Raw genomic sequence first — 57,671 nt, forward strand, 5'->3', positions numbered from 1 at the left:
CAAGTGGATCTTCGGCTCGCGCTGTTCCCGCAGGCGTCACCACCGACCGCTCATCGTGGAATCAACAGTGGCCCATCTGAAAAGAGTGATTTTCTTTAATTTATAAAAGAAAATCGCTATCATCCGTTTTTTCCAGAAGGAGTGCTGCGCAAGCATTCCCCGCACCCCTTGCTTATATGTTTTTCTCGAAATTCGTTCAGAAAAATGCTGGCATAGTTGAGTGAGACTCAAACATCTTAAGTTAATTACAGGGTTTCCTCCATGAATGCTCCCCTTGAGATGTAGTTTCGAGAGTCTTCCGAAACATATGGCAGGAAAGCGAGCCGTTTCCCAGCCAACCATAACCTCATACAAAGCCTCGAAATTGAGTCTTACCCAATCGGGAGCTTATATCAAAAAATCAACATCGAATTTTAACAGTGGCAGGGTAGAAAGAGTGATCACTTTGGTGGAGGGGAATGCTCTTCCTATCTCAATGAACATTCTGCCCGGTAAATACAGCATCGAATCCACACGAATTTCTTGAAATATATGGCTTTTGCAGATAGGATAATAACATTGGACGAACACCAATAGAAATAGACGGACTTATCTATCTGGCAAAAGATTCGATATCTTCCGTTCACCTATGGAATAGGAGGATGCCCATGCGAAACTTTCGATTTGCTGAGCACTTATACATATTTTACACGTTTGTCTTCATATTGAACGTCATTCATGTTTTCTGGACGAATGCTATTCTTTATTCGGTCATCGGTTATCTTGGAATTGTCATGATTGTCATGAACTTTCCCAGAGCTGATCGTGTTTTTAAAATTCTTGGAATCGTTCTCTTAACAGCAGGATTATTTTTCTTTTTCTCAAGCGATGTAACGATTGGAGAGGTCCCGACTTTCTTTGCTGGTAATATTGGAATGCTGTTTCTTTTGTCGATGCTTCCCTGGATGAATAGCGTTGTGAAAGCAGGGCGGTATAACAAGCTCCTCCATTCTCTGCTTGGAGGCAATAACAAAGGGATGAATGGCCTTTACGTTCGTAGTGAAGCAACCATGATTTCACTGGCAGCGTTCCTTAATCTTTCCTCTGCAACGATATCTCAAGACTTATTGAAAGATCAATTGAAAAATGTGAAAACGAAGGTGAGGAACAGCTTCATTACAATGGCGACACTGCGAGGCTATTCACTTGCTTTACTTTGGAGTCCTTTGGAAATCCTCCTTGCGACTTCGATCTTCATTACTGGGGCCAATTATTTAGAGGTGCTGCCATGGATGTTTTTAGTTGCCATCCTCGGGTTCGTAATGGACGCAAGTATCGGGAAAATGCTTTACCGTAAATATAATATGGAAGAAAAAACTACAGAAGGAACGAAACCAGTGCAAGGTAAAAAGAAACTGGTTTCATTCATCACAGCCCTTGTCCTATTTTTATTAGTCGTTGTATTTTTAGGGAATGTCATGAATTTCAATTTCCTTTTTTCCGTGACTATTGCCATTTTCCCTTTTGCTTTTACTTGGTCAATCCTTATGAAACGGCGAAGAAGCTTTCTGAAAATCGGTTGGCCGACTTGGAAAAAGCAGACCAACCATTTAAGTAACTTCATCGTTTTATTGCTGGCATTATCGTTTCTGACGGAAACGCTGAATGCATCGCCCTATTTGAAATTTCTGCAAGAACCTCTAGTTGCATTGGAAGGGGACCCTATCCTGATCATGCTCTTCATACAAGCGGCATTTTTGGTGATGACCCTGATAGGTGTGCACCCATTGGCGACTATGGGAATTTTCGGAGGGGTCAGCGAACTACTGATGGGGGCTCTGCCTTCAGTAACATTGACGATTCTTTTGGCAAGTTGCGCAATTGCCACAATTCCATCAGCTCCATATGGTTTGGTTGTGACCCTGACATCCGTTTCCTTGAGGATGAACCCTTATCAAATCGTTATGAAAAACCTGCCTCACAGTATCTTGCTGGGTTTTCTGGGAGTGCTTGTGTCGTTGCTGACTTTACTCGTTTATTAATCTGCTGTCCATCAAAGCTCAGAGTGTAAAAACTCTGAGCTTTTTTAATGTGAAAATTTCGTCAGGGGGAAATTGAATTTATTGTTCTTGTTTTCATAGTGTGGAGAGAATGAACGAGTACCTTGGCATGAGTATTTGTTAAATTATTTTTTGATTGTAAATTTTGTTCATTTTAGGAGGGAACTATGAAAATTCATCGAAAGTCTAAAGTGAAGGTGTGCATGCTGTATTCATAAAAGGGGGCATTTATTAATGAAGAAAATGATAATATTGATGGTTAGCTTCATTTTCATCGTAACCATCCCTGTCCAGGGAGCTACCGGGCTTTCTGTCCAAGAAGCGATGAACGAGCCGAACGGTACTGATGTCACGCTCGAAGGTTACATTGTCGGTGTTCCAACAGCCGTCGATCATGTGCAGCAAAGTGATTTTACGAGTAACTATGCTCTGGCTCTGGCAGATGATCAAGAGGAAACACAGGTCGATGATATGATTTTCGTGAAGCTGGATTCTGAGTATAGAAGTGAATATGGACTTGCGGACAACCCGGACAATAAGGGGGAGCTCGTTCAAGTTGATGGGACAAGAGATCCGTATTTCAGTCATGAGGGAGTCGAGAATGTTAGCTCGATGACATGGGAGGATGATGGTGACAGTGATTGTGGAGACGGAGATGCATCGACTGACGGTTACTATGATAGTGCTGACGGACTTTCTGGGAGTGAACTAAAACAAACCCTGCATAACCTGATTGACGACCATACGGAATTATCTTACAGCCAGGTGTGGGACGCCTTAAGGAATACCGATGAAGATCCCGGCAACTCCAACAATGTCATTCTCCTGTATTCCGGGAACTCTCTTTCGAAATATGAAAACGGCGGGTATGTAGATGAATGGAACAGGGAACATGTCTGGGCGAAATCGCACGGAGATTTCGGGACTTCGCGTGGGCCGGGGACCGATATACATCATCTTCGACCAACAGATGTTTCGGTAAACTCAGCACGCGGGAACTTGGATTTTGATGATGGAGGAGCTCCTTTTTCTGAAGCACCAGGGACGTATTATGACTCAGATTCCTGGGAACCACGCGACGATGTTAAAGGGGACGTTGCACGCATGGTGTTTTACATGGCGGTTCGCTATGAAGGAGATTCCGGTGAACTTGATTTGGAAGTGGCTGATTACGCAGGAACAAACGGACCGAACTTAGGGAAGTTAGACACATTAAAAGAATGGCACGAAAACGACCCTGTGGATGCTTTTGAACGGAACCGTAATGACATTATATTCAACGATTATCAAGGCAACCGTAACCCGTTCATAGATCATCCAGAATATGTGGAACAAATTTGGTGACAAAATGTGCGTAGGAAAATAAGGAAAGAGGATGGGATAAAAGAATTTTTCCACTAGAAAACCCGAACAAAAAAATCGTTCGGGTTTTCTTAATGAAGCAAAAAATATATACACCGCTCTGGTAACATTTGATCCATTCTACTCTATTGTTCTACTTTTCCTGTGGCAGTTATCTTTTTGTCCCATAATGCCTTTTAAATACCTATGTCTTTTCCCCTTAAGCGTGAACAGAGGGGAGGTGACTAGTATATGAAATTAGCGATCAACGTGTTCCCTTTCACCTAAATCTATTAAAACATCCTCCAAGAAAGGAAGTCCTTCATTATCACCTTGCACACCTACTACTTTGGACCCGATAATGTTCGCGAAACCCAGGGTTCTCTCGAGCGTCCACCCATTGATAATTCCATAAAGAATGCCAGCATTAAAGCCGTCGCCTGCTCCAATGGTATCTACGACCTCTCGAGGCGGGATCGGGGGAGATACGACAGTTCTTCCGTTATGGTATCCAATAGAACCTTCTGCGCCTTTTTTGATCGCAACATAGGAAATCCCAAACTCGACGGATTTGGCCACGATTTCCTTTGTATCCTTGGTCCCCAGAATGATCTCCAGCTCCTCGTCACCGGCAAGTAATAGATCTACATCTGGTAACAGCTCGGACAAGTACTTACGGGCATCTTCTTTCGACCATAATTTCAATCGGATATTCGGGTCGAAAGAGATTTGAACATCATGCTTCTTAGCTAAAGCTATGGCCTTTTTAATGATGGGTAAATTATGGTTCACATCGACACCAGGCAGTAAGCCGGTGATATGCAATATTTTGGTGTTTTTGAAATAAGATTCATTTAAATCATCTGGAGTCATAGACAGGAAAGGGGAAGGTGTCCGGTAATAAGTGGTATTGATTCGATCCCCCCGGAATTCTTTGAAGTTCAGCGAAGTAGGGTAATTCTCTGTAAATGTAACTTCTGATACATCAACGCCTTCGCCTCGAGCGAAATTGTGGATGAAATGGCCGAATTCATCTTTACCCAATGAACTGATCCATCCTGATTTAAGGCCTAACCGTGCGCAGCCAATAGCTGTATTAAGTTCAGCACCACCGACTTTTTTTACAAAGGATTGGACAAATCTCATCGGTCCTTGGGTGGTGGGATTGAAGGAAACCATAGCGTCTCCAATGGTAATCACGTCCCGCATTTATAGACCTCCTATATTTTAAGGTTTCTCTAAGTATTGAACCTGGTTGTCCATTCCCAGAATCACTCGATCAGTTAAATCTATAAACAAACCGGTTTCCACGACACCCACCAATTGAATCAGTTTCTCGTGAAGGACAGCTGGTTCAGGGATTCCTTCGAATTGACAGTCCAATATATAATTTCCATTATCGGAGATGAAAGGCTGGCTATTTTTCTTTCTCAATCGAATTTTCCCGCCCAGATTGGAAATTCTCTTTGCGGTCACTTCCCAGCCAAAGGGAAGGACTTCGATAGGGAGGGGAGTTTTACCCAACTGGGTTACACGCTTTGTGGAATCAGCGATGATGATCACCTGTCTTGCGGAGGCGTTGACGATTTTTTCCCGGACAAGAGAGCCGCCTCCACCTTTTATCAGGTGGAGGTTGGCATCTATTTCATCTGCCCCATCAATCGCGAGATCCAGTTCTTGTACGTCATGATAGTGAGTCAAAGGGATGCCGAGTTCTTCAGCCCATTGTTCAGTCCGTTTCGAGGACGGGATCCCTCTTATGTTTAACCCCTGCTTCACTTTTTCACTAAGCTTCTTCAGGGCCCAGTAAACGGTTGATCCAGAACCCAAGCCAAGAGTCATTCCATCCTCGATATATTCGACAACTTTTTCCCCGGCAGCTTTTTTACCCCGATCACTAGCTGTAGTCAACTGTTCATAATCATTCTGTTCAGACATTAAACTCACCTAACTTTCAATAGATACAAGTGGATCATGCACGGATGGCGTCTTTATTGACGAGATACGGAGGAACCTTCCCTGATAATACATCAGCAACATTTTGAGCCGTTTTCTGCTTTAGTTCCAACTCGGATTCTTCTGAATAGTAAGCGGAATGTGGGTTGAGGATCACATTTGGCATCTCCAATAAAGGATTGTCTTCGGAAATCGGTTCCGTTTCTAGAACATCAAGGCCGGCACCAGCGATTTCATTCGCTTGAAGAGCACGGATTAATGCGGATTCGTCGATGACACCGCCGCGGGAAGTGTTAATGATATAGGCGCTCTTCTTCATCCATTTAAATTGATCGTCACTGATCATACCCTGTGTGTGCTTATTAAGAGGAGGGTGGACGGACAGGTAATCGGCTTCCTTGCACAATGTTTCAAGGTCTACTAGTTTCACCCCTGTATTTTCAGCAGTTTCTGTTGAAACAAAAGGATCATAGGCAAGGACTTCTAAACCAAAAGCTTTAGCTTTCATCGCAAGTGTCTGTGGAATGTTTCCTAATCCGACTAACCCAAGTTTCTGGCCGTTTAAACGATAGATCGGTTTGGCTATTTTGGAGTCCCATGTTCCATTTTTGACGGATTCATTCAACTGGACGATTTTCCTTGCGCAGGCCATGAGTAGGGCAAAGGCATGGTTGGAAACTTCGTCAAGGCAATAATCGGTAACATTACTGACCATAATTCCTTTTTCGGTAGCTGCTTGTACATCAATGGTGTCGAATCCGACGCCGTATCTAGCGATAACTTTACATTTGTCTAAACGCTCAATTACATTTTTTGTTATTGGAGCATATTGACAAATGATACCGTCTACTCCTTGAGCCGCTTCTATGACATCTTCCTCCGTACGACACTGGGCGGAAATCATTTCGGCATCAGCCGTTTCCAGAACCTTTTTTTCAGGCTCTAAAGTGCTGTATGTATAATCAGCGACCAATACTTTGAATTTACTCATTGTCATCTCTCCTTATTAAGTGGGAACTTTTAAGTATACATAGCTTTGGGAAAAATCGTCGTTATTAGAAAAGAGGTCATCGAGTCTCTCTTCTACGTAGATTGGCTAAGCCTCTTTTCATGATCTCAATGCGAGTTCACAGAAAAGGGACTTAGCCTTTATTCTACAGCAGCCATCAGTTGAAACGACTTCATATTAACTATATTAACATTTTTACCAACAAGCACATAAGGATGGCAATTTACCTTATTGCTGCCATTCGGTGTGGAAGCTGCCTTCTTTGTCCAAACGCTGGTACGTGTGTGCACCAAAATAATCACGTTGGGCTTGTAATAGGTTGGCAGGAAGTTTCTCGCTCCTGTAACTGTCATAATAAGCTAAAGCACTGGAAAGAGCAGGAACAGGTATGCCGTTAGAGATTGCAAGAGATACTACTTTGCGAAGAGAAGCATGATAGTTATTTGCAATGTCCTTAAAGTATGGGTCTAACAATAGATTGTTAAGGTCTTTCTTTTGATCGTAGGCTTCTTTGATTTTTTGTAAAAATTGAGCACGGATGATACAGCCACCACGGAAAATCATTGCAATATTTCCACGGTTCAGATTCCATTCATATTCATTTGAAGCGATTCCCATCTGGGCGAACCCTTGCGCATATGAACAAATCTTACTGAAGTATAAAGCCTTGCGCAGCTCCTCGACAATTTCTTCTTTTGGTAATTCATCGGAAGATTGTTGTGGCCCAGAGAGGGACTTGCTTGCTTCAACACGCTCTTCCTTCAATGCAGAAATGAATCGCGCATAAACGGATTCTGTGATGATGGATTGAGGTACACCCAATTCAAGTGCGCTTTGGCTCACCCATTTTCCAGTCCCTTTTTGACCAGCAGTGTCCAGGATGTTGTCTAATAGAAGAGTTCCTTTATTGACATCGTCTTCCTTTTTGAAAATATCAGCAGTAATTTCAATCAGATAACTATCCAATTCCCCTTGGTTCCACTTAGAAAATACATCATGAAGTTCTTCGCCGTTCATCTTCAACACATTTTTCATGATGAAATAAATTTCCGAAATCAGCTGCATATCTCCATATTCAATACCATTATGCACCATCTTGACATAATGCCCGGAACCGTCTGGACCCGTATAAGTGGCACAAGGCTTATCATCCACCTTGGCAGATATCGCGTTTAATAGAGGTTCGACATGCTCATAAGCTTGTTTGGAACCTCCGGCCATAATGGAAGGACCATTCAATGCGCCTTCCTCACCACCAGAAATACCTGATCCGATGAATTCGATACCAGCTTCTTTCATTCTTTCATAGCGCGCAATGGACTCTTTGTAGAATGTATTACCCCCATCAATTACAATATCCCCTTTATCTAAATGGGGAAGGAGGGAATCGATGGTAGCGTCGGTTGGTTTACCCGCTTTAACCATAAGCAGGATCGTTCTAGGCTTCTCCAAGGAAGCTACAAAGTCACCAATGTCCTTATGGCCAAGAAAGTTTTTCCCTTTCGCTTCGTTTTCCAAAAATGTTTGTGTTTTTTCATAAGTACGATTGAAAACGGATACAAAATACCCATTATTCTCAATGTTTCGGGCCAGGTTTTTTCCCATTACGGTCAAACCTACAACGCCCACATTTGCTGTGGATGGCATATGCATAAACTCCTTTATAAATGAAAGATTTTTATATTTCTTCTTATAGGCAAGTATACATGAAAAAAATTTCTTGTAAATATACTGGAAGAGAAAAATATTTTCATGAGATGGTTGGAAGTCTGCTCTCTTGCACATATAATTCTTGTGAAAACACAGGGTAAATTGAAACTTTCAGCATCTTGGAATCAAGTTTCAGTCGTTCAATATCGACAATCGTTTTATAACCGAAAAAATGTTTTGCATTGACAAAAGATACTATTATGTAATACTATATAGTAGTAGTAAGTAATACTTAATATCGGTAACACAGAATACCTGTCATACACGGATTGGAATAATACAGCAAAATACTAGGGAGGTAAACATGGGAAACTTCAGAGAAATGATGAAAGGGGTGCTTGAGGGATGTGTGCTTGAGATCATCAACCGGGGTGAAACTTACGGCTATGAAATCACCCAACAGCTGCGAGAACTTGGCTTCACTGATGTCGTCGAAGGAACAGTTTATACTATTACCTTGCGGCTTGAGAAGAACAATCTGGTTGATATTGAGAAAAAGCCATCCAATATGGGGCCTCCGAGGAAATTTTATACCCTCAATGCAGCAGGTAAAGAGCATCTGCAAATATTTTGGCAAAAATGGGATTTTGTCTCGAGTAAAATTAATGAACTGAAAAACTAATAGGCAAAGGAGAAATGTTATGAGTATTTTTGAAAAAATTATCGGAAGTCTTGATGACAAGCGGGAATGGAAGGCAATGGAGGCACGCGCGAAAAAACTTCCAAGTGAGTATTATAATGCTTATAAAGCTATTCAAAAGTATATGTGGACCACTGGCGGCTCCTCTGACTGGAAGGGCATGAGCCGTATCTTCAACGGAATTCTCGACCTTTTCGAGGAAGGCGCAGCGGAGAATAGGAAAGTGACTGAGCTTACGGGGGAGGATGTGGCAGCTTTCTGTGATGAGCTATTGAAGGACGAGGAAACTTGGAGAGATAAGTATCGCACGAAGTTGAACGATTCGATCGGTCGTGAGTAACTCCCGAATTCCAAGGGATTTGACTGGTATCCTCACTAAGTTAATATTGTTCCAGTTTCGCACTAATAAATTGTCAATTCCACAAAGTAGTGGGAAGAATTGAAAGGTAATATGACAAAACAATGAAATAAATATTTAAAAATAACACCGACTGAATAGCTGGTTATGAATGATCATGGCGACCTTCACTATTCAGTTCTATTTTTGCTCTAGTAGTAAGTTATACAGAATACAAGTATTACTTATTAGTGGAGCGTTGGCAAGTTAACTCTGTAAGCCGCTCGACCGGAAAATTACACTGTTTTGTGTCTGAAGGGGAGCTATATGTCAGCTTATCTGACAAAAACAAAGTTCCCTGTTTTCCGGATACGGGGGGCTTGCTGCACATTTTAAAAGGAGGAAAAATTATGAGCAATGCAGCGATTTCTGTGGAAGGATTGACCAAATCCTTTCAAGATCAGGAAGTGTTAAAAGGGGTTGACTTTAAGGTGCAGGGTGGTGAAATTTTTGCACTGCTGGGCTCAAATGGTTCGGGCAAGACGACGATCGTCAACATCCTTTCGACACTAATGAAGCAAGATGGCGGTGTAGTGGGAATTTGCGGTTTTGATCTCCAGAATCAACCGGATCATGTTCGCCAAAGTATCAGCTTGACAGGGCAGTTCGCAGCTTTAGACGGCATTCTCACAGGACGTGAAAATTTAATGTTGATCGCCAAGTTGCGGGGAGTTTCTAATCCAGCTCAAGTAACCGAAAATCTGCTAGCAAGATTCAGTTTGTGCGATGCAGCCAACCGTCGCGCTGACAAGTACTCAGGAGGGATGAAGCGGCGACTGGACATCGCTATGAGTCTGGTCGGGTCGCCAGCAGTCATTTTTCTCGATGAACCGACCACAGGGCTTGATCCTGAAGCGCGAATGGAAGTCTGGGATACTATAAAGGAGCTTTCTGATGGGGGAACGACTATTTTGCTGACGACCCAGTACCTGGAAGAAGCCGAACAACTTGCGGACCGCATCGGTATCCTGCATGGTGGAAAAATCATTAAAACAGGCACCCTTACCGAACTCAGAGAGATGTTCCCGCCAGCTAAAGCAGAGTACATCGAGAAGCAGCCGACACTGGAAGAAATCTTCCTGGCGATTGTCGGGAAAAAGGAGGAAATGTAAATGGAAAGTAAAACTGGGGTATTACTGGGACGTTTGATGCGGACCATCATGCGCAGCCCGGATACGATCATCACGGTGGCGATTACGCCGATTATGATGCTCCTCCTTTTTGTCTACGTATTTGGTGGTGCCATAGAATCAGGATCGGACAACTACGTCAATTACTTATTGCCGGGAATCTTACTGATGGCTATCGCATCCGGCGTCGCTTACACTTCCCTGCGGCTGTTTACGGATATAAAGAGCGGGCTTATGGCACGTTTTATCACAATGCCAAGCGTTCGTCTGTATTATGGGCACATGTTTTGACCTCACTTGTTTCCAATGCGCTTACTGTCACTGTAGTTATCCTTGTCGCACTCTTAATGGGATTCAGATCCAGCGCTGAGATCCTGGATTGGCTTATGGTAGCCGGTATACTGGGACTGTTTACGCTGGCATTGACTTGGCTGGCGGTCATCCCCGGGTTAACAGCGAGGTCTATGGAAGGGGCGACAGCCTACTCGTACCCGCTGATATTCCTGCCTTTTATCAGTTCGGCTTTTGTCCCCACCGAAACGATGCCTGAGATTGTCCGTGCGTTCGCTGAGAACCAGCCTGTGACGTCAATCGTAAATACGATTCGAGCCCTCTTGTATGAAGGGTCTGTTGGCGATGGTATCTGGACAGCGCTTGCGTGGTGCTTCGGCATCATGGTCATCGCTTACTTCTTCGCCAGTAAAGAATTTAAACGCCAGTCTGGGTGAGTCCAGGGACGAACTATGGATTACATTTCAATTGGAATGTAATCCATAGTATTTGGATGGAAGAAATTTCAAATCAGCAAGGGCAGTGACTTTTGTTTATTGAACTAAGAGGAAGATTAGTTAATAAGCAATATAAAAAGAAATAGTACCATATAATTAAGCACTATCCCTTCCAGTTTATCTTTTTAATCCTGCCGCAAAGAAAGGACCATTTATACTCATTGTGATAATGATTTCAGCTATCTCTTGGGGAGACTCCTCTCTATTATTATTCAACCATTGCTGGATAACACCTAGATGAGCTGAACCAATATAAGAAACTAAATATTCAGGCGGAACTAAAAGGTTTTTCTCAATCAAAGGTGGGGTTTTATTACTTTCGAATAGGGTTTTTAACATGAATTCTTTCAGTTTAGTTTGAAATGATAAATCACTTATTGGATCCAATAGAGCTTTCATAAGCCCTTTATTTTGATTTATATATTCCAAAAATGGGACGAGAATGGAAAGGGGAGTTGTGTTCGAGTCATTCGTTTCTAGGTCATCGATCAGACTCGGAACGTTTTTTACTATCTTATCAGACATTTCATCCATCACTTCTTCTTCACATTTGGCCACTAAATCATACTTATCCTGATAATGGCTATAAAAAGTTCCGCGATTGATTTTTGCCCTTGTTGTAATGTCTTTAACGGTAACGGCATCAAAACCTTTTTCTTCTATTAGTTCTACCAATGCATTCTTGATCGCTTCTACTGTACGAATAACTCGTAAATCAGAACTTTTATCACCCATTCAATTTCCTCCTCCAACTTTCTTCAACACAATCAAATAAGGTGTTGGATAACCAACAGATCCTTTGTTTCTGATTATTGTTTAGTATGTAATCCAATATTATAATATGAAGTGAAATAAACAACAAGTTGTTGATTATTTTCATCGAATTATGAAGGAATTTAAATGACTGTTTTAATGATTATGGTTACGGAGGAGGAGCAATATGGGGGTGCAAGTCTCTAACGTCAGTAAAAGTTTCAATCAGAAAGAAATCATAAAAGATATCTCGTTTACGATTCCTACCGGAGAAATATGTGGTTTGCTTGGTCCATCCGGGTCGGGAAAAACAACTATGATCCGCCTTATGATCGGCGCAATTGCAGCGGACCAAGGAACCATTCAAATTGCGGATGTTGAAATGCCGAATATGGACATGCTGAAAAAAGTCGGATTTATGCCACAGAATGACGCATTGTATGAGGATTTATCTGCAGAAGCTAATTTGCGCTTTTTCGGAGGGCTCTATCATTTTGATAGACATCAATTGGAAAAGCGTATTGATGAAGTGCTTTCATTAGTTGATTTAAGCGAGCATCGAAAGAAATTGGTCAAGAATTTCTCTGGTGGGATGAAAAAGCGGCTTTCGCTTGCAGCTGCCATTTTCCATCATCCTGAAGTATTATTCTTAGATGAACCCACAGTAGGAATCGACCCCGTATTACGTCGTACGGTTTGGGACCAGTTTCAAGCAATAAAGGAAACAGGCACAACAATCATTGTTTCCACACATGTGATGGATGAAGTGACAGAGTGCGATAAAGCGGCCCTCATATATGAAGGGTCCTTGATTCAATACGACTCCGTGAATAAGCTGCTTGAAAAAACAGATAACGGACGTGTAGAAGAACTGTTTTTCATTGCTTCAAGAGAAAGGGAAGGCGGTGCTGGTCAATGATAAATTTAGCAAAACGTGTGATCCGCCAAACGCTCAATGACAAACGAAGTGTAATGATGATTTTAGTTGCGCCGCTATTGATTTTGACATTGGTTTATTTATTGTTGGGTGATTCAAGTTATGTGCCGACTATAGGAATGGATAAGAATACAATGCCAGCACCCGCTGTAACAGCTCTAGAAGAACAGGAATTAAAAGTGGTAGAAATCTCAAACGAAGATACCGATGATGCAAAAAGCTATTTGAAAGATCATCAAGATGTCGACGCTGTTATCAACTTATCAAAAAGTTCGGGGATGGATATTACATTGTATGAGCCCTCAAAAAAAGGCACGATAGCAGTTTCTGAAATCCAAAAAGCGATGTCTACTTTAAACCCTTCAGCAAAAGTAACTATGAACTATGTTTATGGAAAACAAGATGAGTCAACATTCGACTCCCTTGGATATGTGTTTCTTGCCTTGTTCTCATTTTTCTTAGTATTCATTATTTCAGGAATGGCCCTTGTGAGAGAGCGAAGTGGCGGGACATTGGAAAGATTGTTGATGACGCCGATTAAACGCGGTGAAGTCATTCTGGGCTACACCCTAGGGTACAGTGTGTTTGCTGTCATCCAAGCTATCCTCATTGTCTTTTATTCCATTTATATCCTGGGACTGAATTCTGTAGGAAATATCGGCTGGGTATTACTCATTATGGTTTTATTAGCTGTGACAGCCGTTTCATTTGGTGCCATGATTTCTATCTTTGCTAGTTCGGAACTGCAAGTGGTACAAATGATCCCCTTTACCATCATTCCACAGGTGTTTTTTTCCGGGTTGATTCCATTGGACTTGATTCCATATCATCTTGGGAACCTTTGTTACATTATGCCGATTTATTATGGAGCAGCAGCGATCAAAGGTGTCATGGTTTATGGAGATGGTTTTCTTCAGATTTGGGGTTACCTTCTCGGATTAATTACTTATGCTCTCTTATTGTACTTACTGAACACTCTAGCATTGAAAAAGTTCAGAAAGCTTTGATTGTTATGTGCCTGCCCTCAAAGATAAAAGCTGATCTGACAAATGTCTTTATCATCAGTGAAAATATTGAAACGTTTCATAAGTCTGTTCGTAAATATGAATAGACACAATAATCAGGAGGTCATTTCCATATTAAAAATAGTATTGAAAGCGTCCTTATTAGCGTTTGCTTTATTATTAGCTGCAGGCTGTTCGGATTTGGAGTCTTCATCTACTGGATCCGGGGAAAAGGAAACACCGCCGGATGCCTCTCAAGAGAGTGAAGACAGCCTCAATGTTTCCGAGGAAAAGAAGAGCAGCGATAGTTCCAGTCCTAAAGAGAGCATGGAAGGGGAGGAAACCGTCCGCACCTATCTGGAGTATGAATTTACAGGACCAGGGAAAGCACTTAGACAAGCTCTGGATGAATCCCACACTGAACTTTTCACATATGTGGAGAGGCAGTATAAGCCTCTTTTTCCGGAGGACAACTATGAAAAATTTGTTAATGAAAACTATGTGATGAACTGGATGCCCTTTGCCTACGAAGCCGGTTACGAATTAGAACCAGTCGATATTCAAATAGATAAAGTCGAGGATATCGAAAATGATGCGTACCAATTCGAAATTGAAGTAGAGTACAGCAAAGATGAGGAAATCGAGACAGCAAACGTCTCAGGGCGGATCAATACGAACGATCAAGGCAAGATTTCTGTGATACGTATCCAGGATGATGGGTTAAATGAAAAACTCAGGAATCACTGATGTCCTTTTAAAACCCCATTCTCTATGAAAAGGAGGGTTTCAACAACTTTTGATTTTACTCCAAAGAAGGGAGGTCTATATGCAATTAAGGTCTATGCTATTAGGTAAAGTTTTAATGAAGTTTCTTTGGGTAGATATCGGATTAACTGCACTTCTTATGATAAATATAATCTTTGCAAGGTTTGGGGAATCTGGAGAAACTTTTTTAACATATGATCTAACTGTTTCTATTTTAATAAATTTAAATGTAGTTATCTATCACGTAATCTATCTCTTTTGGTTATTTAAAATACATATTGATTTACAAGAATTGGATGATACATATCCCATTACACCTGGTGGCGCTTTAGCCCGTGTATTAATTCCACTTTACAATTTATATGGGTTATGGAATATATATTCCACGATGGCGAACCACTTTAAAAAGATATCTTATTTAAATGAACTTGGTATGAAGCTCGCTATTTATATTCCATTTTATTACACTCTTCATTTGGTGATGAGAGGTGTGAATTCTTTCATTTTGAGAAAATCTGCAGAAGAGTCTTTCAGCAATTTGTGGTTTATATCATACATAGGAGACGTTGCGTTAGTCGTTATGTATATCCTGATTATTAAAGCAGTATCAACTGGTTTATTCGGTTTGTCAGAGCATCTTGATTCAAATTATGATGACGAGACTTGACCGTACTACGCTAATGAATGAGTTCAGCGGAGGCAAGCCCTGATATTAACCAATTTTCAATCTTGAATCTACTTAAATGATAGAAAGAGTTACCTATTGGGAGAGAAATTATCTCGAATTTCAATCAAAAAAGGGTATAGGTTAAGATGATTTCCATTTATATACGTTTGCGAAGGGAGTAGATAACATGTGGAGTCATAGTCGATTACTTGAGCTGTTGAATATCGAGCATCCAATTATACAAGCTGGAATGGCAGGAGGAGTAACCACTCCAGAACTCGTTACTGCTGTTTCTAATGCAGGGGGTCTCGGCACTTTAGGTGCAGGGTATATGGCACCGGGGGCTATAAGAGAGAGCATTCAAAAGATCAAGCGCTTAACCCCGAGTCCTTTTGGTGTTAATGTGTTCGTTCCTGAATTTCCTCAAGCTACAGAGAATGAAATAAGAAGAGTGAACGAGTTACTGGAACCTTTTCGAAATGAACTCGGAATAAAGGATGAATCAAAACCGCAAGTCGACGAATCCCTTTTCGAAAATCAGATCATGGTAATTAAAGAACAAAAGGTCCCTGTATGCAGTTTCACCTTTGGGATACCGGACCAGAATATCATCCAGGACCTTAAAAATGAAGGAATCGTTCTGATAGGAACTGCCACCACTGTAGAGGAAGCGGTTCTCAATGAACAATCCGGAATGGATGTAGTTGTCGCGCAGGGAAGTGAAGCCGGCGGTCATCGCGGAACATTTTCCGGCACTTACAGTAAGTCCATGATAGGCACGATGTCACTTATTCCTCAAGTAGCAGATCAAGTAAGTATCCCCGTGATCGCTGCAGGTGGAATTATGGACGGAAGAGGGGTGCGGGCTTCCATGATACTTGGTGCTGAAGGTGCTCAATTAGGTACAGCATTTGTCACTTGTAAAGAAAGCGGAGCCAAACAACAGCATAAAGAAGCCATTTTACATACGAAAGAGACAGAAACGGTTATGACTACTTCCTTTAGTGGTAAACCAGCCAGAGGAATTCGGAACGACTTCATAGAAAAAATGAAAGGCCATGGACACGAAATTTTACAATATCCATTGCAAAACTCTATGACTAAGGGGATTCGAAAGGAAGCTGCCATACAGGATCGACCTGAATTCATGTCACTATGGTCCGGACAGAGCCCAAGGTTGAGTCAAAATAAACCTGCAGCTGAAATCATCCAATCAATCATTTTACAATCCGAAAGGAGAAATGGGAAGGTGATCAACAGAAAAAAACCCTGATACAAGATTTCAAGATAATCTATTGTTAAAGTAGCATCAAGCTTATATAAGCAAGAGAAAGAAGAAAGAAGAAAAAAGCGTACAGGGTCGCTTTTGGATTTTATTAGGATAAATAGGCAGTCTTTTCCCACTATTTGAATGGGAGGAGGCTGTTTACTTTTGTAAAAAGGCGTAATCCGAAAGTTCAGGATTACGACTAATCATGGTCATTATTATGGACGCTCCTCCTGAACAGGCAAGTCATCCCAAAAAGAAACCTCTTTCCCATTAATCGTTCCGTCTGCAATTGCTCTTGCTGTCGCATCCATGGCGATAACTGCCTGCTTCGTCAGGTAACCATTACTTTTTTGGCTCAATACTTCGGAGGCGTTGGCGTTATCGGCAGTGCCTCACATTTCAAGTAACAGGGTAGAAATATCGTAATCATGGGCTAGCCCGTAAACACTGAGACCGTTTTCGTAAACGGAGCCTTTTCCTGCATAGTTAGCCAGGTGCCCCCAGCCTTTCGGTTCGATGGCATCATAGACAACAACACCTAACTGTTTTGAACCTTGCAATACCTCGGGGGCTGTATGGTCAGGGTGTGATGGGAAAATATCGCCAGAAACATATTTTCCGTCTTTTACCCATTGGGCTCCTTGATGGTGGAGGTCGATCATGTAATCTATATCATATTTTTCTAATACATTGTTATAAAGTGCCTGTGTTTCTGGCTGTGTTTTCGCATCATGGTCACGATTTATCCCCCCGCCGTCAGGCGTGTCAGAGGTCGATCCCCACTTGCTGAGTAATCTTCTAACTCGTAATTTACATCTCCCATGGCCCCGTCAGCATTATACATCGGGATGATCAGGATATTCACATCATCTAAGAGACCTTTTGTCTTCCCCGTGCCAAGTTGTTTAATGAAATCCAAAGAACCTTCCGTTGTCAATGCTTCATCACCATGCTGCTGAGTGAGATATAGGATAGTCGGGTTGTCTGGGTTTTGCATATATTTCGCCAGACGCATATCCCGTCCTTTGCCGGTTTCGCCAATGACCTCCGATTTCATATTAGTCTGCTTTTTTTCTTGTGTCTCAAGGAAATCAATCATCTCGCTGTATGTATGGAGGATGGAGGTGTTGATCGTCTCATGTCCTTGATAGACCGGGCCGTACCTGCTGCTTGCACGAAAGAAATGTCAGTAAAAACTAGCTTATAGCCAAGTCAGTTCAAGGATAAAGATGTACATATAGAGTCTGATGCTGTTTTTTAATATAGTAAGTAGAATTACCTCACTAGCCTAATCTGGTCGAAGTATATCATCCTGGAAATATATTGGAAAGGAACATGGTATTATTCTCGACTCGCTTTTAACTTTGAGCCGATTACCATTTAGAAATCTATTATAAATAAATGGGGCGATGAAACATCATTAGTTACAAGCAGTATTAGAGGGTGGTTCATTAATTAACGAACCTTTAGTTCAAAAAGAAAAAATGGCGTATCGAAAACGCCATTTTTTCTTATGGATTCACTCTATTCCGTTGTCCATTATCAATAATACGATTGGCTGAAACAGAAGGAATATTGAGGGTAGTATCCATACTGTCAGAGGTTAGTTCGACTATAGGGTTATTGTGCGGAATTGAAGGTACATCCCAAACCATTCCATCAATATAGTTGAATTGTCCACTAACCTTGAGAATTCTTGTGGTAAGAGAGGTAGGCTGAATTTGGAGGTTTTTGAATTGATTCCCACTGATTTCATTGGGGATTGTAGAGCTGCTAGTCATAATTACCATTTCAATACAATCATCCAGTGACAAGTCGATAAAACGGTTTGCATTGATCCAAGCATACCCAGTAGAAGGGCGATTGGCAACCAATTTCAAGCCTATTTTCAACCCGGCAATTTTTATATTATCAAAATGGACGAATGAAATTTCATGGCCCGAACCGCCTGAATATAATGATAAGCCGGTACCCTTGTGACTACTATGCCAGTTGACAATGTTGATATCTTTTATTTGTGTTCGATGCCACGTATTGTAATATTTGTACTTCCCATTTAAGTAGATGACCTCTGAATCAAATGCTGGATCATTGATGGCAATATAGGCCCCTTCCAGAGAGGCATTTTTTTGCACTTCCAATACTCTGAAGTTACCCTCGATAATAAACTGAGTTCCATAATTGAACAGTAATTTGACGCCTTGCTTAATAACAATTGGAGATGTAATTATATAATTTTTATTTCCCAAAATAACGGTCTTCCCTTTATTATTTCCAGCAAAGTCTATAGCGGCCTGAATTTTAAGAGAGTCATTCGCACCGCTGTAGTCTTCTACATATATGTCTTCTTTCATCATTTGTGCCTACTTTCCTATTTTTAGCATAACTCTTTTATAAATAAACCGAAAGAGATGGGAAATTTAGGACATAACCCCACTGTATTTCAAGTTTAAATTGTAAAGGAAATGTTATGTACTATCTTATTCTAGTAAAATAATATGGTGCCGAAAATGGACTGATATAAAGTTGAAACATGAATTTTTTCAAAAGAAATCGTTCCATTCACTACTTCCAATATATTTACACTCGTTAATTGTCACGCTTCTTGACAGGGGGGAAGATAATCCTATTCTCCAAAATTACCTTTCTAATGAACTGAAAATCTGGTAAGATAATTTAAAGCGATTGTTCATTATTAAGAACGAGAAAGTGATTAATTTCGATAAATTAATTTTGGGAGGTGTGGGTTTTGTCGCTGAAAGTCGAGAAAAGAAGGGAAAAAAGGAAAGAAGCTATTGATTTCGGATTGTTCTTTATAGAAAATACCTCTCTATCATCTGCTTCATATCTTTTTATACGAAGGTTATTTGACATTGTTCTGGCTATAGCTGGTTTAGCAGCTGCTTTGCCACTCCTTATTATTTTTTCCGTCGCAATTAAATTGGATACAAGAGGTACAGTGTTTTACTGCCAAGAGAGGGTTGGTGTGAAGGGGGAATACTTTCAGTTGCTTAAACTTCGGACAATGAAAATGGATGCTGAGAGAGATGGCCCAAGATGGGCATGCCTCAACGATCCACGTGTGACCGGGGTTGGGAAATTTCTCCGAAAGACAAGGATCGATGAACTGCCACAGCTTATTAACGTGTTGAAAGGAGAAATGAGCATTATCGGCCCAAGACCTGAACGCCCTGTTTTTACTGAGATTTTCAATCAGGAAACCCCTGGATTTATCAACCGCCTAATCGTCAAACCGGGATTAACAGGATGGGCCCAGGTAAATGGCGGATACGATATTTCCCCTGAGGAAAAGCTCGCTTACGATTTGGAGTATATTCATAAAAGGAGTTTCCTCCTGGATATAAAAATACTTCTTCTGACTTTCAAAGTCATGATAACTGGTGAAGGTGCAAGGTAAGAGGAGGAATATTAATGGAAGTATTATATATGTCTCCAAGGCCACCGTATCCGCCCCATAAAGGAGATCAGCTGATTGCTTGGGAACAGATTAAACAATTGAAAGTAAATGGGTACCAAGTTCATCTGATTACTTTTGTTAAATCGAAGCAAGAAGGGGAGTTTATTAAAAAAAAGCTTTCCCCTTACTGTAAAGAGGTCACTGTCTTTCCTATACATCCATTGCAAAATCTGCTTCGTTCGCTTAAGACGATTTATAACTTTAAACCAATTCAGGTTAATCTATTTTTTCACCCTCAAGTAAAGGAATACGTGATGGATATCTATAGAAGTCGTAAGCCGGATATTATACATGTTCAGACTGCCAGAGTTGCTGAATATTTCATAGATACCAAGAGCCCAAAGTGTATCGATATGATTGATGCTTTGTCACTGAATATGGAGCGGCGTGCCCAAACGGAGAAAAAGTGGCTAAAGCCGATATTCCTGCTTGAGTCTCAATTGATGAGACGATATGAAAGAGTCATTTTTAAGAAATTTGATCGGGCGATGATCGTTTCTGAAATCGATAAAAAATATCTAGGTAAACAACAAATCGTTGTTAATCCAAATGGAACATCAATCACTAAAAATCGTATTGCCGCCTATCCACCCACCACAAAGAAAAAGATCATCATTTTTCACGGAAACATGCAATATTATCCGAATGTCGAAGCTGTTCTTTATTTTGTGAAAGAGGTTTGGCCGTACATTCATCAAACCTATCCGGACTATGGATTTTATGTTGTAGGAAAGGATCCTGTAAAGAAAATTACTGCCCTGCATGGCAAAGATAATGTGGTTGTTACCGGATTTGTTGAAGATATATGCTTAAGTTTGATGCAGGCACAAATCGGTATTTATCCAATGAAGTCAGGAACAGGTATGCAGAACAAAATTGTGGAGTCGATGGCCTGTGGACTTCCGACAATTGCTTCTCCTCTAGCTTTGCAGGGAGTTACAGGAATGCGCGGGGATGAGCTGATATGTACAGAAGGTAGAGAGGGAATAATTACAGCTGTTAAAAGTTTGATTGAAAATCCCGAATTACAAAAGCGATATGGCAGTAAAGGTCAAGCGTATGTCCAAAGCAATTATTCCTGGGATCTTAACTGCAAAAGGTTAATCCATACATGGCAGGATGCTGTAATGGATAGAAGTGCTGAAAAACCAGAAAAAATGGATCCAATTCTTGTTCATCAGTGAAAGGCGGCGGGTTATATGCGGGTTGTCCTGTTATCTGGAGGCTCAGGAAAGCGGCTTTGGCCGCTTTCGAATGATGCTAGATCCAAGCAGTTCTTGAAAGTTCTGAAAAAGAAGGATGGAAAGATGGAGTCAATGGTTCAACGGGTCTGGCAACAACTTGGGAAAGCTGACCTGGCTGATATGGCGATTGTTGCAACAAGCAATTCTCAGGTAGAAATGCTCCAAAACCAGCTCGGCCAGCATGTTCCTGTAGTGGTGGAACCAGAGCGCAAGGATACGTTTCCTGCCATTGCATTAGCAGCCGTATATCTCTACTCCGTTGAGGGGTGTAGCTTAGATGAGGTTATAGGAGTTCTACCTGTCGATCCATTTGTAGAGGATCACTTTTTTGAAACTATAAAAAAGCTCGAATGGGGATTGAACGGGAGTGGGGCCGATTTAGCTCTTCTGGGTGTAAAACCGACCTATCCTTCGGAAAAGTACGGGTATATCGTTCCGAGTAGTGAAACAGCCGACGGCTTTATAAAAGTAAGCAAGTTTTGTGAAAAACCAAATGAGGCATCAGCAAAGAGGCTGATTCATCAACAGGCTCTTTGGAATTGTGGTGTATTTGGGTTTCGGCTTGGATATATCATCCAACTACTAAAAAGTAAAAATATCCCAGTACAGTATGATGCTTTACTGAAGTATTATGGAAAGCTCCAATCTACCAGCTTTGATTATGAAGTTGTCGAAAAGGCAAGTAATATCATTACCCTACCCTATTCGGGTTATTGGAAAGATCTTGGAACGTGGAACACCTTGACTGATGAAATGGAAACCCAAGTCATTGGCAATGGGGTCATTAGTAATGATGTAATGAGTTCTTGTATCGTGAATGAATTGGATATCCCGATTATTCTGCTAGGAATAGATAATATCGTGGTAGCCGCAAGCCCAGACGGACTGTTGGTAACAGATAAAAAGAGCAGCCACAAAATAAAGCAGTACGTTTCATATTTCCAGGATGGTCCGATGTATAAAGAATACGGTTGGGGGTGGAGCAGAGTACTGGAGTATAGCAAAAAAGATAACAGTACAGAAACACTTACGGAAAAAGTCCACTTGAGTGCTGGAAGAAACTTATATGATCAGGGCAATAGAAATCAGGAAGTATGGACTGTAACGGAAGGTGAAGGTGTCTTGGTCATGAATGATGAATTTTCATTCATCAGTACTGGAACCACCCTTATGATTCCAGCTGAGAAAAACTATACCTGGAAGGCCGGCAGCGATATGGAATTTATTGTATTCCAGAGCGGGGAACAATTAATGGATCATCGAAGGAACAACGACAGGATAGCCCGGGATCCGAAGAAGCCTGCTTATACGACGAACTCAAAGGCGTGAATAAGGATGAAGGTGCAGGGGGTATATATTGGAATCATTGTTTTACTTATAGCAGTGGTGGTATTGCTGGTAGGCTTTTTCATAAGTGAACCTATGAAAAAGCTTAGCGGTATCAGGGTTGAAGCTTATGGGGCTGATGGGAATGATGGTCAGGATGATTCTTCAGCTATACAAGCAGCCATTAATTACAGTCATGGAAACAACAAGCTGCCTGTCCAGTTACTGGGGGAGACTTACATTTTGAAGCAAGGATTGCGATTGAAAGAAGGAGTCGCACTAGAATTGGGTCTATCCACAAAGCTTTTGGTTGAAGGAAATTTCAATGTTTTGGAGTTAGAGAATCAAACCTCAATTACCAATGGAATCATTGAAATTACTACCCCCGAATTCAACAGTGTTGGAATTTACGTTAGTGGAGAAGAACAGGTTTGGACGACAGAACGTATTCATATCGAAAATGTGACTTTGTACAACTCCAGCGGTACCAATCGAGGGAAGGGGATTTCTTTTAACGCAGGAAAATCTGGAGAATTTATTAGTTTTGTGAATGTTATGGGGGTGAATTTGAGTGGGTTTCACACGGCAGTCCATTTACAAGCAGCACCTCCAAAGGGAGGAAAGGATTACAATTTTATCAATGGAAACAGGTTCGTCAATATGTCCCTGGATGACTGCATTGTCTGTATCCATTTTAACAGTGCTGTCACCATTCCTAATGAAGTATCGGGGAACATGTTTGAAAACCTGCAGGTCCAGCTGACAGAGCGAACGGATAAAGCGATTATTTTATCGGGTTCTAACAACACCATAGAAGGTATGGTCTGGGACGCTTCGTTTATAGAAGAGCGCCATAACTTAATAAAATTTACCAAAGAATCGTCAGGGAATTTTTTAAAAGTAAATTTATCTAGAAATAGGATCAAGGATGAAGGTCAGAGTAACCAGTATTCAACTCTGGAAGAATGACTGGGGATTATTTTTTCATCTTAAATTTACAATGAGTTATGGAAGGAAGGTTGCCATGAAGGTGTTAATAACTGGTGGGGCGGGCTTTATAGGATCGCATATTGTAGAAGAATTAGTAAATTCGCAATACGAGGTTATCGTGGTAGATAATCTTGTGACAGGGCATATGAAAAACCTTCTGCCCCAGATAAGTTTTTACAAACAGGATGTGCGAAGGAATATTGACGATCTTTTTGCAAAAGAAAAGCCGGATTACGTCATTCATCAGGCTGCTCAAGTATCTGTAAGTCATTCTTTCACAGACCCTTTATATGATTGTGAAGAAAATATTTTTGCTACACTGAATGTTTTACAAGCTTGTGTCAAGCATAATGTCAAAAAAATCGTGTTTGCATCTACCGCAGCCGTATATGGAAACCCAGTCTATCTTCCCATTGATGAAGCCCATCATCTGGAGCCGATATCCTTTTATGGGCTAACGAAAGTAAATGCAGAGAAGTATATCCAACTTTTTGCAGAGATCCATAACCTTTCCTATTCCATTTTACGTTATGCCAATGTGTATGGTCCAAGACAAGATGCCCGTGGAGAAGCGGGAGTCATAGCCCTCTTTATCGAAAAATTAATGCGTGGGAAGTCTCCTGTTATTTTTGGGGATGGAAAGCAGACGAGGGATTTCATTTTTGTCAAAGACGTGGCGCGTGCAAACGTTGCTGCGTTGGTAAACGGGGAAAACCAAGTTCTCAATGTAGGTACTGGGCAGGAAATATCTATTCATGAAATCATTGAGCAATTAGCGATTACCATAAGGAAACCTATACAGACTACATTATGTCCAGCTCGAGATGGAGACATACGCTCAAGTGTCTTACAAACCAGTCGTGCTCAATCTCAGTTGTACTGGTCACCTCGTTATTCTTTGCAAGAAGGACTTTTGGAGACCGTCCAATTTTATCAGCATGAGAATCCTTACGGGTTCCAAGAGGTGATTTCATGAGAGAGCAAATTGATATCAAAACATTCTTCCGTATACTTAAACGAAGAATTGCTACCGTTTTGGTTACTACTATAAGCATTACTCTATTAAGTGGAGCATTTATTTATTACTTCTTGAAACCCACTTATGAAGCGACAGAATATATTCTAGTAGGAAACTTGAGTAACGATGAGGAGGTCTACGTCGATCCGCAAACCATCAACAGGCTGATAGCTTCGACTGTTGATTTTATTTCTAGTCCGATCGTGTTTCAATCCGTGCAGACCGATATGGACCTCTCTCAAGAAGAGTTGGAAGAAAAAATTACCATAAAAAATAAGGAAGATTCCCAGATTATTTCTATTGTTATAAGAGATACGGACCAGGACCGGGCTAGAGAGCTTGCTCAACTCATTTCTTCCACCTCAGTGGAAGAAATGAAAGGTTCAATGGGAATGGAAAATATAACTATCCTAAGTAAAAAAGAAGGAACAAATAAACTGGAAAAAATAGGAGATCCTGTATTGAATCAGTTGTTAGCAACAATGGTGGGATTATTTTGTGGTATTGGTATGGCGATGTTAAAAAATCATTGGGATGATTCCCTGCAAAACTTGGATCAAATTGAACAGGAACTAGGTTTACCATTACTTGGAGTAGTGGAAGCCACTAAAGACGATCTGCCGAAATTCTACCGAAAACAGTTTGCAGGGGCGGAAGGGAATGTAAAAAAAGGAGGCAAAATCCATGCAGAGTCCCCTTGAGGATATTATCTCTGACGGTTCCAAGAATAAAAAGGGGGTCATCAACTTTAACCAGATGAAAGTGATCAGCAGTAAGGTTGAGAAGCAGACCCCATCCGTGCTGATGATTACTTCGATTCCTGCTGGAAAGTCGGTAGCCTTGATAGCAGCAGAACTTGCGGCAGCCATTGCGCTCCAGGAGAGGAAAGTCCTTCTTGTGGAAGGAGATTTTAAGAAACCTCAGCTACATAAGTGGTTTCATATGGAGCAGACTGCTGATACTCATCAGAAGCCGTTTACGCCTGTTTTGCCGACCTTTTTGCCAAATTTGGATGTACTTTTGGCAAAGGGTTCAAACGAAAATCCAATTGATATCTGGCTGGCCCCCTCGTTTAAGCAGCAGGTGGATTCATGGCAAGAGGCTTATGATCGAGTAATTTTTGCGGCTCCTTCTTTATATTCCGGTGTTGAAGCTGAGTTGATTGCTGATGGATGTCAGGAAGCGGTACTTGTCGTCCAACGAAAAAAGGATAAGTTGGAAGAAATAAAAAAGGCACATGCCAAACTTGAAATGGCAGGGTGTAAAGTAATCGGATTGGTATATCAACAGTGACCGATTAAGAAGGGTTAGAAGGGGCTAACATTCATGAGGGAAAATAAAAATTCCATAGGGAAGAATATTTTTCATTTATTTTACAGTACAGCATTTTCCAGCATCTTAAATGCAACTTCATTGATTGTTCTCGCCTCTTTTATCCGCACAGATGATTATGGCAGATTCAGTGTGGTACTCGCATTCGCTATGATTATGGCTTATTTGTCGGAAGCGGGCTTAAACCAGATTGTGCTTCGTGAAGGGTCCAAGAAAGAGGCTTCTATATCCTTGGTCATGGCATCTTTTATAAAACTGCGCATAGTACTGACGTTGGCAACGCTAGTGATTGGATTCCTTTTAATTCACAGGATTTACCCCGGTGACACGGAATTGATTACACTTTCCTATTTCCTGATCATTCCGCTTGTGACCGGAATATCCATGCAGAGTGTCAGTATTACCTACTTTCAGATGCTTGAGAAAATGCAATATTCCGGTTTGATAAGAATCTTCTCCGCAGGACTGCTGATCACCGTTATCTTGGCTGGGAAATATTTTCACATAAATCCCATGATCGTTTTTCTTTTATACGGATCTGCTTATTTTTTTGCTGGCTGTTTTGGCATATACTTAACGTTTAAAACCCTGACTCTTTCCATAAAGTCCCCTTTTTATAAAGGACTGCGCAAAAACTGGGTACCGTTTATGATGACCGGGTTATTATTTATCCTCCTCCCGCAGATCGGTCCAATTGTGTTAGAGCAGACACTGACACTGAAAGAAGTCGGCTATTTTGCAGTAGCTTACCGGATCCCACAAGCTTTGCAACAATTACCCTTTATCATTGCTGGCGCATTTTTTCCTGTGTTATTCCGTTTGTTCCAGGCGGGTGACCATCAGCAGCATTTATGGAAAAGTATCTCACAGGTGAAACTGATGATGGTATCTGGCATGCTGGCTACCATCCCTTTTTATCATCTTTCTGATTTTATCATCGGTTTTTTATTTGGGGAAAGATGGATAGAGACTGCTTTTTTACTGAAGATATTATCTTTGATCATGGTTTTTCAGGGAGGCAGCATTGCCTTGGGGGATGCTTTAACAACAAGGTCTCTCCAGTCGCGAAGAATGATTATTCTGGCCATAGGAGTAGTGTCAGGAGTGCTATTTTATATCGTCTTCAGTGAATTCTACGGGTTGATAGGAGCAGTGGCAGCTGGAGTTCTTATTGAACTGGTATTATTATTTGGATTCTTGTTATGTCATCCAGACCGGATCGTTCTCGGGAAAAGAGTCATAGTCCCATATTTAACTTACTTCTTTATCTGCCTTTTGATAATAGAACGATTTTTATCCTCTGTTCCGTTCCTTGCTGGCAGTGTCCATTTTATCCTTATTCTTTCCCTTGTCGGATTGGATAAGGAATGGAGGAGAAAAAGTCTTGGTATTTGGAAAAATACTCCCCCTGTATAAAAAATGGAAGTCAAAAATTCGAAAGGAGGCGCACGATGGGGCATCCTGATGTATCTGCTGTACCGCGTAGCAGCCTGATCCTGTTCTTTTTACTCTTTTCAGTTATGCTTGGCAAGTATCACATCTACATCGGCTTCGCATTTAAACCATATATGATGTATCTTGGAATTCTTGTTATCATACTGTCAGCTTCCTTCCGGTTTCAAAAGCTTCAGATTTTTGAGGTGATGCTTTTATTTTTCTATGTGGTTTATGTGTTTTCAGGGGCTTTTTCCTTGTATGCTTCCTCTAGTTTGAGAGTTATGTTTGGGATCTTTCTATATGTCATTTTTTATTTCGTTATGAAAGGGGTTCTCCAATTATTCCAGAAAAGTAAACTAGAAAATGGCATTGCCAATGCTGGCCTATTATTTAATGGAGGAAGTCTTTTTCTTTATATTTGGGGATTGAAAGACAATGGATTTTCCTTACTTGGAGATGGAGTGATACGACATGGGGTTTGGTTTGACCGTGATTATCCCAGATTGATCGGCTTGATTGAAGACCCGAACTATTTTGTTTTTTATAATACACTTTTTTTCACTTTCTATTTATGTAATCGTGGCTCATGGAAAAATAATACCGGTCTCTTATTGTGTTTAATAACATGCGTACTGACATTTTCCCGGGGCGGATTATTGATTCTTATGATAATTTTCATGGTTTATTTCTTCCTGAATAAATCCGCTAACCAATGGCGGTTACTTATATCCACCTTTACTTTCTTTCTCATAACTTGGGTGAGCAGCCAAGCTATGAATTTCAGCATCCTAGATATCCTCCAGAGCAGGTTTCAGGATTTCTCCGATGATGGAGGCAGCGGAAGGTTTGAACTATGGGGAAGGGCTTGGGATCTCTTTTCAACCAATCCTTTAGTGGGCATTGGTGCTAACAACTTCGCTGATTACAACGCTTTTGAATATGGAGAAAATCTTGTTGTTCACAATACATTTTTAGAGGTATTGGTCGAATCGGGGATTATTGGATTATTTGCATATGGTTTGTTTGTATTTACCGTTCTTATTCAAATCTTTCAGGCTAAGTTTCACCGAAAGTATCCATTTCTGTTCTTGACTTTCCTTGGATTTATGTTTCAAATGATGTTTTTGTCACTGATTGTTAATGATATGTTTTTATTATTTTTAGCACTCCTAGCTACTTATTTTTCTTATGAAAGAGAAATTGGCAAGGAAAAAGCAAACATAAACATTGTAAAGGAGGCAGGATGAGATGAATGTATTAATGCTTACGGATAAATTGACTATGGGCGGTGCTGAAAATTATTTCATCAAGCTCGAGAACAAAATGAAGACCGGTGCTGGCTTTCACTTGTATACAGCGGCCGGGGGAGGAGAACTTACTGATCAAATTATCAACAACCATAATTTTATGAAGTTATCTAGGAATCAACACCTTCTGAATATATGGCATCTTACCCGATATGTCTATAAGCGAGACATTAATGTCATTCATGCGAACAGTTTGCGGATGGTGCTTTATGCTGGTTGTTTAAGGAAGCTTGCCTGGAAAAAAAAGATAAAAATCATTTATACCAAGCATAATCTCACTGCTCTTGAAAAATTTCCGAAAATCTTTTCGTTATTGATGAATCATGGTGTTACAGGGATCATTACGGTGAGTGAGCACGAGAAAAGAGAACTCATGCATTTTGGGGTCCAGAAAGAGAAGATAACCACCGTTTACAATGGGGTTGATTTAGAAAAGTTCCCTTTTACTGAAAAATCTCAAACTGAAGTGTTTAAAGTTGGTATCCTGGCAAGGTTGTCTCCAGAAAAAAATCATAATTTGTTTTTAGATATCGCAGCCTCCATGAAAGAGGAATTAGATATACAGTTTTATATCGCTGGTGACGGCCCCGAACGGGAGGTTATCCAAGCAAAGGTACAAAAGTTAGGGCTTAACAAACGGGTAATGTTACTTGGGGAAGTACAAGAACCCTATAAATTCCTCCAATCGATGGATGCACTCCTGCTTACTTCCGAAAGGGAAGTATTTCCGATGGTCATCCTTGAGGCTATGGCAACAGGCACTCCTGTAATAACGATTAACAGAGGTGGGATATCGGAGGCAATCATAGACGGGGAAACGGGAATGCTGGTAGATGATCATTGCCTGCAATCCTTTCATGAAAAAATCCTCTCTTTAAAAGCTGACTATGAATTAAGAAAAAGGATCAGGTGTGCAGCCCGTCAAAAAGTAGTAAGGGAATTCAACTCTATGCATATGGTTGCGCATACCTTTGAACAGTATTAAATTACCCTAGTCAAATCAATATAATCAATTGATCAAATACACCTAATGAAGTTAATATTTCCAGTTCATTAGAACCACGCGGAATTAAAGAATTATTTTGATTTTGTGGAGAGTTAAAAGAAATTTAGTTTAAGAAAGGTTATTTAGAGGGAGTGTAGAAATTAATAGCAACGTCAAGACATTCAGGGGTAATGATGAAGATCGAGAGAATTGGTGCCAATATTGAAACACAGGACATTTCCAAAGCAATTCTATTAGGAACTACTAGGGCTTGATTAATTAATGGATCTTGGATTTATTGCCAGTTACGGTTCAAAAGAGAAAATGGACACTCAAATCAATTTTTTCAGAAGGAGGATCCGGCACGCGGGTCCCTGATTTGTCAATTGAGGTTGATGATTTTGAGAATATACGCATTCGCATAAAAGAAGCGAGGGTTCCATTTGAATATGGACCAGTTAATGAACTGCGGGGGGGACGGAGATTTTTTTTAAGAGATCCATTCGGTAAGCTTCTCAATATCCTTAGCTATCTGTAAACGAGTGAAAAAGCAGGAGTTCTAAAAGAAATAAAGATCTTCAGTAATATCGTAAATTCCTCAGTAAGGTGTTAGTCCGTTTCGGGAAAGAAACCGTATTAATTCAATTATATGCTCTTATCACTTACCTGTCGTATTGTTACATATACCTTTATGAGAACGTTATTCCCCATTTGGGATTCAGAGGACCGTTTAAGACAGCCTTTTTCCTATATCATGTGTCCGTACTCGAGAGTTTAGCCACTAAGAATCTTTATTCACCCCAGTATAAATATGAATCGCATCTCTTAAAAACTCTGCTGTTCTGCTTTTTGTGCTAACTCCCCGGCAGGGTCACCTGTTAAAAATGCTTTGTCAAGGACTTCTAAAACCTCTTTCTCAAGCATTTCCACTTCCGCATATTCCTCCTGGGTCATTTTTTTCAGCTTTTGATTGGATTTATCGGCTGATTCATCTCCATACTTCGCTCTTACTTCTTCACCGAATTTCTTTTCATCTATGAGATTTTGTTTAAATGCTTCAAATTTTTCTTTGTCGCTCATGTTCGTTCTCCCTTCCTTAGATGCTAAAGTTCTATTCACGTTAGCAATCAAAACGTCTAAATGCTCTCGCTTTGTAAGAAGCTTTTCGCGGTGATCCTGCAGCGCATTTACCTCGTCAAAAACCGGGGAACTCAAAATTTTTTTAATTCTTTCTAAATTCACATCCAGTTCGCGGTAAAAGAGGATTTGCTGGAGTTTATCAACTTCCTTTATTCTTATTTTTTAGAATGATCGATTTTTTTGCATTCTTAAAGGGGGGTTTTTGCCAAAGATCCGTGAAAATAAGATTAACTGAATCCACATCAAAAATTAAAGGAGATATTACTTGCTAGAGGAAATTAGAGGCAGGACCACCTAAAGAGCCGATTGGAACAAAGTTGTAACTTCTGGAAGAATACCTTTGCTCTTATGAATCGAGCTGAAACAAATACAATGAACAGGGGGATGAAATGTGAATATTATTCGTGCTTGTGAAGTAGATAGAGATATAAAAGATGAGATGAGTATGATCTTTGTAGATGGCTTTTATGAATGGCTGAATTACTTTTCAAAACATAAAGGTAAACTTTACAAGACATTTGCTCATATGTTTAATACAGAAGTTTTCTATACAGTTGAAGTTGACGACAGTATTGTTGCAATAGCCGCTTGTACTAAAAACAATATACCTTCAGTCAAATTGAAATATAGTGAATTCAGAAAGCATCTTGGCTTATTCATGGGCAGCATAGCTTATGTAATTCTTAAAAAAGAATTCGAGAAAAAGAAATACCCTTTTCAAATGCACGGAAAAATGGCTGCTATAGAGTTTGTGGCAACGTCGGTGAATTATCGAGGGACGGGTGTGGCGACTGAACTGTTAAAATCGATATTGGATGCAACTTCATATGACGAATATGCTTTAGAGGTAGCTGATACGAACACAAAAGCCATAAAACTTTATGAAAAACTTGGATTTAAAGAGTTCCTTCGTATACCTCAAAAGCACAGTGAAAAGAGTGGTGTCAATAATCTGGTGTATATGAAATATGTAAGGAAGAAGGGAATTGAGTCCGAGTATAATTGACTTAAGAGCAGCCAAAAAGGTGTTAATGCTAAGAAAGCATAGTAAAGGATCTTACAATTAACGGTGCCTTTTATTGAAAAATAAACGAAGTTAGCTTAAGCAAACATGAAAACTATGAAATGAGGAGAATGAAGGTGGCAAAAGTTGTTTTAGGAATGACCATGTCATTAGATGGGTATATCAACGACAGAAAAGGGAGTGTAGGTCGGCTGTACAGGGATATGGAGGAGCTGCGAAAAAGTGAAATCATGCAGGAATCAATACAAAATACAGGAGCAGTAGTCATGGGAAGGAACGCTTATGACATGGCAGGAGACCCGGATTTGTACGCGGAAAATTATGAATTTCAAGTACCTATCTTTGTAATTTGTAAAAATGAACCTCTCAAGCCTCCAAAAGAGTCAGAGGGATTGACATTCACCTTTGTTACCCAGGGGATAGAAAGTGCTATTGATCAGGCAAAAGAAGTGGCAGGAAATAAAGAGGTTACGGTTATAGGTGGAGCAAAAACAGGTCAGCGATGCATAAAAGCTGAACTCGTAGATGAGTTGCATATCGATATTATGCCTGTTCTTCTTTGTGAAGGTATTAAGCTGTTTGAGTACATTGGCGAAGTTCCGATTGAATTAGAAAAGATCAGCTTAAGGGAGATTGGAGAAAGAACTTGTATCCAGTTTCGAGTAGTGAAATAGGGATAATAATTAATCAGAAGCGTGTGTATAATACATGTGCTTCTTTTTTTATTGGCAGAAAGTTACCTAGTGAATCTATATTTTCCATTGTTAACTACAAGCGGTGGGAAGCAGCCTCCAGCTCCAGTGTTTTTCTGTAACTGTTAGAATATTCAATAAGTAAATCCCGATGTTGTACATTAACTGTTCGTCATCTTGGGATGAAAGCGTATACATATGCGTTTCCATGGGTGCTACAATAAATGTGTGGAAGGGAGGGAAACCGGTGGCATTAAATGAGCGCAGTAAAAAAATTCTTGATGACTTAGTTATCAATCCACGAATCTCCAGTACTACTCTTGAAAAGAAACATAACCTTACAAGAAGACAGCTTGGCTATAGTTTCAACAAAATAAATGAGTGGTTATTGGTACAAAACCTTCCCCATATTGAGCGAACAAAACAAGGGCAGTTCATTATCGACCAGTCGATATTTACTAAGGTGAATAGTGAAGACAGGGCATCAGTAAGTACACCCGTGCTATCAGAAAGGCAGCGAACTTACTTAATTATCCTGATGCTCATCAGCAGGGAAGGGCTATCATTGAACCACTTTACGCTTGAGTTGGACTTTAGTAAAAATACGATTCTGCATGATTTAAAACAAGCTCAAGCTTTTTTAGATGACTACAATTTGACCATCAAATACTCAAGGAAGTCAGGCTATTTATTGGAAGGTGAAGAGTTTCAAATTCGCAGAGTCCTGATCAGAGTTGTCTACGAACTGTTATCGATGCATAGCGGGGCGGAAAAGGTCAGAGAATTAGCTTTATTATCTGCAGATGAACTGAAGCAGCTTACTTCTTTGATTGAGAAGTTTGAAGCCAAGATTCATATTCAATTTACAGATGAAAAGATTGAAACCCTGCCTTATATTCTTACATTAATTTCAAGAAGAATCTCGAAGGGTTATGTCATTTCAACGATGCCAGTGAAACATGAGGATGTGTCGAATACAAAAGAGTTTCAGGCGATTGAAGAAATTTTCCACTCCGCGGATATACCTGAAAAGGAGCAGCTGTTCATCACTCTCCATCTGCTGACGACTAACGTTTATCGATCAGAGGAGCTTTCAAAAGATGAAACAATGTTTGAAATGGTTCCGGCAGTTAAGCAAATGCTCCAATTATTTGAAAGAAGTGCATGTATATATTTTAAAGACAGAGAACAATTGGTCGAAAAGCTTTTTCAACATCTTCGGCCCGCTTATTATAGGATCAAATACGAGTTAACAGAAGCTCAACCCATACAAGATTTTATTACAGAAGAACTTAAAGAGGTTCATCATCTTGTGAAAAGGTCGATTTCTCCACTAGAGGATTTTATCGGACAGAAGATACCTGAAAATGAAATCATTTATGTAACGATGCTCCTTGGTGGCTGGATGACAAGACAAGGAGAGAGTATTGAAAAGAAAGTGAAAGCTATCGTTGTTTGCCCTCAGGGGGTTTCTGTTTCCAGGTTACTCTTCAATCAGTTGAAAGATTTATTCCCTGAGTTCGTGTTTCTGGACTCCTTATCTGTTAGAGAGTATACGGAGTATGGATTGGATTACGATTTCATATTTTCTACAACTCCTTTGTCAGCAGAAGGCCATGTATTTATGTGTCAGGCTTTTCTGGATAAAGAAGATCGACTAAGGCTGCGGAAGCAAGTGATGATGGAAGTACAGGGCTTTATTTTAAATGATATCCATGTCGATCATTTAATGGATATCATAAGAACTCACACTTCGATCAAGGATGAAAAGGCATTAGTAGAGGAACTTCACTCCTATGTCCATCGAGATGAAGAATCTTCTATCAAACAAAGTACCCAAAGTAAGGATATTCACTTAGATGACCTTCTTCCAGCGGAGTATATCTCGCTTAGAAAATCAGTCCATTCTTGGGAAGAAGCCATTCGAATAGCTTCTACGCCTCTCGTAAGTGAAGGGTACGTAGAAGAGCGCTACGTAGAATCAATGATCCGGCAAAACAGGGATCCTTATATCGTAATCGCTCCTCATTTGGCTATCCCGCATGCTGCTCCTGAGAACGGGGTGAACAAGGTCGGGATGAGTCTATTGAAGGTAGAGGAAGGCGTTACGTTTACGGAAGAAGAGACCGTTCATATCATTGTCGTCATAGCGGCCGTTGACAAGAGAAAACATATGCATGCATTGATGCAGCTGATGAACCTGGCAGGATCTGAAGAAGATAGGAACAGAATCATTGAATCAAGGAACTCCAGAGAAATCGAAGCGTTGATACAGCAATATTCCAGTGAATAAATGCAGCAACAATATTATGAATAATGTGGTGAATATTATGAGTGAAATCTACTTTAATGAGTCCGTCATTCTACTTGGTGTAGAGGCGAATACAAAAGAAGATGTATTAGATCAGATGGGCCGGAATCTTGAAAAACAAGCATTAGTGAAAGATTCTTTTATACAAGCGATCATCGCCCGGGAAAAAGAATATGCTACAGGACTTCCGACGGCTGGAGTAGCGGTTGCTATTCCGCACACAGATGTGGAGCACGTCAACCGGAAAACGATAAGTATGGGTATATTGAAAAATACAGTTGATTTTGGAGTCATGGGTGATGATAAGGAAACGATCCCAGTCCAAATCGTTTTTATGTTAGCTATGGATGAAGCCCATTCCCAGTTATCGTTGCTGCAACAGCTGATGAAAGTCTTCCAAAATGAAGATGTACTCGTATCTATTTTGAATGACCAAAATAAAGCAAGCATCAGAAAGCTAATGGAAGAAAAGTTGGACTTTGGTGCACTTGAAGGAGAGAACTAAAAATGGCGAAGAAACAAGTATTGGTCGCGTGCGGTGCAGGCATTGCCACATCCACAGTTGTAAACGGAGCAATTGAAGAGATGGCAAAAGAACACAACTTGGATGTAGACCTCGCTCAGATAAAGATTGCTGAAGTAGGAAGTTATGTCGATACAGCAGACTTGTTAGTGACTACAGCTATGACACAAAAAGACTATCCATTTCCGGTTATTAACGCAAGATCTTTCTTGACTGGAATTGGCACGGAGGATACAAAGAAAGAAATTTTGACAGCGCTTCAAAAATAAACATTCTGAAACTATGAAAAATAAAGGAGAGATATTTATGGCAAAGAAGCAAGTATTAGTGGCGTGTGGGGCAGGTATTGCAACGTCTACAGTAGTGAATGGAGCAATCGAAGAGATGGCTGAAGAGAATAATCTGAGTTTAGATCTCGTACAAATCAAGATTTCAGAAGTAGGGGGATATGTCGACACAGCAGACCTATTGGTCACGACTGCGATGACGCAAAAAGATTATCCATTTCCAGTAATCAATGCTCGTTCGTTTTTAACTGGGATCGGTACGGAGGATACGAAAAAAGAAATACTTGAAGAACTTACAAAATAATGAATGAGTCTGGTCAACTGAAAGAATGAGGGAGGATTATTCATGCAAGGTTTCGTCGACATCGTACAAGGTTTTTTAGATTTAGGGGCAACAGTGATTTTGCCGGTTGCCATCTTCTTTTTAGGTTTATTGTTCGGACAGAAACCAGGAAAAGCATTTCGGTCTGGACTGACGATAGGTGTAGCTTTTGTCGGTATATTCTTAGTGGTAGATTTGCTGGTTAATAACCTTGGGCCTGCTGCACAAGGAATGGTAGACCGGTTAGGAGTGAGTTTGAATGTAATTGACGTAGGATGGCCAGCTTCATCCTCGATTGCCTGGGCTTCTGCCGTTGCTGCATTCATCATCCCTTTAGGGCTTGTAGTTAATGTGATCATGCTGCTTACGAAAACGACGAAAACAATGAACGTTGATATATGGAATTTTTGGCATTATACATTTATGGCTGCTATGGTTTATGCCGTTTCCGGTAGCATTGTACAAGGGTTGATTGCTGCGGTGATCTTCCAAATCGTTTGTCTTAAAGTAGCGGATTGGACAGCCCCTATGGTTAGTGAATTTTTCGACTTGCCAGGTGTTTCCATTGCAACAGGAAGTACGATTTCATATGCACCTGGAATTATATTAGTCAGGTGGCTGAATAAAGTTCCCGGCATTAAAAATTGGAACGCTGACCCGGACACCATTCAAAAGCGTTTTGGAATCTTCGGGGAATCTATTTTCATTGGTCTGTTTTTAGGTGCAGCGATTGGAATTCTCGCCGGCTACAGTGCAGGAGAAGTCATTGAGATTGGAATGGCGATGGCAGCTGTTATGGTGCTGATGCCTCGCATGGTCAAGATTCTTATGGAAGGATTGATGCCTGTCTCTGAATCGGCTCGTCAATGGCTGTCAAAACGCTTTGGTGATCGGGAAATTTATATCGGTTTAGATGCCGCTGTTGCCCTTGGGCACCCGGCTGTAATTTCCACAGCATTAATTCTTGTGCCTATCACGGTTCTATTAGCTGTTATTCTACCTGGAAACGCGTTGTTGCCTTTTGGTGACTTGGCTACGATTCCATTTGTAGTGGCGTTTATTGTGGGAGCCGCTCGAGGGAATATCGTCCATTCCGTCATAGTAGGAACTTTGATGATTGCCCTATCTCTCTATATGGCGACAGATGTAGCACCAATTTTCACAGAAATGGCATTCAATGCGGACTTCGAAATGCCGGAAGGGTCTGCAAAGATTTCCAGTATCGACCAGGGTGGAAATCTGGTTAACTGGATCATATTCAAAGTCTTCAGCTTGTTTAATTGACTCGTACTATAGGAGGGATAGCCTTGAAAGCACTCGTTAAAACAGAGCTTGGGTTCGGAAATCTGGAAATCCAGGAAAAGCAGGAGCCGATGGTGGGCGAGGATCAAGTGAAAATAGAGGTGAAATACGCTGGGGTATGCGGGTCGGACATTCATACTTACGAAGGACACTACAAAGTGAATGTACCTGTCACCTTAGGCCATGAATTCTCTGGAGTTGTCGTTGATGTTGGCAATGGAGTAACGGAATTCAACATTGGAGACCGTGTAACATCTGAAACGACATTTTATGTGTGTGGCACATGTAAGTACTGCCAAAATGGTGACTATAATCTTTGTAATCACAGGAAGGGGCTGGGAACCCAGCAGGATGGTGGGTTTGCCAAATATCTGATTGCCCGGAAAGAAAGCGTCCACCTTCTTCCGCCTCATGTTGATGATCGGTCTGCTGCTATGACCGAGCCGCTTGCCTGTACCCATCATGCAGTGGCTAAGACAGAAATCAATGAGGGAGATTTGGTGGTTGTAATTGGTCCTGGACCGATCGGGTTGTTTACAGCTCAAGTAGCAAAAAGCAGAGGAGCAAGAGTGATCATCGCCGGATTGTCCAACGATCAAATCCGACTGAACAAAGCGGAAGAATTAGGAATAGATTATGCAGTTAATATTCAAGAACAAAACCTTAAAGATTTGGTTCATAAGCTGACAGATGGATACGGAGCCGATGTGGTGTTTGAATGTTCGGGCGCCGTCCCAGCAGCTAATCAAGCCTTGGATCTGTTAAAGAAAAAAGGACAATATGGACAAGTCGGGATCTTTCCTAGCCCGGAAGTATCTTTTGACCTTGAAAAGATTATTCAAAAAGAAATCAGAGTGATTGGAAGCCGAAGTCAAAAATCAGCCGATTGGGAACCTTCTCTCGAATTGATGAACTGTGGTCGAGTGAACGCTCAATCGCTTGTCACTCATGAGTATCCGATTACTCACTGGGAAGATGCTTACAAGGCAATCAAAAGCGGGGAAGCCATTAAAGTTTTATTGACTCCTGTCGAGTAAAAGAAATGAGGTTTTAATGATGGTAGATATCTTTTTAGAATTCATGCTGGGACCTATGCGGGCCATTGGGGAGTTTTATTTTGAACACCAAATGGTATTTAATGCGGTAGTCATAGGAGCAGCACTCTACAAACTAGCAAGTGGGAATAAACGAGAGGGAAAAGAAACGGAATCTATGTAACGAAAAAGGTGAAAAAAGATGAAAACTTTAAACCTGTATGGTGAACAGGATATTAGATTTGAAGATACAGCGGTACCAGTCGTTCAAAAAGCAGACGACGTGGTGATTAAGGTGAAAGCCGTGGGTGTATGCGGATCGGATATTTCCAGATATAAAAAACTGGGACCATATGTAGAAGGAATGACGTTTGGTCATGAGTTCGCTGGAGAAGTGGCAGAAATAGGACCAGCTGTCGAAGGGATTAAAGTTGGTGATCGCGTTTCCGGCTGTCCGACCTTTTACTGTGGTGAATGCCATAGCTGTTTAAAAGGAAACTTATCACAATGTGAAAAGCTCACGGTCATAGGAGCCCGTCATCCTGGAGCTTATGCAGAGTTTGTTCATTTACCTGCCAAGCATGTCCTTCTTCTTCCAGATAATGTGGATTATGATACAGCAGCAATGATTGAACCATCCTCCGTTGTCGCACACGGATTCTATCGTACGAGCATTCACCCTGGTGCGACTGTAGCCATAATGGGCTGTGGAAGTATTGGCTTATTGGCCATTCAATGGGCGAAGATATTCGGTGCAAAAAAAGTTATTGCAATCGATATCGATGATCGAAAGCTGGAGGTTGCGGAAAAAGTAGGGGCGGATAGCAAGGTCAATCCGAAAAATGGTCCAGCCCATCAGCAGGTAGCTGAAGCAACGGAGCAGCTCGGAGTCGATCTAGCCGTGGAATGTGCCGGGTCACCGATAACTTCAGAACAAATTCTTGCTCTGCCTAAAAAAGGAGGAGAGGTGCTCTACATGGGCATTCCCTATGCTCAAATTGATATGGAACGTTTTTATTTTGAAAAGATTGTCCGGAACGAATTGAAAATCATCGGCTCCTGGAATGCAATTTCCTCGCCGTTTCCTGGTAAAGAATGGAGTTCCACTCTTTATTATATGAGTACTGGACAGTTGAACATCAAGCCGATGATCTCACATCGTTTACCATTAGAGCAGGGGCCGGACACTTTTCAAAAGCTGATCCAACCTAATGAGGACTATGTTAAAGTACTTTTCTACCCATAAGAATATGAAGGTTACTTGAGAAGAGAGCGCGATTCCTGGATAAGGAGCGTTCTTTTCTTTTGCTTAATCGTACATGTCATAATACGCATCATTGCAGAATTCATAGATCAAGGTATGAGAATAGTCCTCAGGAACACAAATGAAAATGTTGTGTTCCTGAGGGCTTTAAATTCACATTAGGTATCTACTCTGGTTCTGGGGGCATCATGGTGAAAGTAATCCACCTTATCTTTATGATCCCACTAGATAATCATGTATATTTGAAATTTCTTATTAACCTTCGCAATCGTAAGTTTACTTGCGAGTTTAAGGGATATCGTCTCTTTTATGATTCCCCTAATACTCTTACTTCGACTTTGAATGTACCAAAGTTAATGGTCTCTAACTTTTTTGGAAGTGCAGCTTTAAGAGCTTCTACATCTGTTTCTGTTGTATCGGCATATACGGTTAGTACATTGGAGCCAAAATCAAATGCAGTATTTAGATGTTCATTAGTACCGGTTTCTTCCTCTAGATAACTTGTTAAAATTTCTTGCTTTCTTCCAACTGCAAATGGGCCTGTGAGTTCTCCCCATCTGTCATAGGAAGCCTTCTCAATGTGTGTACCTTCAACATATCGGAATACCTCTATATCATAATTTTCTCGACCATATGAGTGAACTAGGCTGGATACTTGTTTTTTTATTTTCTCGTGTAATTTTTGAAAGTTTTCTTTTTCAGTTATGATACCTACAGTAAATATGTCCTCATTGGGAAGGTAAAAAGCTAAACCTATAGAGTGCCCAATTTCCCTTAGTTTTTCTTTGATTTGTTTCTCTTCATTTAACATCTCTTGATCCTTGTTTACTTTTTCTGAAATTTGAAGTTTCTCTTCCTCGGCATTGAACATGGAACCGATGATAGGAAGTTTAGACATAACATTAGAAACAGAAGGTGACATAAAGGAAGTGCCGATAAGAACAGCTATGAAAAGTGCAGCAACTGTAGCTAGGTAATATCCCTTTCTATTATAGACCTTTGTATTCTTTCGGCTATCTTTCTGAATCTCTTCATTTACGGATTTTTTTATTCGGTCATGGATGTAATCATCATAATAATGATTTTCATAATAACCTTTTGCCTCTTTAAACATATCGCCCATTTATATCATCCTTTCTTGAATCATAGGATGGGTTTTCAGCTTTTCTCTCCCTCGGGCAAGTCGAGTTTTAATGGTGTTTTCCTTTTCTTCTAAGGTCATGCTGATGTCTTCGATTTTTTGATCATAAAAGTAAAAAAGAACTAGTACTTCTCGGTACTTTATTGGCAAGGTCATCACAGCTTGGAGAACCTGTTCTCTCTGATTTTGTTTTATGTATGTCTGTTCAGTACTTTCTGATTGTTGTTCTTTATCAAAGTAATTAAGGGGATATTTTAATTTTGCAAGTTTCTTCCTTCTAAGAACATCTTTAGATCGATTCACTGTGATCCTGTAAAGCCAGGATGAGATAGCGGCTTCCCCCCGGAATCGGTCCATATATCGAAAACACTTTATGAATACGTCTTGAGCGATATCTTCTGCGGTTCCTTGATCTTTCACATAAGAATACGCTAATAAGTAAACTTTCCTGGAATGAGATTCCATTAATTCATTTAAAAAGGATTGTTTTCCTTCGTTTGTCAGATTCCTTATGTCTTCCGCGGCTTTCTCCTTCAATGTTCTCCCTCCCTTTACACCATTATGACTATTATCTCTTAGTTAAAGTTTCATAAATTATAAAGTCTTTCTCTGATTGGCTAAATTGACATTTTAGACGATTGGCTCTTAAAAGGGAAGGCAGGAAAGTTTTTGAAACTAAAATTGACTTGCTTCGTATGTAAACTAATATAAGGTGTGGGATGTTGTTATTTTAATTTCATGAATTAAGTGGTTACTTTGATTATGACTTGGATAAGTTGGTCCGGGATTTTTGTGTTTGGTTTTATTATTTAGAAAAAGTTAAATAGATAGATTTTAAGATGGCGAAAATTTCCTAGGGGGTAGAGCGTTGTGAGCTTGTTAAATATTCTGCTTGGAGTCGGTTTGGTTTTCTTTATATTATTCATTATAGCTATCTCCTCATCTCTCCGAAAATAAGACAAGAGATACAGAGTGAAAAAGAAAAAGATATAAACAAGGGGGAGGTTATAAAGTGCCCACTTGCCAAATGTGCAATAGTAAATGGCCTTGGTCTCAGGCAATGAAGCAACAAATGAAGTTAAAGTCCAGGAGCGTATGCAAGTATTGCGGCCATAGACAGTATTTATCAGAAAAATCTCAATGTAAACATGCTGTGCTTTCCATTATTATTGCGTTTAGTTTAATTGGGGTTTTTAATAATACAGCTGTTCCAATCGTTTTGCATATAATTTTTTTCATTCTTGGTATAGTCGTGCTTAGTTTAACATTTCCGTTTGTAATGGGATTATCTAACGAAAAAGAGCAACTATAATTTTCACCATATTGCTTTGACTAAAAAATCACTTAGAAGTTTACTGGATTAATAGAAAGTAGGTCTTGTGTTATGAGGAAGATGGTTGTGATTGTATTTGCCTTATTACTAGTAGCAGCTTGCTCTGAAGACAATGTTAAATATAAAAAATATGATGGTGCACCATTGAACATAGCGGTGGTCGGCGAATCACCTGATATAGATAATGAGCTTATAAATTTCATCGATTTTCAAATGAAAGAGGTTGGCGCAAACACGGTCTCAAATGAGTATGATTCAATATTTGTAATGCCTGATGAATTTGAGGAAGCCTCGAAAGATAAGTACGTTCAACTCTACAAAGAGCTGACCATTCCTATTTTCTTTATTGATTCGAGCAAACGTGCGTTACCTTTTGTAAGGGAAGGGATGAATTATGAAACGGCTCCTGAGATAAATAACCCTTATTTTGCTACAGGCTATTTATACACTGGGGGAGAAAGAGATAGAGCAGATAAGTGGCAAATTTCTTTATATAATGATGTGAGAAATGAAAATAACATACAAGCTGCATATGCTTTGATTTTCAGTAAGATTGAAGAGTTGTAATGATTTTCAATAGCTAAGGAGAGTCATATTATGAAAAGGAATATTTTAATTGTAACGCTTACTGTAGTATTTGTTATTTTATTGGCTGCTTGTGAAGATTCAAGTGCTATGTCGGAAGACCAGTCTCAAAATAATGTTGACGATGCTTCTAGTGAAGAGTCTACCGACAATGTATCAAATACCGAGAATACGGAAACTAACGAAGATGATGAGGCATCCACCAATGTGCTTACCGAAGATGGAGACACATCTACTGATAATGAGGTTAGTAAGAAAGAAGAGTATGAGGAAAAATTAATGGCTGCTAAAAAAGAAACGGAAGAAATGGAAGCAGCGGATTCATCTACATATGCCTTGAAAAAAGTAGAAAACGATCGATGGGATACATGGGATGAATTGTTGAATGAAATTTATAGTGTTTTAATCGAGCAACTGCCAGCTGAAGAAATGGATCAATTAAGAGAAGAACAGCGGGATTGGATGAAATCCAGAGATGATAGTGCTTTGGAAGCATCCCTGGAATATGAAGGCGGTACGCAGGAACACTTAGAATATGTGTCTGTGCTAGCAAAGCTTACAGAAGAAAGATGCTACGAATTGGTGGAAGTTTATATTAAATGAAGCATACTCATGCTCATAGATAGATAAAAAAATGGACTAGTGCGAGCTAGAGTTTTATTTGTTATACGGCTCAATTAGATTGGAATGAATTCGCCGAGTTCAAAAAAAGGGGGGGGATTTTAAATTAAAAAATTCGCAGGTTATTTCGTTTACACGCTGGTAATGCTATTTGCTCTGATTGCTTGCTTGAAAATCTATCAAGACTTAAAAGAGCAGGCTGAGCTTGATTACAACATTTGGCCAGTAGTTACATTCGGTTTATTATATCCAATTCTATTAGGTGCTCTCTTCGCTTTACCTGGCTTATGGAAGAGGATTAAACAAGAGAAAGCTAAAGGGTTTGAAATCGGTAAGTTTCTCGGCGTAGGCATTCCAGCAATGTATGTTATTCTAGCGCCTTTTCTTTATTCAACCAAAGTGTTTTCATTCTACCTTCCATTCACCAGTTTGCTTTTCAACCAATACACAGGGGGAGTTATGATATTCAGCTTTGTGTTTGGTTACCTCATTATTGACTGTATAAGAAGCCGAGGTGATGAAAATATCATTTTATAAAAACCATGAATGTGGTTAGGAGTCAGCGTTTAGGCGTTGACTTTCTTTATAATTTTTCAGGAGGTGAGTTTATGGTTCATTTGCAAAAAGTGCGAACAGATGAAGCGGCTAAACTACATAATCTAATGCAATTTTATATTTATGAATTCAGTAATTATCTACCAGATATAAAGCTAGAAGACAATGGAGCTTACAAACCTTTTGATTTAAAAAAATATTGGACTAACAATCAATTCCACGCCTATTTTATTAAGTTAGCTGATGAGTTAATTGGATTCGCTCTTATAGAGAGTGCTACTGTTTCAAATCCCAATACAATTGAGGAGTACTTTATTATTGCTAAATACAAGAGGAATGGTTATGGAAAAGCCATTGCGAAGAAACTGTTTACATTGTTTCCTGGGGAGTGGGAGATAACACAGATAGAAAGTAATGAACAAGCCCATGTCTTCTGGAAAGGGCTGATCCACGAAGTAAGTCAGGGTAACTTTACCGAACATCTTAAGGACGGAGTCTATGTCCAGAAATTTAATATCTAAAATGATTGAAGCGACCATTGAAAGAAAGACAGAAGCGCATAAAGGAAGCTCCGTTAAGGCCACCTTGAAAGAGATCCCTTTTAGTGTAAAATTACTCTAAGGGGGTTGTTTATGGAAACCGTGGCACCATGGACCTTGATATTGTATTACCTTTTCTTATTGTTGGTTTTAGGAACTTCATTATTTAGTTTAATGAAGAAAAGGAGTATAAGTTTGGCGTTAGTGACTGCGTTTATTGTTATTACAATACCGCTAGTTACTATAATTAATAGTATTGGTAGAAGTGAAGGATATAATGAATGGGATTATTTTTTACACTCTATCCAAATTGGGGAAGTCTGGGCGATATATGTGGGATTAGGAAATCTATTCTCAATAGTCTGGCTGTTGATATTCTTTTTTTCCAGAAAGATGAAAAGATAAGGAGGATACTAGTTTCATTAAAGATTATTACTTGAAAATCTTCTGTATAAGGCGGGCATTTTTTGAAGAAATATCTTAAAGCAATAGACAAATATTTTGAAGAGGTCGATAAAAGAATTGACAATCGATTAACCTTTATTGGAATATTCTCAGCATTGATTGCTGCCGAATTACTAAATAAACCTTTTATTGATGGGATGATTCTTGTAATTATAATTTTCCTGGTAAGGGGAGGATGGGATTTGATAAATCCAAATTCAAGAGCGCAACAGCGCTATAGGCAAACGTCAAGTATCCTCTTAGTCTTTATTACTTTAGCTACTATTATAGGGTTTGTAATAAAGATATTGTTGCCGTATCCATATGGAATTCTTTATTGAAGTTTAACGATTATTCTTATTAATGTTGAAGGTTACATAAATTAATAAATAAAAGGTAATCCTTTTTTATATTTATAATTGAGTATCATTCATTTTTTTGAAATAATTGGAAGTGTGAGGAGGATGCATATGAAGAAAATTAGCATTGGCATTTCGTTAATATTGGTTTTAGCCTATGGATTATCACTATTTTTCACGCCATCGAAGGCATCTGAAAAGTCAAATGGCAACATTTTCACGAGTGGGCATATTGATGACGCGGGTGTAAGAGCTACTGTAGATTCGGGAAAGGGCCAAGTACTTGATCAAAAATACTATGATGAAAAACATGACATAACCATACATTTCAAAAGGGTGTTAACCGATGATAAAGAAACAAAACTCCTTTTGACCTACCATAGTGAAGAGAAAAATTTAAAGGATTATTATATTGATCTCTGGGAAGGTGTCAGTAACGTTAATTTGATTATTGGCAGTGAAAAAAAATCATTAGAAAGTGTGGGTTGGGGAAGCCGATACTACAGCAGTAAGGAGAATAAAGTTTATGAAGCCTTATCTTTTGAATCAATAAAAGGATATAAGGGTCAAAACATTCGGTTAGAGGTTCAAGATATGACGATGTGGAAAAAAGACGGCATCGGCACTCTACATACAACTTGGCCGTTAAAATTCAAACTTAAACCATCTGCTACCTTTGATAGGGAAACTGACTTAATAAATAAGAAATTCACTTTTCATGGAGAAACATACAATATTAAGCAAGTAGAGTACTCTGCCTTAGAAACAAGGGTCGTCGTTACTGGGACTGATATTAAAATCTACACGGATAAAAATGGAAAACAATACAAAAAGAAAAGTAAAATAGAAAAACTGTTTCTTAACCCCAGAAAAACAAGTGGAGAACATGGATATAGGGCTGATAAGAATAAAATGGGTATATTTTTAAGGTCAGATGGGAAAAAGTTCATGCCGATTTACAGTAAGGAAGAGGTACATGAGTCAGAAAACTATGTAATGGTTTTTGCTCCAGTGAATAATCAGCAAAATTTGAAGCTTGAGGTTGGTGGGGGTCTCACAATTCCATTTACTGAATAGGACGACGTGATAAAGAATAAAGGGGCAAATCTGATAGAAAGATTTGTCTTCTTTTTTTACTTGAAGGAAATCCTGGTATTCAATAAAAAAGAGTTTGTACGCATACTCGTTCATTTTGATATCCCGGAAGATGAACTGAAGAAACGTGTGAATCAAAGTGATCGGAATATCAATATCTTTAGAGGAGACTATTCTAGCTTTTACGAAGTGCTTGAGCGCCAACAAAAGGAAGCCTGCGAAGAAGGTGTAAGAGATCCTGAAGAAAATGAGGCAGACTATCTATTTTTGGTTCATGACAATGAAGAAGTTGAAACTGTAATTAAGAAAATCGTTCAAATTAGGAAGGGGTAGTTACATTGTCTGAGGGATTACTTCATCATGTGGAAATCTATGTATCTGACTTAGAGAAATCTGAATCATTTTGGGGCTGGTTCTTAAATGAGTTAGGCTACCAATCTTATCAAAAATGGAATAAGGGACAAAGCTGGAAGTTAGGGGAAACTTATTTAGTATTTGTGCAAACAGAAACTGAATACTTAGACGTTCCTTACCACAGATGCAGGACTGGTTTAAATCATCTGGCTTTTCATGCTTCTTCACGTGAAAGAGTAGATGAGATGACGAGAATGCTTAAAGAGAGAGGTATGAAAATCTTATACGAAAACCAACATCCTTATGCAGGCGGAGAGGATTATTATGCTGTCTACTTTGAAGATCCTGATAGGGTAAAAGTCGAATTCGTTGCACCATCTCCATGAGCTTTTTAGAAAATATTAAATTGAGTTTTAAACGGAGGAGGCAAATATAAAGTGGTTTAATCCTATCCATACATTAATTAATGATCCTATTTCAACTGAAAATCACTTAAACTTACAGAGCAGGTTTATTGGAGAATTAATTATGATGACGTATGTGAAAGTAGTCTTTCTTACATAAATACTGAGGTGATATTAATTGAAAAACGTAGAAAAAGAACAACAGCTTGTTGGTTTTAAAAAGGTTGAAGTTTTTGATGATCATTTAGGTGTAACATTTCCTGTGTTTGTTATGTATCCAACCCACACACCTGAAAAAGAAGAATTCATAGGACCGTATAGCCTAAATGTGGCAAAGGATGCAAAAACGCAAGATGATGTCTTTCCATTGGTAGTCATCTCTCATGGTACTGGTGGAACTCCACTTGTTTATAGAACTCTTGCTCGTCATTTAGTTCAAAATGGATTTATAGTAGCGATGCCCGAACATCCTTACAACAATATCCATGACAATCAACTGGAAAACTCAGTCACCCTTTTAGAAAGCAGACCAGGCAATATCACTCAAACCATTGACTGGTTTAAAGGTGACGATCTTTTTAAAAACAATGTTAATTTTGATGATATTTCAATAATCGGACATTCAATGGGAGGTTATACCGCAATTGCGGCAACTGGTGGAATACCGACAACTCTGCCGTGGGAAACGGATAACCAAGTACCTGAAGTAATAGATCTAAAGGTGGAAGAAAGAATAAAAAAGGTGATTTTATTAGCGCCTGCTTTAGGGTGGTTCAGGAATGAGGGTGCTCTTGAAAAATTGAATTTACCAATTTTGATGGTGACAGGAGAAAGAGATGAAATCACTCCTTATTTTCATGCTGAGATTTTATTGAAAGGGGCTGGAAATACTGAAAAAATTGAAAGCAGAATCATAGATAACGCTGGTCATTTCTCCTTCCTGAGTCCTTTTCCGAAAGAGATGAAAAAATCCTCATTTCCTCCTTCTCAAGACCCGGCTGGATTTGATAGAGAGCTTTTCCATCAAGAATTAGAATCTGATGTTCTGAATTTCTTATTAAGCTAATGTAGAAGCGAGTGTTGAGTTGACATCGTTTACTTCTTTTGGTGAGGGCAGGTTTTTGAAGTAATCACATGGAAGTTGTTCTACATAAATAGAATTTGTGAGTAGTGATAAATTAAACTCTAAAATGTCTCGGAGGTATATAAATGAAGGTTATGCGAATTGTTGCCAATATTGAGACACAGGACATTTCCAAAGCAAAGCACTTCTACGAGGAGATACTGGGACTTGATCAAAAAATGGATCTTGGATTTATTGCAACGTATGGTTCTAATGAGAAAATGGCCACCCAAATCAGTTTCTTATCAGAAGGTGGGTCCGGCACACCTGTCCCTGATTTGTCCATTGAGGTTGATGATCTCGACGAGGTGCTCACCCGTATAAAAGATGCAGGAATTTCAATTGAGTATGGACCGACTGAGGAACCGTGGGGAGTTCGGCGTTTTTACGTTAGAGATCCGTTCGGGAAGCTCGTTAATATTTTAACTCATTTATAAAAATGAAGCTGAAATTTCTCTGAGTAATAATCATTATCCAGAAATCCGGTTTTAAATGATAAAGACCAAGAGTTAAAGGGCAAATGACGATTTTAACTTTTTCTTTATTATAGGGTCTGTTAAATTTCACTGAAAAACACTTTTCAATCTAGAGGAACTGTTAAAGTTTGTTGTTGCTTCTCCAAATCGCTTGTCGGTGGATGCTTGCCGCGGGCACGGCCTCAGCTAACTTGGTCAAGAAGATCACTTGACCAAGTGGATCTTCGGCTCGCGCTGTTCCCGCAGGCGTCACCACCGAACGCGATTGTAAGGTTATGGAATTAAGGGGGGTTAGATGAGTCCAACATACGAAAATATAGTTTCATGGGTAGAAGATATCAAAGAGAGAAATCATAGCTCTGCAGCTGCACTCACTGTAATCAAAGACAATAAGATCGTTTTTGAACACTATTGCGGGTTTCATTCCAATACGAACAATTCACGACCTATAAATGAGAATTCCAGATTCAATGTGGCATCTGCCAGAAAGAGTTACTTAGGATTGTGCATTGCTTTTGCTTTATATGAAGGAAAGATACATAGCCTTGATGATTATGCCAGTGATCATTTTCATGAAATAGACAGAGACACTTTTGGAAATACCACCTTACGACATATGGTAACTCACACACATGGTCTTGATGAAACTTCAGAAGGGGAGATCATCAGAGAATTCGATCCTGGTGAAAAATGGGCCTACAGAGGAATGAATATCAAACTTATGGCTCAACTAATACATGAAATCTACGGCAGACCCTTTCCGGAATTTCTGTATCAAAAAGTATTTTTACCAATGGGATTGAAAAGAACGTGGTGGGAAACGGAAGACAATGATGATTTAGTGAAAGTAATAGTTGATCCTAATAAGATTGCAAAAGACACAACCGGTTCGGCTGAAGATGGAATGGAATCCAATCTGTTTGTTTCCTCTCTTGAGTTTGCTCTTTGGGGTAACCTCTTTCTTAACCAAGGGAAATTCAATGGAAAGCAAATAGTCCCTCAAGAGGTCATTGAACTTGCGGTTAGTATACTTACACCTGATCACCTAGCAAAAGAGTTTCCTCGTAACGGGATGTTTTGGTTCGTGCATGATATTCCTCGAGAATTGAGTGAATTAGGGGACCGAGTGCCAAGAGGTTCCTTTCAAATCCTAGGTGTGACGGGTCCAACTTTGTTAGTGATTCCAAAATACAATGTGGTAGTAGCTAAAATGTATAACAAAAGGTACAACTACGGAAATGATGATTATCTTTATTACTTAAAAGAATTCGGCAATATAGTGGCCGACAATTTCAGAATTAAGAAAAGTGAGGAAAGTTATGATTAAACCAGGAGCCTTACAAAAGGGTGATCGGGTAGCGGTGATTGCGCCAGCTGGACCACCAGACAAACAACAGTTGCTAGAAGGGATAAGTGTGCTTGAGAATATGGGGCTTGAGGTCGTGATTGGACGGCACGTGTACGAAATGAATGAGGACCTTGCTGTTGTCGATCAGAAGCGGCTGGAGGACCTGCATGAAGCTTTTTCTGATCCTGCGATTCGCGGAATCTTTTGTGCTAATGGAGGATTCGGGACGGCAAGGATTGCTCCCGGGATTGATTATGAAAGAATAAAAAGAAACCCTAAGCTCTTTTGGGGGTACAGTGACGTTACCTATCTGCTTAATGCCATTCAAAACTTCACTGACCTGGTTACTTTCCACGGGCCGATGGTGTCATCCGACCTGAATGACGAGCAAAGAACAGCGGAGACAGAATCCACTTTTCATCCATTATTCACGGGAGAATCTCAGACCTATGATTCAAACAAATCGCCACTCGTTACGCTGGCTCACGGAAGTGGAGAAGGGCGTTTGGCAGGGGGGAATCTTACTCTTCTCACCAATGGTTTGGGCACACCTTATCAAGTGAATACAAATGGAGCAATCCTACTGATCGAGGAAGTCTCAGAACCTGCGTTTCGTATTAATTTGATGCTTACTCATCTTAAGCAGTCAGGGGTGTTCGATGAGGTCGAAGGTGTTGTCATAGGTAACTTCCAAGTGGAACCAGACGAATATGCGAAAATAAAAAAAGTGTTGAAAGACTTCTTCGCTTGCGCCCCTTTTCCTGTGGTGGAGAATTTTCCTATCGGACACTGCCAGCCTAATTATGGCGTGCCGTTGGGAGTAAATGCGAAACTCACAACATCGCCGCCTCGTTTAGTAATCGAGTCAGGTGTGATGTAAATTTTAATAGGCGAGTCGTAAATATAGGTGGTGCTTTAGTAACCATTCAACTTCCATTGATGGAGGGTCTATTTTGGTGTAAAATTACACTTAAGGATCGGCTGTTATTTTACTGAATTTGCTCACTTAGGGAGAGGTTTAGAATGGTTGTGTTTCTCGGACTTTCAATCCTTATTTTATTAGGGGCTGTTTTGAGTTACTTTGCAGCAAGGCAAGGTCTGAAGAAAAATAAAAAGGTGTTCGAAAATATATTTTCAGCTCTTTGTATCATTTGTTTATTCGGCCTTGAGAGTGCATTGATCTGGTTTAAATACGCAGGACCAATCAATGAATTCTTCTTATTCGGGGGAATGCTCTTCCTTATTGGAATCACTGTTATTTGTTTAGTCATTCTTACTATTAATCGATTCAAAAGGATAGGAACACTTTTATGTCGGTACCTGATCTCCACTACGCTAATGCGTGAGTACAGTGGAAATCAGGTACCGATTTTTTTGATTTTCTGAGTGTTTCAAAAGCGATTGCACTTGGGTACTAAAAGCTTCGATCTGTCCGTTAAATCTCACTTTTCTCCTCAACTTCCACGGTGCCATCACAGGTTTATATAAAAAGTGACAATGTGTCACTTTTTTATTGACTATTCCTTCGCGATGATTTAAGATAGCAAAGTATCAATTGGATGTGACACCGTGTCATATCGTGGGGAGGTAACGCGGAATGCCGAAACAGACGTTTTATAATTTACCTGAAGATAAGCAGCAAGCTTTATTGGAGGCTTCGAGAATCGAGTTTTCTAGAGCTCCCTTACACGAAGCCTCCATTTCCAACATTATAAAAATGTGTGGAATCTCCAGAGGCAGCTTTTATCAATACTTCGAAGATAAGGAAGATGCTTTCTATTACTTGTTAAAAGAACATTCAAAACAAAGGCAAGAGATGTTTATTGAATTTCTTAAAGAGTCGGAAGGCGATATTTTTGCAGCCACAACCAGACTATTTGGAGTAACTTTGGAGGAGTTCGAAAAAGAGGAAAAACGCACCTTTTTCAAGCATGTCTTTTTAAATATGAACCATAAAATTCAAAGCACATTTACGAACGGGGAAACCGAAGATAAGCTTCTGAAATATTTAAATGATATCAAGGAGTATATTGATCAGGATCAGTTAAATACGAACAACGAAGAGGAGCTCTATCATGCGATTCACCTCGTACGTATGTTGATGTTTAACAATATCATCCGGCATTTTGCTAAAGGGTTATCTAAAGAAAAAGCAATGGAAAATTTCACGATTGAACTGAACCTTCTTAAGAGAGGGCTTTCCGTTTAGGGAGAGGGAGGAATAGAATATGGCTGAAGTCAATCAGCAGATCGATCAAACAGAAGAAGAACAGCCGATAAATCGTGTAGCTATAGTATCAGTACTATTAGTCAGCGCTTTTGTAGCCGTATTGAATCAGACATTATTGAATACGGCTTTACCGAATATTATGGAGACTTTAAATGTCTCCGCCAGCACATCCCAATGGTTAATGACAGGGTTTATGCTGGTGAATGGAGTCATGATTCCGATTACGGCCTTTTTAATTGGGAAATTTACGACAAGGAGCTTATTCTTTACGGCAATGTCCTTGTTTACCCTGGGTACAGTAGTGGCAGCTATCGCACCTAATTTCCCAGTACTGCTCTCAGGCCGCTTGATTCAAGCGAGTGGGGCAGGAATCATGATGCCGCTTATGCAGACCGTCTTGTTAATGATATTCCCGATTGAAAAACGAGGTACTGTCATGGGGATGGCAGGTCTTGTCATCGCCTTTGGTCCTGCAATTGGACCGACCTTGTCCGGCTATCTTGTTGAAGAATACTCATGGCGTGTCCCGTTCATGGTGATTATACCGATCGCACTTGCTTCGATCGCATTTGGTGCTTTTGCACTTAAGAATGTAACGAAACAGACGAATCCGACGATCGACATTATTTCTATCATTCTATCAACTTTTGGTTTTGGTGGACTTCTCTATGGTTTAAGCAGTGCAGGGAATGATGGATGGGACAGCGCAAATGTATATGTCGCCGTCATCATCGGAGTTGTATCACTGACTGCGTTTATCATCAGGCAACTCCGTTTAGAAACGCCTATTTTGGAATTTCGAGTATTCCGTAACAAAATTTACTCTTTGGCGGCAGTCATCAGTATGATTGTGATGGTCTCCATGTTGGGAGCGGAATTGCTACTTCCCATATACATGCAGACGATGCGTGGGTTTACAGCGTTTGAATCTGGGTTGATGCTGCTTCCAGGTGCAATCGTTATGGGTGTGATGTCACCTATTTCTGGTAAGATTTTTGATAAAATCGGAGCCCGCTGGCTAGCGATTGTCGGTTTGACGATTATTGCAGGGGCGACTTTTGTATTCACTAACTTGACTGCAACTACGAGTTACACATTTATTCTGGTCATTTACGCTATCCGGATGATGGGAGTAGCGATGGTCATGATGCCTGTATCTACCGCTGGTTTGAATCAATTATCTAACGATTGGATTCCACATGGTACAGCAATGAATAATACGATGCGTACAATTGCAGGGTCGATAGGTACAGCACTTTTAGTTACAGTTATGACCAATGCGTCGAAAGAATATGTTCCTTCAGCTGATGCATCACGTGAACAGATCATCACAAATTCCATGATCCATGGGATCGATGTCGCCTTTATGGTCGCAACAATCATTGCAGTTGTTGGTATTCTATTGTCCTTCTTCATAACAAGTAAGCCGAAAAAGGAAAAACAAAAAGCGTCTACAGATACAGAAGCAAGCTTACAAACAAACTAGGAGGGGTGTCATTGGATACGATCATTGAGGTCAAAGGGCTGAAAAAGTATTATAAAGGCTTTGAAGCGGTCAAAGGCCTTGATCTGTCTGTCAATAAAGGTGAGATCTTCGGCTTTTTGGGTCCAAACGGTGCTGGGAAAAGTACAACGATTAATATGCTATCAACGATTGTTAAACCTTCAGAAGGTCATGCCCAAATCAATGGATTTGATAATGTGAAGGAAAAAAATAAAGTGAGAGCAAGTATCGGGTTGATTTTTCAAGCTTCCACCTTAGATGAGAAACTGACTGCAAATGAAAACTTGAAGTTACACTGCAAGTTTTATGGTGTTAAGAAAAGTTTGCGGGAAGAGCGTATTCAAGAAGTCCTGGAAATTGTTGATTTAAAAGAGAATCGTTATAAAATCGTTGAAACTTTTTCTGGTGGTATGAAAAGAAGGTTAGAAATTGCACGCGGGTTGTTAAACTATCCCAAGGTATTGTTTCTTGATGAACCCACAGTAGGATTGGATCCTCAAACAAGAGCCCACCTCTGGGAGTATATCCTGAAATTAAAAGAGAAAGCAGGAATTACTATTTTCCTGACTACCCACTCGATGGAGGAAGCGGAGATTTGTGATCGCGTGGCTATAATGAACCATGGTGAATTGATTGCTTTAGACACCCCTGAACAATTGAAGTCAAAAGTTGGGGGAGATATCATCCATGTGTCCACAGAGGATAACCAAGCAGCTAAATCCCTTATAGAAGAACGGTATGGGACGGAAGCTGCTGAAGATGGAGAGGGCATAAGCTTCCGTGTAGAGAATGGCAGTAAGTTGTTAGTGGACTTCGTGAAGCAATTTGATATCCCGATCAAAAGTGTCAATTTACGCCGGCCAACTTTGAATGATGTTTTCTTGCAGTTGGCTGGAAGAGAGATTGGTGAAGACACCGGTTCAGATAAAGACATGAATAAAAAACTCGCAAGGAAGGGGCGATAATATGGAAGGAATCCTGGCGATATGGCAGCGTGATGTCATCAAATTCTTTCGTGACCGGCCGAGAATTCTGGGCTCATTTGCTATGCCGTTCATGTTTCTCATTTTATTTGGAAGCGGTATGAGTGGGGCAATGTCGTCCATGATGGGCGGCGCAAGCCCTGACAGCCCTCTTGCTGACTTTGATTTTGTCCAGTTTATGTTCCCGGGTATTATTGGTTTGACCGTGTTTACAACCGCTATTTTTTCTTCACTATCTGTTGTACAAGATAAAGAATTCGGTTATATGAAGGAAATCCTGGTGTCACCGATTTCACGTATATCGATTGCGATCGGGAAAGTGCTCGGAGGTAGTACGGTTGCGGTGATTCAGGGGTTGATGATGCTGATATTCGTTCCGTTCATCGGTGTCTCGATCTCTATTCTCATGATCATTAAACTCATCCCTGTGATGTTTTTAGTAGCTTTTACTTTATCTTCCATCGGATTATTGATTGCGAGTACATTAAAGACATCCCAAGGCTTTCAAATGGTCGTACAGGTATTGATATTTCCTATGCTGTTTTTATCAGGGGCTATGTTTCCATTGAACGGAATGCCGGCGTGGATGAATGTACTGGTGAAAATCAATCCCCTGACTTATTCGGTGGATATGTTTAAAAAAGTGATTCTCGAACCGGCGACCATGGCGCCTGCCTTAAGAGAAGCGATGGGATTGAATCTTACCATTTTTAATCAGCCGATCACCTTTGCAGGAGAACTGTTCGCAGTGGCAGGGGTAGGTGTAGTATTCGTCGTACTGGCGACGATGAAATTTTCAACAATGGAAGCCTGATAATTCCCTTCAGGGTTAGCTCCACTTTCTCACTGATCAATAATGAAGGAAGGCACTTTAAAGTACAGTGCCTTCCTTTCTTTTCTGGTGAATTATTATTTTTTTCTGAGGAAATGCCGTTTCTTTTAAGGGATTTTTGTAAATTTTATAAAGTTTACTGGCCATGACATGTTTCATTCGGATTGCTTTACACTAAGGAAGGTGATTGTAGAAAGGATGACCACCATGCCAAGGATTTGTATGAGGGTCAAATGATCTCCAAGAAGCAGGACGCCAAATAATGAAGCAGTCACCGGCTCTACCATAGCGACCATCGAAGCAGTTGTCGGGGCAGTAGAACGAATACCAATCACATAGATAATAAATGAAACTCCCGCGCCTACGAGCCCTAATAGAACAAACCATCCTAAGTCGCTTGAGGTCACCACTGCACCTGCTTCACCCTTATCCATAAACAGAAAAAGGATGAGACAAAATGAAAAAAAGGCGGTGGTTAACGTCGTCTGCGGCTTCCCGATAGAGGAGGCATTTTTAAATCCGAATATAAACAATGCATAAGAAAGACCAGCAGCAAGCCCTGTTGCCGCCCCTAGAAAGCTCACTGAAATCGATTCAGTGTTGTAGGCGCCTGTAAGCAGGATGATCCCCATAAGCACACCGAAAATGCATCCCCATTTAAACCAAGTCGAACGTTCTATCCTTAATAAAAAGGAGAATAAAAGAACGAAGACAGGTGCGGTGTACATTAAAGTAGCGGCAACTGCTATGCTTGATGCTTCGATACTTAGAAAGTAAAAAGTGAAATTTCCAGCAACACCGACGCCCGCTAATAGCGACCATATGTAAAGACGACTGGAAATGATCCAATTTTGTTTAAAGCGAAAGAGAAACCATGCCAAGAAACATATAAATCCAACGGCTCCTCGGTAAAACGAAATCACAATAGGATCCCAGCCCTTGGACATTAAAATATCAGCGATACCTCCACTGATACCCCAGCATATAGCGGCCATCATTACTAAACCTACACCTGCAAATCTCCTCATCGTGTGCCTCCTACTAATAGATGATCGTACAAATTTTTGATCATATGATTAGAAACCTGACATGACCTTAATAATCTAAAATGTAAATCGCTCTCCTCGACTGAATGATTTTGAAAAGATGTTCATGGTAATTCCTTAAATATCTCCTCACTAAACCAGAAAAAGGGATGTCTCTAAAAAAATAAAAAATCAATAATCAATTTACTCAGCTGAAATATCGGTTAATTTTTATGTAGTCGCTTCATGATAGTTTGTAGGACGACTCTTACAATTAAGCCGGTCAAAAGGGTGATGACAAGTACGATAACAATATTATCCGACAATTTCATTCATGAATTAACACCTATGAAAAGGGCGATCCCTATGGCTATGCCTAATATGATCCCTTCCTTTTGTTTCATGATTTACCTCCTTGAAGACCATAATGACTCATATTTGACTTGGTGGAGTGAGAGTTACTTTATTCCTTACCCCGTTTTGGATAATGAAACACGGCAGAGGTCTATAATACCAGCTCCCACAACGCTGAAGGATATAAATGTTGATCTTGCTTCCGATGTTTTTAATAGAGAAGGTATAAACAGGGGTTAAAGAAAAAATAAAGGTGGATATATTTTGCCATCCACCTTTTTGCTTTTGTTCGCTATTCCTTTTCGATAAGGATTTCTACATTTTTGTTCAATTTCTCTAACTCTGCTTTAATTCCGCTTAATTCGTTTTCTATTCCAGCAAATGTATGAGAAGCGGCTTGAGAGATATCTTCCACAATGCTTGATATATCAACCTCATTTGAGTCGCTCGCTACACCGGCCTTTGACAGTTTATCAAATAATGTATCTTGATTCGTGAATTTTGAGGCAAGCTTCAGCAGACTGTCTAAATCCAAATCATTTGATTGGGAAGTGTTTTCTTCTTTTTGATTTTTTCTATAAATATCGTCAAAGTTAATCAAAGGAATGTCCCCTTTCCAGTTATTAGTTAAAGGGCTATGTTCCTATCCATAGCCCTTTAAACTTTAGTTAGTTAATGGTTCCAAGAATTTCATTAATACAGTTGACAACAATTTGGCGTTGCTCACTTGATCCTAGTAGAACAGCTACCAAAAGCGCCAGCAAAAACAAGACAGCAATGAGCACAGCGACTAAATTTCTTAACAGATTCATCATTCTCCCTCCTTCATCACAAAGATTGTGTGTAGGAGACGTCTCTTACATAAATACTCTATGTGAATCTAGCAAATACGCTTGTACATTAGCCTTTAATTAATAGAATTAAGTAATAAGTCTAATCCATAA

The 57,671-nt window shown here is 40.0% G+C and carries 64 protein-coding genes and 3 pseudogenes; 51 read left to right on the plus strand and 16 right to left on the minus strand.

The window, feature by feature from the left end; genetic code table 11:
• Positions 1–647: 647 nt before the first annotated feature.
• Positions 648–2,021: a hypothetical protein gene (locus ACTWPX_RS19455; protein WP_443121146.1), complete on the plus strand. Its 1,374-nt coding sequence runs from the start codon at positions 648–650 to the stop codon at positions 2,019–2,021.
• Positions 2,022–2,273: 252 nt separating this feature from the next.
• Positions 2,274–3,383, plus strand: coding sequence for an endonuclease (locus tag ACTWPX_RS19460; RefSeq protein WP_443121147.1), 1,110 nt, complete (start codon positions 2,274–2,276; stop codon positions 3,381–3,383).
• Between the two features lie 255 nt (positions 3,384–3,638).
• Here the strand turns inward: ACTWPX_RS19460 and ACTWPX_RS19465 are convergent, their stop codons facing one another.
• The 4 genes from ACTWPX_RS19465 to gndA all read right to left on the minus strand — a co-directional run bounded on the left by ACTWPX_RS19465 (position 3,639) and on the right by gndA (position 7,992).
• Positions 3,639–4,589, minus strand: coding sequence for a sugar kinase (locus tag ACTWPX_RS19465; protein WP_443121148.1), 951 nt, complete (start codon positions 4,587–4,589; stop codon positions 3,639–3,641).
• An 18-nt stretch (positions 4,590–4,607) separates the two neighbouring features.
• On the minus strand, positions 4,608–5,318 hold the full coding sequence (gene rpiA, locus ACTWPX_RS19470) for a ribose 5-phosphate isomerase A (RefSeq protein WP_443121149.1): 711 nt from the start codon (positions 5,316–5,318) through the stop codon (positions 4,608–4,610).
• Between the two features lie 34 nt (positions 5,319–5,352).
• Positions 5,353–6,327, minus strand: a complete 975-nt coding sequence (locus ACTWPX_RS19475) for a C-terminal binding protein (RefSeq protein ID WP_443121150.1) — start codon at positions 6,325–6,327, stop codon at positions 5,353–5,355.
• A 246-nt stretch (positions 6,328–6,573) separates the two neighbouring features.
• Positions 6,574–7,992 (minus strand): NADP-dependent phosphogluconate dehydrogenase, encoded by a 1,419-nt coding sequence (gndA, locus tag ACTWPX_RS19480; RefSeq protein ID WP_443121151.1) that lies wholly within the window; start codon positions 7,990–7,992, stop codon positions 6,574–6,576.
• Positions 7,993–8,359: 367 nt separating this feature from the next.
• Here gndA and ACTWPX_RS19485 point away from each other — a divergent pair, with 367 nt between their 5' ends.
• From ACTWPX_RS19485 to ACTWPX_RS19500, 4 genes and pseudogenes are all read left to right on the plus strand, one after another.
• Positions 8,360–8,677: a PadR family transcriptional regulator gene (locus ACTWPX_RS19485; RefSeq protein WP_128523368.1), complete on the plus strand. Its 318-nt coding sequence runs from the start codon at positions 8,360–8,362 to the stop codon at positions 8,675–8,677.
• A gap of 19 nt (positions 8,678–8,696) precedes the next feature.
• A complete protein-coding gene (locus ACTWPX_RS19490; RefSeq protein ID WP_443121152.1) occupies positions 8,697–9,035 on the plus strand; it encodes a DUF1048 domain-containing protein in 339 nt (112 codons plus the stop codon).
• Between the two features lie 407 nt (positions 9,036–9,442).
• Positions 9,443–10,204, plus strand: coding sequence for an ABC transporter ATP-binding protein (locus ACTWPX_RS19495; protein WP_443121153.1), 762 nt, complete (start codon positions 9,443–9,445; stop codon positions 10,202–10,204).
• Positions 10,205–10,950: pseudogene (locus ACTWPX_RS19500) on the plus strand (ABC transporter permease).
• 177 nt (positions 10,951–11,127) lie between these two features.
• Here ACTWPX_RS19500 and ACTWPX_RS19505 read toward each other — a convergent pair.
• Positions 11,128–11,745 (minus strand): TetR/AcrR family transcriptional regulator, encoded by a 618-nt coding sequence (locus tag ACTWPX_RS19505; RefSeq protein ID WP_443121154.1) that lies wholly within the window; start codon positions 11,743–11,745, stop codon positions 11,128–11,130.
• A gap of 205 nt (positions 11,746–11,950) precedes the next feature.
• Between ACTWPX_RS19505 and ACTWPX_RS19510 the strand changes: the two genes are divergently transcribed.
• The 5 genes from ACTWPX_RS19510 (at position 11,951) to ACTWPX_RS19530 (ending at position 16,409) form a co-directional block, all read left to right on the plus strand.
• Positions 11,951–12,682, plus strand: a complete 732-nt coding sequence (locus tag ACTWPX_RS19510) for an ABC transporter ATP-binding protein (RefSeq protein ID WP_443121155.1) — start codon at positions 11,951–11,953, stop codon at positions 12,680–12,682.
• The gene (locus ACTWPX_RS19515) at positions 12,679–13,707 is read left to right on the plus strand and encodes an ABC transporter permease (RefSeq protein WP_443121156.1); all 1,029 of its coding nucleotides are present in this window, start codon (positions 12,679–12,681) and stop codon (positions 13,705–13,707) included. Before ACTWPX_RS19510 ends, ACTWPX_RS19515 begins: the two co-directional genes overlap by 4 nt.
• Before the next feature lie 42 nt (positions 13,708–13,749).
• The gene (locus ACTWPX_RS19520; RefSeq protein ID WP_443121157.1) at positions 13,750–14,451 is read left to right on the plus strand and encodes a hypothetical protein; all 702 of its coding nucleotides are present in this window, start codon (positions 13,750–13,752) and stop codon (positions 14,449–14,451) included.
• A gap of 79 nt (positions 14,452–14,530) precedes the next feature.
• Positions 14,531–15,136, plus strand: coding sequence for a hypothetical protein (locus ACTWPX_RS19525; protein WP_443121158.1), 606 nt, complete (start codon positions 14,531–14,533; stop codon positions 15,134–15,136).
• A 187-nt stretch (positions 15,137–15,323) separates the two neighbouring features.
• Positions 15,324–16,409, plus strand: a complete 1,086-nt coding sequence (locus ACTWPX_RS19530; protein WP_443121159.1) for an NAD(P)H-dependent flavin oxidoreductase — start codon at positions 15,324–15,326, stop codon at positions 16,407–16,409.
• A 212-nt stretch (positions 16,410–16,621) separates the two neighbouring features.
• On the opposite strand, the gene ACTWPX_RS19535 is transcribed toward ACTWPX_RS19530, so the two are convergent.
• The 4 genes and pseudogenes from ACTWPX_RS19535 to ACTWPX_RS19550 all read right to left on the minus strand — a co-directional run.
• Positions 16,622–16,765: a hypothetical protein gene (locus ACTWPX_RS19535; protein ID WP_443121160.1), complete on the minus strand. Its 144-nt coding sequence runs from the start codon at positions 16,763–16,765 to the stop codon at positions 16,622–16,624.
• 33 nt (positions 16,766–16,798) lie between these two features.
• Positions 16,799–17,068: a hypothetical protein gene (locus ACTWPX_RS19540; protein WP_443121161.1), complete on the minus strand. Its 270-nt coding sequence runs from the start codon at positions 17,066–17,068 to the stop codon at positions 16,799–16,801.
• An 80-nt stretch (positions 17,069–17,148) separates the two neighbouring features.
• Positions 17,149–17,463: a M14 family zinc carboxypeptidase gene (locus ACTWPX_RS19545; RefSeq protein ID WP_443121162.1), complete on the minus strand. Its 315-nt coding sequence runs from the start codon at positions 17,461–17,463 to the stop codon at positions 17,149–17,151.
• Positions 17,464–17,917: 454 nt separating this feature from the next.
• Positions 17,918–18,754: pseudogene (locus ACTWPX_RS19550) on the minus strand (hypothetical protein); the annotation flags it as partial.
• Between the two features lie 401 nt (positions 18,755–19,155).
• On the opposite strand from ACTWPX_RS19550, the gene ACTWPX_RS19555 reads away from it, so the two are divergent.
• The 11 genes from ACTWPX_RS19555 to ACTWPX_RS19605 all read left to right on the plus strand — a co-directional run bounded on the left by ACTWPX_RS19555 (position 19,156) and on the right by ACTWPX_RS19605 (position 30,061).
• Positions 19,156–19,824, plus strand: a complete 669-nt coding sequence (locus ACTWPX_RS19555) for an exopolysaccharide biosynthesis polyprenyl glycosylphosphotransferase (protein WP_443121163.1) — start codon at positions 19,156–19,158, stop codon at positions 19,822–19,824.
• Between the two features lie 14 nt (positions 19,825–19,838).
• Positions 19,839–21,068, plus strand: a complete 1,230-nt coding sequence (locus ACTWPX_RS19560) for a glycosyltransferase family 4 protein (RefSeq protein ID WP_443121164.1) — start codon at positions 19,839–19,841, stop codon at positions 21,066–21,068.
• Positions 21,069–21,083: 15 nt separating this feature from the next.
• Positions 21,084–22,457: a sugar phosphate nucleotidyltransferase gene (locus ACTWPX_RS19565; protein ID WP_443121165.1), complete on the plus strand. Its 1,374-nt coding sequence runs from the start codon at positions 21,084–21,086 to the stop codon at positions 22,455–22,457.
• Between the two features lie 6 nt (positions 22,458–22,463).
• On the plus strand, positions 22,464–23,423 hold the full coding sequence (locus ACTWPX_RS19570) for a hypothetical protein (protein ID WP_443121166.1): 960 nt from the start codon (positions 22,464–22,466) through the stop codon (positions 23,421–23,423).
• Positions 23,424–23,478: 55 nt separating this feature from the next.
• On the plus strand, positions 23,479–24,420 hold the full coding sequence (locus ACTWPX_RS19575; RefSeq protein ID WP_443121167.1) for an NAD-dependent epimerase/dehydratase family protein: 942 nt from the start codon (positions 23,479–23,481) through the stop codon (positions 24,418–24,420).
• Entirely contained in the window at positions 24,417–25,163 is a 747-nt protein-coding gene (locus ACTWPX_RS19580) for a YveK family protein (RefSeq protein ID WP_443121168.1), read from the plus strand. The genes ACTWPX_RS19575 and ACTWPX_RS19580 overlap by 4 nt, the downstream gene beginning before the upstream one ends.
• Positions 25,147–25,755, plus strand: a complete 609-nt coding sequence (locus ACTWPX_RS19585; RefSeq protein ID WP_443121169.1) for a tyrosine-protein kinase family protein — start codon at positions 25,147–25,149, stop codon at positions 25,753–25,755. Before ACTWPX_RS19580 ends, ACTWPX_RS19585 begins: the two co-directional genes overlap by 17 nt.
• A 33-nt stretch (positions 25,756–25,788) precedes the next feature.
• Entirely contained in the window at positions 25,789–27,210 is a 1,422-nt protein-coding gene (locus ACTWPX_RS19590) for an oligosaccharide flippase family protein (RefSeq protein WP_443121170.1), read from the plus strand.
• Between the two features lie 35 nt (positions 27,211–27,245).
• Positions 27,246–28,478 (plus strand): O-antigen ligase family protein, encoded by a 1,233-nt coding sequence (locus ACTWPX_RS19595; protein ID WP_443121171.1) that lies wholly within the window; start codon positions 27,246–27,248, stop codon positions 28,476–28,478.
• A gap of 1 nt (position 28,479) precedes the next feature.
• A complete protein-coding gene (locus ACTWPX_RS19600; RefSeq protein WP_443121172.1) occupies positions 28,480–29,523 on the plus strand; it encodes a glycosyltransferase family 4 protein in 1,044 nt (347 codons plus the stop codon).
• 379 nt (positions 29,524–29,902) lie between these two features.
• The gene (locus tag ACTWPX_RS19605; protein ID WP_443121239.1) at positions 29,903–30,061 is read left to right on the plus strand and encodes a VOC family protein; all 159 of its coding nucleotides are present in this window, start codon (positions 29,903–29,905) and stop codon (positions 30,059–30,061) included.
• 305 nt (positions 30,062–30,366) lie between these two features.
• Here ACTWPX_RS19605 and ACTWPX_RS19610 read toward each other — a convergent pair.
• Positions 30,367–30,813: pseudogene (locus ACTWPX_RS19610) on the minus strand (MerR family transcriptional regulator); the annotation flags it as partial.
• A 241-nt stretch (positions 30,814–31,054) separates the two neighbouring features.
• On the opposite strand from ACTWPX_RS19610, the gene ACTWPX_RS19615 reads away from it, so the two are divergent.
• From ACTWPX_RS19615 to ACTWPX_RS19660, 10 genes are all read left to right on the plus strand, one after another.
• The gene (locus tag ACTWPX_RS19615; RefSeq protein ID WP_443121173.1) at positions 31,055–31,669 is read left to right on the plus strand and encodes a GNAT family N-acetyltransferase; all 615 of its coding nucleotides are present in this window, start codon (positions 31,055–31,057) and stop codon (positions 31,667–31,669) included.
• Between the two features lie 134 nt (positions 31,670–31,803).
• Positions 31,804–32,361, plus strand: coding sequence for a dihydrofolate reductase family protein (locus tag ACTWPX_RS19620; protein ID WP_443121174.1), 558 nt, complete (start codon positions 31,804–31,806; stop codon positions 32,359–32,361).
• A gap of 265 nt (positions 32,362–32,626) precedes the next feature.
• A complete protein-coding gene (locus tag ACTWPX_RS19625; RefSeq protein ID WP_443121175.1) occupies positions 32,627–34,672 on the plus strand; it encodes a BglG family transcription antiterminator in 2,046 nt (681 codons plus the stop codon).
• 37 nt (positions 34,673–34,709) lie between these two features.
• Positions 34,710–35,195: a PTS sugar transporter subunit IIA gene (locus ACTWPX_RS19630; RefSeq protein ID WP_443121176.1), complete on the plus strand. Its 486-nt coding sequence runs from the start codon at positions 34,710–34,712 to the stop codon at positions 35,193–35,195.
• A gap of 2 nt (positions 35,196–35,197) precedes the next feature.
• Complete coding sequence (locus ACTWPX_RS19635; RefSeq protein WP_128523342.1) at positions 35,198–35,482, plus strand: PTS sugar transporter subunit IIB; 285 nt, start codon at positions 35,198–35,200, stop codon at positions 35,480–35,482.
• Between the two features lie 37 nt (positions 35,483–35,519).
• Entirely contained in the window at positions 35,520–35,804 is a 285-nt protein-coding gene (locus ACTWPX_RS19640; protein WP_128523340.1) for a PTS sugar transporter subunit IIB, read from the plus strand.
• 42 nt (positions 35,805–35,846) lie between these two features.
• Positions 35,847–37,106 carry a galactitol-specific PTS transporter subunit IIC gene (locus ACTWPX_RS19645; protein WP_443121177.1) on the plus strand — a complete coding sequence of 420 codons (1,260 nt, stop codon included), beginning with the start codon at positions 35,847–35,849 and terminating at the stop codon, positions 37,104–37,106.
• 23 nt (positions 37,107–37,129) lie between these two features.
• Positions 37,130–38,161, plus strand: coding sequence for a zinc-binding dehydrogenase (locus ACTWPX_RS19650; protein WP_443121178.1), 1,032 nt, complete (start codon positions 37,130–37,132; stop codon positions 38,159–38,161).
• A gap of 19 nt (positions 38,162–38,180) precedes the next feature.
• A complete protein-coding gene (locus ACTWPX_RS19655) occupies positions 38,181–38,342 on the plus strand; it encodes a hypothetical protein (RefSeq protein WP_443121179.1) in 162 nt (53 codons plus the stop codon).
• A gap of 18 nt (positions 38,343–38,360) precedes the next feature.
• Positions 38,361–39,404: a galactitol-1-phosphate 5-dehydrogenase gene (locus tag ACTWPX_RS19660; protein WP_443121180.1), complete on the plus strand. Its 1,044-nt coding sequence runs from the start codon at positions 38,361–38,363 to the stop codon at positions 39,402–39,404.
• Between the two features lie 325 nt (positions 39,405–39,729).
• Here the strand turns inward: ACTWPX_RS19660 and ACTWPX_RS19665 are convergent, their stop codons facing one another.
• Positions 39,730–40,545, minus strand: a complete 816-nt coding sequence (locus ACTWPX_RS19665; protein WP_443121181.1) for a DUF4179 domain-containing protein — start codon at positions 40,543–40,545, stop codon at positions 39,730–39,732.
• A complete protein-coding gene (locus ACTWPX_RS19670; protein ID WP_443121182.1) occupies positions 40,546–41,100 on the minus strand; it encodes a sigma-70 family RNA polymerase sigma factor in 555 nt (184 codons plus the stop codon).
• 490 nt (positions 41,101–41,590) lie between these two features.
• On the opposite strand from ACTWPX_RS19670, the gene ACTWPX_RS19675 reads away from it, so the two are divergent.
• From ACTWPX_RS19675 to ACTWPX_RS19730, 12 genes are all read left to right on the plus strand, one after another.
• Positions 41,591–41,875, plus strand: coding sequence for a TIGR04104 family putative zinc finger protein (locus tag ACTWPX_RS19675; RefSeq protein WP_443121240.1), 285 nt, complete (start codon positions 41,591–41,593; stop codon positions 41,873–41,875).
• A gap of 87 nt (positions 41,876–41,962) precedes the next feature.
• Complete coding sequence (locus tag ACTWPX_RS19680) at positions 41,963–42,463, plus strand: hypothetical protein (RefSeq protein ID WP_443121183.1); 501 nt, start codon at positions 41,963–41,965, stop codon at positions 42,461–42,463.
• A 30-nt stretch (positions 42,464–42,493) separates the two neighbouring features.
• A complete protein-coding gene (locus ACTWPX_RS19685; protein WP_443121184.1) occupies positions 42,494–43,084 on the plus strand; it encodes a lysozyme inhibitor LprI family protein in 591 nt (196 codons plus the stop codon).
• Positions 43,085–43,270: 186 nt separating this feature from the next.
• Positions 43,271–43,639, plus strand: a complete 369-nt coding sequence (locus ACTWPX_RS19690; protein ID WP_443121185.1) for a hypothetical protein — start codon at positions 43,271–43,273, stop codon at positions 43,637–43,639.
• Between the two features lie 71 nt (positions 43,640–43,710).
• Positions 43,711–44,178, plus strand: a complete 468-nt coding sequence (locus tag ACTWPX_RS19695) for a GNAT family N-acetyltransferase (RefSeq protein WP_443121186.1) — start codon at positions 43,711–43,713, stop codon at positions 44,176–44,178.
• Between the two features lie 111 nt (positions 44,179–44,289).
• Positions 44,290–44,601: a hypothetical protein gene (locus ACTWPX_RS19700; protein WP_443121187.1), complete on the plus strand. Its 312-nt coding sequence runs from the start codon at positions 44,290–44,292 to the stop codon at positions 44,599–44,601.
• Between the two features lie 62 nt (positions 44,602–44,663).
• Positions 44,664–44,981 (plus strand): hypothetical protein, encoded by a 318-nt coding sequence (locus tag ACTWPX_RS19705; protein ID WP_443121188.1) that lies wholly within the window; start codon positions 44,664–44,666, stop codon positions 44,979–44,981.
• A gap of 129 nt (positions 44,982–45,110) precedes the next feature.
• Positions 45,111–46,076 carry a hypothetical protein gene (locus tag ACTWPX_RS19710; protein ID WP_443121189.1) on the plus strand — a complete coding sequence of 322 codons (966 nt, stop codon included), beginning with the start codon at positions 45,111–45,113 and terminating at the stop codon, positions 46,074–46,076.
• A gap of 6 nt (positions 46,077–46,082) precedes the next feature.
• Positions 46,083–46,427, plus strand: a complete 345-nt coding sequence (locus tag ACTWPX_RS19715; RefSeq protein ID WP_443121190.1) for a hypothetical protein — start codon at positions 46,083–46,085, stop codon at positions 46,425–46,427.
• Positions 46,428–46,432: 5 nt separating this feature from the next.
• Positions 46,433–46,834: a VOC family protein gene (locus ACTWPX_RS19720; RefSeq protein ID WP_443121191.1), complete on the plus strand. Its 402-nt coding sequence runs from the start codon at positions 46,433–46,435 to the stop codon at positions 46,832–46,834.
• Positions 46,835–47,030: 196 nt separating this feature from the next.
• The gene (locus tag ACTWPX_RS19725; RefSeq protein ID WP_443121192.1) at positions 47,031–47,918 is read left to right on the plus strand and encodes an alpha/beta hydrolase family protein; all 888 of its coding nucleotides are present in this window, start codon (positions 47,031–47,033) and stop codon (positions 47,916–47,918) included.
• Between the two features lie 143 nt (positions 47,919–48,061).
• Complete coding sequence (locus ACTWPX_RS19730; protein ID WP_443121193.1) at positions 48,062–48,412, plus strand: VOC family protein; 351 nt, start codon at positions 48,062–48,064, stop codon at positions 48,410–48,412.
• Between the two features lie 160 nt (positions 48,413–48,572).
• Here ACTWPX_RS19730 and ACTWPX_RS19735 read toward each other — a convergent pair whose 3' ends face one another.
• Positions 48,573–48,707, minus strand: a complete 135-nt coding sequence (locus ACTWPX_RS19735) for a hypothetical protein (protein ID WP_443121194.1) — start codon at positions 48,705–48,707, stop codon at positions 48,573–48,575.
• A 39-nt stretch (positions 48,708–48,746) separates the two neighbouring features.
• On the opposite strand from ACTWPX_RS19735, the gene ACTWPX_RS19740 reads away from it, so the two are divergent.
• The 7 genes from ACTWPX_RS19740 (at position 48,747) to ACTWPX_RS19770 (ending at position 55,330) form a co-directional block, all read left to right on the plus strand.
• Positions 48,747–49,778 carry a serine hydrolase domain-containing protein gene (locus ACTWPX_RS19740; protein WP_443121195.1) on the plus strand — a complete coding sequence of 344 codons (1,032 nt, stop codon included), beginning with the start codon at positions 48,747–48,749 and terminating at the stop codon, positions 49,776–49,778.
• The gene (locus ACTWPX_RS19745) at positions 49,771–50,679 is read left to right on the plus strand and encodes a S66 peptidase family protein (RefSeq protein WP_443121196.1); all 909 of its coding nucleotides are present in this window, start codon (positions 49,771–49,773) and stop codon (positions 50,677–50,679) included. The genes ACTWPX_RS19740 and ACTWPX_RS19745 overlap by 8 nt, the downstream gene beginning before the upstream one ends.
• A 143-nt stretch (positions 50,680–50,822) precedes the next feature.
• Positions 50,823–51,185 (plus strand): hypothetical protein, encoded by a 363-nt coding sequence (locus ACTWPX_RS19750; RefSeq protein ID WP_443121197.1) that lies wholly within the window; start codon positions 50,823–50,825, stop codon positions 51,183–51,185.
• Between the two features lie 211 nt (positions 51,186–51,396).
• On the plus strand, positions 51,397–52,008 hold the full coding sequence (locus tag ACTWPX_RS19755; protein WP_443121198.1) for a TetR/AcrR family transcriptional regulator: 612 nt from the start codon (positions 51,397–51,399) through the stop codon (positions 52,006–52,008).
• A 19-nt stretch (positions 52,009–52,027) separates the two neighbouring features.
• The gene (locus tag ACTWPX_RS19760; RefSeq protein ID WP_443121199.1) at positions 52,028–53,515 is read left to right on the plus strand and encodes a DHA2 family efflux MFS transporter permease subunit; all 1,488 of its coding nucleotides are present in this window, start codon (positions 52,028–52,030) and stop codon (positions 53,513–53,515) included.
• Between the two features lie 11 nt (positions 53,516–53,526).
• Complete coding sequence (locus ACTWPX_RS19765) at positions 53,527–54,498, plus strand: ATP-binding cassette domain-containing protein (protein ID WP_128523306.1); 972 nt, start codon at positions 53,527–53,529, stop codon at positions 54,496–54,498.
• Position 54,499: 1 nt separating this feature from the next.
• Positions 54,500–55,330 (plus strand): ABC transporter permease, encoded by an 831-nt coding sequence (locus ACTWPX_RS19770; protein ID WP_443121200.1) that lies wholly within the window; start codon positions 54,500–54,502, stop codon positions 55,328–55,330.
• Positions 55,331–55,503: 173 nt separating this feature from the next.
• Here ACTWPX_RS19770 and ACTWPX_RS19775 read toward each other — a convergent pair whose 3' ends face one another.
• The 3 genes from ACTWPX_RS19775 to ACTWPX_RS19785 form a co-directional block, all read right to left on the minus strand.
• Positions 55,504–56,376, minus strand: coding sequence for a DMT family transporter (locus ACTWPX_RS19775; RefSeq protein WP_443121201.1), 873 nt, complete (start codon positions 56,374–56,376; stop codon positions 55,504–55,506).
• 643 nt (positions 56,377–57,019) lie between these two features.
• Positions 57,020–57,328: a hypothetical protein gene (locus ACTWPX_RS19780; protein ID WP_443121202.1), complete on the minus strand. Its 309-nt coding sequence runs from the start codon at positions 57,326–57,328 to the stop codon at positions 57,020–57,022.
• A gap of 67 nt (positions 57,329–57,395) precedes the next feature.
• On the minus strand, positions 57,396–57,539 hold the full coding sequence (locus tag ACTWPX_RS19785; RefSeq protein WP_164908482.1) for a hypothetical protein: 144 nt from the start codon (positions 57,537–57,539) through the stop codon (positions 57,396–57,398).
• Positions 57,540–57,671 lie beyond the last annotated feature (132 nt).

This window comes from Halobacillus sp. H74 (assembly GCF_052246715.1).
Lineage (GTDB): Bacteria > Bacillota > Bacilli > Bacillales > Halobacillaceae > Halobacillus > Halobacillus litoralis_A.

Bases quoted from the DNA above. Each gene is read 5' to 3' on its own strand.
- ACTWPX_RS19730 (WP_443121193.1), top strand. From the start codon at position 48,062: ATGAAGGTTATGCGAATTGTTGCCAATATTGAGACACAGGACATTTCC.
- ACTWPX_RS19565 (WP_443121165.1), top strand. From the start codon at position 21,084: ATGCGGGTTGTCCTGTTATCTGGAGGCTCAGGAAAGCGGCTTTGGCCG.
- ACTWPX_RS19770 (WP_443121200.1), top strand. From the start codon at position 54,500: ATGGAAGGAATCCTGGCGATATGGCAGCGTGATGTCATCAAATTCTTT.
- ACTWPX_RS19655 (WP_443121179.1), top strand. From the start codon at position 38,181: ATGGTAGATATCTTTTTAGAATTCATGCTGGGACCTATGCGGGCCATT.
- ACTWPX_RS19460 (WP_443121147.1), top strand. From the start codon at position 2,274: ATGAAGAAAATGATAATATTGATGGTTAGCTTCATTTTCATCGTAACC.
- ACTWPX_RS19540 (WP_443121161.1), bottom strand. From the start codon at position 17,068: ATGATCGACCTCCACCATCAAGGAGCCCAATGGGTAAAAGACGGAAAA.
- ACTWPX_RS19520 (WP_443121157.1), top strand. From the start codon at position 13,750: ATGTCTTTATCATCAGTGAAAATATTGAAACGTTTCATAAGTCTGTTC.
- ACTWPX_RS19475 (WP_443121150.1), bottom strand. From the start codon at position 6,327: ATGAGTAAATTCAAAGTATTGGTCGCTGATTATACATACAGCACTTTA.
- ACTWPX_RS19580 (WP_443121168.1), top strand. From the start codon at position 24,417: ATGAGAGAGCAAATTGATATCAAAACATTCTTCCGTATACTTAAACGA.
- ACTWPX_RS19695 (WP_443121186.1), top strand. From the start codon at position 43,711: ATGGTTCATTTGCAAAAAGTGCGAACAGATGAAGCGGCTAAACTACAT.
- ACTWPX_RS19645 (WP_443121177.1), top strand. From the start codon at position 35,847: ATGCAAGGTTTCGTCGACATCGTACAAGGTTTTTTAGATTTAGGGGCA.
- ACTWPX_RS19630 (WP_443121176.1), top strand. From the start codon at position 34,710: ATGAGTGAAATCTACTTTAATGAGTCCGTCATTCTACTTGGTGTAGAG.
- ACTWPX_RS19515 (WP_443121156.1), top strand. From the start codon at position 12,679: ATGATAAATTTAGCAAAACGTGTGATCCGCCAAACGCTCAATGACAAA.
- ACTWPX_RS19545 (WP_443121162.1), bottom strand. From the start codon at position 17,463: ATGAAATCGGAGGTCATTGGCGAAACCGGCAAAGGACGGGATATGCGT.
- ACTWPX_RS19745 (WP_443121196.1), top strand. From the start codon at position 49,771: ATGATTAAACCAGGAGCCTTACAAAAGGGTGATCGGGTAGCGGTGATT.
- ACTWPX_RS19525 (WP_443121158.1), top strand. From the start codon at position 14,531: ATGCAATTAAGGTCTATGCTATTAGGTAAAGTTTTAATGAAGTTTCTT.
- ACTWPX_RS19585 (WP_443121169.1), top strand. From the start codon at position 25,147: ATGCAGAGTCCCCTTGAGGATATTATCTCTGACGGTTCCAAGAATAAA.
- ACTWPX_RS19570 (WP_443121166.1), top strand. From the start codon at position 22,464: ATGAAGGTGCAGGGGGTATATATTGGAATCATTGTTTTACTTATAGCA.
- ACTWPX_RS19600 (WP_443121172.1), top strand. From the start codon at position 28,480: ATGAATGTATTAATGCTTACGGATAAATTGACTATGGGCGGTGCTGAA.
- ACTWPX_RS19740 (WP_443121195.1), top strand. From the start codon at position 48,747: ATGAGTCCAACATACGAAAATATAGTTTCATGGGTAGAAGATATCAAA.
- ACTWPX_RS19485 (WP_128523368.1), top strand. From the start codon at position 8,360: ATGGGAAACTTCAGAGAAATGATGAAAGGGGTGCTTGAGGGATGTGTG.
- ACTWPX_RS19700 (WP_443121187.1), top strand. From the start codon at position 44,290: ATGGAAACCGTGGCACCATGGACCTTGATATTGTATTACCTTTTCTTA.
- ACTWPX_RS19490 (WP_443121152.1), top strand. From the start codon at position 8,697: ATGAGTATTTTTGAAAAAATTATCGGAAGTCTTGATGACAAGCGGGAA.
- ACTWPX_RS19760 (WP_443121199.1), top strand. From the start codon at position 52,028: ATGGCTGAAGTCAATCAGCAGATCGATCAAACAGAAGAAGAACAGCCG.
- ACTWPX_RS19505 (WP_443121154.1), bottom strand. From the start codon at position 11,745: ATGGGTGATAAAAGTTCTGATTTACGAGTTATTCGTACAGTAGAAGCG.
- ACTWPX_RS19495 (WP_443121153.1), top strand. From the start codon at position 9,443: ATGAGCAATGCAGCGATTTCTGTGGAAGGATTGACCAAATCCTTTCAA.
- ACTWPX_RS19775 (WP_443121201.1), bottom strand. From the start codon at position 56,376: ATGAGGAGATTTGCAGGTGTAGGTTTAGTAATGATGGCCGCTATATGC.
- ACTWPX_RS19530 (WP_443121159.1), top strand. From the start codon at position 15,324: ATGTGGAGTCATAGTCGATTACTTGAGCTGTTGAATATCGAGCATCCA.
- ACTWPX_RS19465 (WP_443121148.1), bottom strand. From the start codon at position 4,589: ATGCGGGACGTGATTACCATTGGAGACGCTATGGTTTCCTTCAATCCC.
- rpiA (WP_443121149.1), bottom strand. From the start codon at position 5,318: ATGTCTGAACAGAATGATTATGAACAGTTGACTACAGCTAGTGATCGG.
- ACTWPX_RS19595 (WP_443121171.1), top strand. From the start codon at position 27,246: ATGGGGCATCCTGATGTATCTGCTGTACCGCGTAGCAGCCTGATCCTG.
- ACTWPX_RS19675 (WP_443121240.1), top strand. From the start codon at position 41,591: ATGTGCAATAGTAAATGGCCTTGGTCTCAGGCAATGAAGCAACAAATG.
- ACTWPX_RS19660 (WP_443121180.1), top strand. From the start codon at position 38,361: ATGAAAACTTTAAACCTGTATGGTGAACAGGATATTAGATTTGAAGAT.
- ACTWPX_RS19560 (WP_443121164.1), top strand. From the start codon at position 19,839: ATGGAAGTATTATATATGTCTCCAAGGCCACCGTATCCGCCCCATAAA.
- ACTWPX_RS19575 (WP_443121167.1), top strand. From the start codon at position 23,479: ATGAAGGTGTTAATAACTGGTGGGGCGGGCTTTATAGGATCGCATATT.
- ACTWPX_RS19785 (WP_164908482.1), bottom strand. From the start codon at position 57,539: ATGAATCTGTTAAGAAATTTAGTCGCTGTGCTCATTGCTGTCTTGTTT.
- ACTWPX_RS19510 (WP_443121155.1), top strand. From the start codon at position 11,951: ATGGGGGTGCAAGTCTCTAACGTCAGTAAAAGTTTCAATCAGAAAGAA.
- ACTWPX_RS19665 (WP_443121181.1), bottom strand. From the start codon at position 40,545: ATGGGCGATATGTTTAAAGAGGCAAAAGGTTATTATGAAAATCATTAT.
- ACTWPX_RS19755 (WP_443121198.1), top strand. From the start codon at position 51,397: ATGCCGAAACAGACGTTTTATAATTTACCTGAAGATAAGCAGCAAGCT.
- gndA (WP_443121151.1), bottom strand. From the start codon at position 7,992: ATGCCATCCACAGCAAATGTGGGCGTTGTAGGTTTGACCGTAATGGGA.
- ACTWPX_RS19750 (WP_443121197.1), top strand. From the start codon at position 50,823: ATGGTTGTGTTTCTCGGACTTTCAATCCTTATTTTATTAGGGGCTGTT.
- ACTWPX_RS19710 (WP_443121189.1), top strand. From the start codon at position 45,111: ATGAAGAAAATTAGCATTGGCATTTCGTTAATATTGGTTTTAGCCTAT.
- ACTWPX_RS19640 (WP_128523340.1), top strand. From the start codon at position 35,520: ATGGCAAAGAAGCAAGTATTAGTGGCGTGTGGGGCAGGTATTGCAACG.
- ACTWPX_RS19635 (WP_128523342.1), top strand. From the start codon at position 35,198: ATGGCGAAGAAACAAGTATTGGTCGCGTGCGGTGCAGGCATTGCCACA.
- ACTWPX_RS19590 (WP_443121170.1), top strand. From the start codon at position 25,789: ATGAGGGAAAATAAAAATTCCATAGGGAAGAATATTTTTCATTTATTT.
- ACTWPX_RS19455 (WP_443121146.1), top strand. From the start codon at position 648: ATGCGAAACTTTCGATTTGCTGAGCACTTATACATATTTTACACGTTT.
- ACTWPX_RS19685 (WP_443121184.1), top strand. From the start codon at position 42,494: ATGAAAAGGAATATTTTAATTGTAACGCTTACTGTAGTATTTGTTATT.